Origin of the sequence: Christensenella massiliensis, from assembly GCF_040409835.1 — a bacterium.
In the GTDB taxonomy this organism is placed as follows: Bacteria; Bacillota; Clostridia; order Christensenellales; family Christensenellaceae; genus Christensenella; species Christensenella massiliensis.
Genome location: NZ_CP117826.1, coordinates 173,014 through 230,684, shown reverse-complemented (window position 1 = coordinate 230,684; position 57,671 = coordinate 173,014). Strand labels below are relative to the sequence as shown.

The window sequence follows — 57,671 nt, the reverse complement described above, 5'->3', positions numbered from 1 at the left end:
GCGCCGATCTTACGCCTAATATCCGCGGAGCCTATGTTGGTCTCGATCTGAAGCATACGCAGGCTGATTTGATTCGTTCAGCCATGGAGGGTATTGCTCTTGCCTTGAGGATCGCGCTTGACTATATGAAAACAATGACAACGCTTCAGGACGAAATACTTTTTGTAGGCGGCGGCGCAAACAGCCCTCTCTGGCTGCAAATGTTTGCGAATATTTATGGAATGAGTGTCGTTAAGACCAACGTCGGACAGGAAGCCGGGTCGCTTGGTGCGGCAGCTATTGCAGCAGTAGGCTGCGGGATGTGGAAGGATTTTTCTCCTATCGACCATATCCACAAAATCGAAAGCATCAGCCGTGTACAGCCGGAGGCGCAGGCCGAATATAACAAGATTTTGGGCGTCTATAAGGAAACGTCCGATTATCTCGCAAAAATCGGCGACCGGCTATACGCGCTTGATATTGCGGAATAAGTATTTTTCTTGCACTGTGCAGGCGCTCTTATTTCCCGAAAAAGAGCGCCTGTGTTCAAAACACAACAAAAAGACGCATGGGAAAAGGATAACGGAGTGTAAGGATCATCGTTTCCCCTATGCGTCTTTTTTACGTTTCCTACCTATCTTTTATTTGATTTCGGAAACCTCAACGCGCCGTTTCTCATCGCTGGAAAGAGCCGCCGCCTCGAGCGTACGGATGATCTTCTCTCCATCGTGGAAGTTCGGCTCGATCGTCTCGTTCTTTTCTACTGCCTTCAGGAAATCTGCTACGGCGTGAACAAACGTATTTTCATAACCAATCACATGTCCTGCCGCCCACCATGCCGCATAAGGATGCGTCATATTTGTTACAAGGATCGTTTTGAAGCCTTGCTCGTCAGCCGGATCATCTAAATTCAAATACTGAAGCTCGTTCATGCGCTCAAAATTGAATGTAAGCGCGCCCTTGCTTCCGTAAATCTCAAATGTATTATAGTTTTTCCGTCCGGATGCAAATCTTGTCGATTCAAACGAACCCAGAGCGCCGTTCTCGAACTCCGCGATCATAAAGCTTGCGTCCTCTACTTCAACTTTCCCCTTTTCACTATTTACTTCTCCGCCCGCCGTAAAGGTTGCAGCACGTTTTCCCGGCAATGGCCGTTCCTCAATAAACGTCTTATTGACTGCCGTGACTGCGTCTATCTCACCGATCAAATAGCGCGCAAGGTCTACAGAGTGCGAACTCAAGTCAAACAGAGGACCGCCGCCGCAAAGGTCTTTCTTAAAGTGCCATGTAAGCGGGAAGTTCGGATCCATGACCCAATCCTGCAGATATGCGCCCCGATAGTGATAAATCGTTCCCAGTTTTCCTTCTTCGATCATTTGCTTTGCGAAAGCAACGGCCGGAACCCTGCGGTAGTTATGGTTCAGATAGTTCACAACCCCCGCCTTATCGGCAGCCTCCGCCATTTCTTTCGTTTGTGCATAATTGACTGCGCATGGCTTTTCGCAGAAAATATGCTTTCCCGCTTTTGCTGCAGCCACTGCCATATCCTTATGGATATAGGTCGGCGTAACGATATCTACGATGTCGATGTCATCACGGTTGATTACTTCTTCCCAATTCATGGAGATTTCTTCCCATCCCCATTTTTCTGCAAATTCTCTTGTGATGTCTTCATCCGTACCAAAATTCACTTTCAGCACCGGTTCATACGGAACATCAAAAAATTTGTTTACCAACGTCCACGCAAAGCTATGTGCTTTTCCCATAAAGCCGCTGCCCATCAAGGCAATATTCAACTTCTTTTTCATAAACAGTTTATTCTCCTTTTCTTATTTGAGCGAATCGCCTATCTTGCGAAGGTTCTTTACGCTGATGCCGACTGCTTCGTCCTCAAAGCCAGCCCAATCGCTATGCGGATGGTCTATTTCTACGGCAAGGAAGCCCTTGTAGCCATTTTTATGGAGAATCTCCGCCAACTTTTGGTTATCGATCAGCCCCATCCCTACCGGAACGCCGGCAAAGAAGAACCAATCGGTGGGGTTTGCGGTAGGCTCGATCTTGAGGTCCTTGATATGTGTTGCAAATACGTAGGGAGCCAGCTTCTCCATACCTGCAATCGGATCGTCAAGCAGCCGCAGGAAGTTGCCCGTATCAAAATTCACGCCAAAGTTCGGAGAATCAACCCCCTCCAGAATCTGATAAATTTCATCTGCCGTAAAGTCGATATGATTTTCAACGGCCATCTTTACCCCGTTGTCCTCCGCGATCTTAACAGCTTCCTTAAACTGTTTAATAAGCGCTTTTACCTGCGGACCGTGATCCTCATGACGGAACATAAGGCTTGAACCTGTAACGCGCATCGTATCTGCACCGATCATTCTGGTGCACGGGATCAGCTTTTTCATTTCTTCAAACGCCTGCGGATTTCCGCCGCGTTCGAGACCGTCGGGATGTCCCCACGCAAATACCCGGTCGAATCCGTATTCGTCAAGCTGTGCTTTCAAATCAGCCAAATACGCCTCGTCAAAGCTCGGGAAAAAACAGGACTCAAGCGACACTCCGTCTACGTCAAGCTCTTTGGCCCGGCGCAGGAAGTCTTCCATCGTCATATTCTTTTTCGGAGCCTCCTGATCGTCATACACTTCTCCCAAAAATCTATGATAGCAATAGCTATCAATACCTATTTTCATAGTTTATTCCTCCTTTTCCTATATTCTGTGTTTATTTTTTATAAAACCGTCGGTTCCAAGCCAAATACTTTTGCCATCTGGAGCAATTCCACTTTCCAATTGCCCGACATTACAATGGCATGGTGTGAACTCAGACTCTCCATCACCTTATGCCCGTCTTTATAACGAATAAGCGCACCGTTGCGGCAATCACTGCCCGGATACTGTACATAGTCTTCGATCTCAGCTTCAATGATAACGATATGCTTCATATCTGCTGCAACCTTAGCCAGCGTTGCCGGTCCTTTCGGCAGCTCGCAATCGACAACGACCGCATTGTCGTCTACGATCTCAAGAGCCTTTGGCCGGAGGATCCACCGTGAACAGAACTGCCGCGCGACGAGGCCGAAATATCCGCAATGAACGACCAAAGCATGATTATCCGGGTCTTCAATATCCGGGAATTTATCTATTTTTTCATGCGCAAGCGCGGCCATGCCCACAAGGAACGGATATACATTGCTCATCATGAACGGCGCTTTCAGCGACTGATAAATCATATAATTGGACAGGAGCGTCAGCGTATCTCCCTCGCAGGCAAAAATGATCCCGTCGCGTTCAAACAGCATGTTCCATGCCAGACACGGCGTGCTGTCAGAATAGAAGCTTTCATTCAGACAGTTACAGCCAATACCTACTACGTTGCCTTCCTTTTCACACTCCGCTTTCGCCGCGATATACAGCTTTACTGCGGAAAGAAAGGCCTTTTCCGTAAGGTCTTCCGCTTTATTGATATCCCAGTCGGCGCTTATCTTGCGCGCCTCATCATCCGATATCGCTTTCGCATCCTCGGCTAGCTTTTTCCAGCTCTTATGGATCAGCTTCATACCAAACGTGTCGGCCATCGTCTGTGTTGCTTCGTCTTCCCACCAATAGAAGCGCTTAAAAATATAAGCCTGCATGCCTTCGCCCGGCGTATCCTGAAACATCAGGAATTTTACGCCCTGTTTGAGCTGTTCTTTAGCCGCGATTGCACGAATTACGACTTTTGCAAGCTCAATATTATAGGGCGAGAACACATTCATACCTTTCTGGCGAAGGTAATATACGATCTCCCAGTCCCACATCTCTACTGTACCGAACTTTGAGGTCAGAACAATCATCGGCTTATTATATTTTTTCAAGCTCTCGCTTTCTTTAAAAGCTGCGCCGATCAACTGCGGAAATACGACCGCATCCGCATCCGGCAATTGCTCGCCTACACAGACAGGCTCCAGAAATTCCGCAACATCTCCATACATTTCTTTCAAACGACCGAGCTGTTCCTTAAACTCTCCCCGTTCTCTTTCGTTGGCCGCATCAAAATAAAGCGGCACCAGACGTGCTTTCATCATAACAGGTTAACCTCCTCAATCTTCTCTTTTCCGAGAATTCATTTCAAATGATTCTATTATTTTCCCATTCCCTATTATAGCACTAAGTGCTAATGCAATCTACACAAAACGACAAAAACCGATAATATTTTTATACTAAAAAACTAACAAAAAACAATATTTGATATAAATATATTTTTATTGTAACATAAAGCGCAAATAAATCAATGGATTTGACAAAAAAAAGCCGCTGTTTTCAGCGGCTTTTTTATTGCTTACAATTTTGCACAAATCTCGATCTCTGTTCCGTCTGGATCTTCGATCAAAAGAACACGCGCATTCAAGTGCGCAAGGCTCTCCGGGCCATAGCAGATCGGCACGCCGTTATCTTTTAAATAAGCTGCCCATTCGTCCACATCATCGACTCCGATCGCAAGATGCCGGTAACCAAGATCGCTCTCTGTGATTTCTTTTTTCCGGCTTTTTCCGCGATAATCAAAAAGCTCTATCCGGGAGTGCTCTCCCAACTGCAAATAATAGACGTCACTCTCGCCATTTTCAATTTTTTCCTGCAGCACCGGAAGCTTCAGCAGATCACGATAAAAGTGGAGCGCCTTATCCATATCGCTTACATTAATGCCGATATGGTTTACCCCTTGTATTTTCATGCTTAAAATACCACCCGTTCCTTGATCTCCGGAGAAACAAGAACCTTGAACAGGTTCGGATTGGTACGCAGCTCTTTCAGCGCATCTTCCAGCTCTTCGAGCGGAACGACCATAGAGATCATCGGCTTCGGGTCGATCCGGTGATATTCAAGCAAACGAATCGCATCGCCCCAGTCGTTGCCGATACCTGCGCAGGAGCCGCTGACTTTCTTCTCTCCAAGAACAAACTCATACGGGGAGAGTGAAGCCATGTCATCCGTCGCACATACGCCGAACGCTTCAAGCTTGCCGCCGCGGCGCAGCATTGCAAAGGCTTGCTCATATGTGCTGTGATGGCCGACTGCCTCAATTGCATAATCTGCTCCGACTCCGCCCGTCAATTTTTTCACTTCCGCTACCGGATCGTCAACTTCCTTGATATTGATTGTGTAATCGATCCCCATTTCTTTTGCCATATTCAGGCGCAGCTCACTGTCTCCCACCAGAATGACCGGTGCGCAGCCGCGCAGCTTTGCGAGCAACGCATGAATCACACCGAGTCCGCAGCCGATCACGACGCAGGATGAACCGATCTTGGCGTCCATTTTCTTGCTCGCCTGCAGCGTTGCCGTCAAAGGCTCCACAAAGGTTGCCGTGTAATCATCCATACTGTCCGGGATATGGTAGATATTTTTCCATGGAGCTTTTACATACTCAGCGAATCCTCCATCCGTATGGATACCAAGCTGTGTAAAGGATTCACAGAGAAGTCCGTCGCCGCGACGGCAGAAATAGCATGTTCCACAGGTAAGACAGATATCCACTGCTACACGGTCACCCTTTTTGATCCCCCTTGCGTTTTTGCCCACCTCTTCGATCACGCCGAAAATTTCATGCCCTGTAATCAACGGCAGTTGATCCGCAGCATATTTTCCGGTAAAAATACTCCAATCGGAACCACAGATACCGCAGTATTTCACTTTGATCAGTACTTCATCATCGTTTATCTCAGGAACCGGTACTTCCTTCAGAACCATATTGTTTGGTGATTCTACAACCTGTGCTTTCATCATTCTTGCCATTTTCATTTACCTCCTAATAGCAAAATCACTTATTTCTCGCAGGGATTGTTGAATATCTTATCCCGTCTGCCCTCATACGGCGCCTTGATGATCAGCGGCTTCAGGAACGCCGATACTTTCTCGACTCCGTCTCCTACGCTCATCGTCACATCTTCATGCTCATAACTCAATACATAATCATACCCTACCAACGACAGCTCCGTGATCACTTTCTTCCACGGTACGCTCCCCCAGCCCGGTATCCGGAACCGGAACGTCCTGTCTATCCTCTGCCAGTCTCCCTGCATCAGGATCCCGCCATACTGGATGTTGTGCTCCACGATCTCTCCGTCCTTCGCATGTACGTGGAAGATCCTGTCCCCAAGCTCGTCCACGAAGTTCTCGATCCGCAGCCCCAGATAGATCAGGTTCGCCGGGTCCATGTTGAACCCCAGGCACGGATGTCCGTCTACCAGCTCGATCGCTCTCTTCGCCGTGTGGATATCATAGATAAAGTTGTTCGGATGCGGCTCTACTGCGAACTTCACCCCATATTCCTTGAACTTATCCAGTATCGGCGTGAAGTATTTTACAAAATCGCGCTCCATCATCTCCCAGCCCTGCGGGCACGGAAACGGGAAATATCTTCCCCAGTTCGTTACTCCCGTGAATCCGTTCACCACCGGCACTCCAAGCGCATTCGCCGCCTGCGCCGTCTTCAGCAGGCTCTCTGTTCCATATTTGATCTTTTCTTCCTTCGTGCCTTTATACAGCCCGTCCGTGTCTTCTCCCCACGGCCCCAATATCAGCAGCGAATCCGCATGGTTCGACAGCGCCGAGATCGTGATCCCATAGCCCGACAGCATCTTCTTCAGCTTTTCCGCATTGTTCCCCTTCAGGATCTCGTCGCAGTCGAACTGCCCGTTCCCTATATACGCCGGGATCTCCATCATCTCATACCCATGCTCACACATGATCTTCGCTACTTCTTCCAAGCTCAGGTGCGCATAGTTTGCCGCAAAGAATCCTAACTTCATCTCGTTACCTCCCATTCATTTTTCGTGTATTTTACAAACTTAATCAAGCTTTTATTCTGTAACACATTTTTGAAAATGTTGTTTTTAGTTGTTTTGTGTCTGTTTATGGTTCTATCATATACCAAAAGGAAGCGTAAGTCAACAAAAATCCTGTAAAATCATGCTGTTTTTTTTGACAGAATGTACGTACATTATTTTCCCGATAAAGCAAAGATTGCGAGAGTTCTTCAGAACCTCTCGCAATCTTCTTCTTTCCCAACAAAATTTATTTGCGTGCTTCGTGCACTGCCGCGACCATTTCTTTTGCGATCCGCGTGATCGATTCATAGTCGCCTGTCTTTGCACCGGCAGTCAAGTCTCCGCCTGCTCCTACCGCGACGGCACCAGCCTTGATCCATTCGCCTGCATTTTCGGCATTCACACCGCCTGTAGGCATGATGCGGACCTGCGGCAGCGGCCCTTTGATATTTTTGATCATTTTAGGACCAGCCAGATTTCCCGGGAACAGCTTTACGATATCCGCCCCCGCTTCGAGGCAATCGACGGTTTCTTTGATTGTCATCGCGCCCGGCATGCATGCTATCTGATACCGCAGGCACATTTTTACCGTCTCTGCGTTGAGGCACGGAGAAACAACAAATTGCGCTCCCGCAAGGATCGCCGCCCGCGCCGTCTCCGGATCAAGAACTGTACCTGCACCGATCAAGACATCTTTCGGGTCATAACGCTTTGCAAGCGCCTTGATGATATCCGCGGCGCCCGGAACCGTGAAAGTAACTTCGATTCCAATGATTCCGCCCGCAATGCAGGCATCGATGATCTTCATGACCTCTTCTTCGCTGTTGCCGCGTACGACCGCAACAACGCCGCATTCTTCCAATCTTCTCAATACTTCTAATTTTTCCATACTATTTACCTACCTATTTATTCAGAACATGCGGGCATTCTTTGCCCGAGAGAACTGCGATCACATTATCAACCGCCATACTTCCCATTCCGCTTACCGCTTCCGCTGTATGTGCGCCTGTATGAGGCGTGAAGATGACATTGTCAAGGCCTTTCAGCGGAGAATCGATCAGCGGCTCCTGTTCGAACGCATCGAGTCCCAATCCGCCAAGCTTACCACTCTTTACTGCCTCCGCAGCCGCCTGCTCATCAATAATCCCGCCGCGCGCCGTGTTGATTACGATCGCACCGTCTTTCATCTCAGCGATTTTCTCTGCATCGATCATATGACGGGTGGAATCATTAAGCGGAACATGCAGAGAAATGAAGTCCGATGTGGTCAGCACTTCATCAAGCTCCAATCTTCCAATTCCATTTTCCTTTGCAAAAGCTTCATCAAAATAAGGATCGTATGCGTTTACAGTCATTCCGAACGCCTTTGCTCTTATTGCAAGATTTTTACCGATCGCTCCCATGCCGACGATGCCGAGCGTCTTGCCTCTGAGCTCGATTCCTTGGCTGCGCGGCCATTCGCCTTTTTCTACTGCAGTGTGAAGCTTCGGAACATTTCGCGCCGCGCACAGCATCAATGCAAAAGCAAGCTCGCAAACAGCAACAGAATTCGTACCCGGCGTATTGGTCACCTTGATTCCCTTTGCCGTCGCCGCAGCCATATCAACGCGGTCTACCCCCGCGCCATAGCGTGAAATCACTTTCAGAGAAGCGGGCGCCTTTTCGAGAACGTCTGCCGTGATATAATCGAGCCCTGCCACATAACCGTCGACTCCGTCTAACCGTTCTAAAATCTCGTCAGCCTGCAGCGGCCGCCCTAAATCATTATAAACGACCTCATCCGCGAACAGCTCGAGCTTTGCCTTTGCTGCCGCATTTTCCGGTTTTAGAAAAGAAGTAGGCGTCACAAGGATCTTCATGCTCATTCACCCCACTTAGGATTCGGAACTGCGACTGCCTTTCCGTCTTTCTCAACTACAAGATTCCTATAGCCTTTCGTCTCGATCGTGCCATAATCGTGTCCTGCATCTCCACGGAATACAAAGAACGTGACCAACGGCGTGTCGCCGATATTGATGCTTCTATGAGCATATCTCTTAGGTACGTAAACAGCCTCTCCCGGCGTCATCTCCTGCAGGGACCAATCGCCCTCCGGGCTTTCCAACAGCATATAACCGTGCCCGCTTAAGCAATAATATACTTCTCCCGTATCGAGAATCGTATGGAAATGGCCTTTCGTCATGAAATATTCGTCGCCTACCTTACCCGGATAAGTAATGCTCGTACCAAAAGCAAGATCGCCGGGATGCTCAGGCGCGCCCATTTCGTAAAATTCATATACGAGCGGATCCTCGCCGCCTGCAAGCATTTTGTCGAATGCTGCATCGTCCGCATACATCCCTTTCATCTGGGAAAGATACCGTTTTGTGCTTTCCGCTGTTTTGGAAAGACCACTTATAAGGTCATAATCACATGTAAAGCCGCGGAGCCAATCGAATTTTCCTTCGTTTGCCATTTTGAAATCCTCCTTAATAACCATTTGCCGGTCGGTCCGGCAATTCCGTATTTTACGCATCAAGGTTCCGCTTTCCGATAGGAAAAGCGGAACCTGAACTGTTTTCAATTTATCTCTGGTTAAATTTAGCAGCAATCTTATCGAGTTCGTCCAGAACGGCTCCCTCGATCGGAATATCGAATACTTCCGAAATCACCTGTGTCCATCCATAAATGAAATATTTCCAACCGTCTTCCACATGGAGATTCTTTTCTTTTGCCTGCGCTTCCGCCTGATGCATGAAAAGAAGATCTCCGCGATAGTTGATTTCCCATACCAATGCATTTTCAGGGAACTGCGCCGCATCGGTAAGCGGGCTGCCCGGTCTGTCTTTTCCAAGCCCCGTCGCATTGATGATCAGGGAACCCTTACCCATTTTTTCCAAAACCTCATCGTTCTGGCCCGGTTCAGGCGTAAGATAATAAGAGCATTTTACGCTACCCGGATTGAGCGTCTTGTTGATCGCTTCTATCTCGTCCAGCCTCGGCTTGGAACGGTTCCCGATCACAATCTCGGACGGATAATTCCCCTCAAACTCCGGACGCATAAAATAGGAGCACATAGAAATCGCACTGCCGCCTGCGCCCATAATGAATACGCCCGATTCCGGATGGTCTTTCCAATAATTTTTAGGAACAAATTCCTCCAGCGCAAGACCGCTTGAGATCGGGTCCTTTGCGTGCCCGCACAGCTTGTCGCCGCGCTTTGAGATGGAAGAAAGCTCGCCAAATTTCTGCGCATACGGGTCAAGATATTCAAACATATCTTTCGTCGCATTGTAAAGATCGATCTTGTGCGTCGTTACGAGAGCGCCATAGGAAAGCGGATCGTTTTTGATGAACTCGACGACCTTTCTGTATTTTTCAGGCTCTGCGTGGATCTCGATGTCGATCCCTTTCATGACCGTGTCCTTCAGGCCAAGAGCCTTTGCCCACTCCGGAAATACCTTCATGATGGAAGACTTTCCCGTCGTTACCCCAATGAAGTACATTGTTGGCTGCGTTGCAGGTTCGAAATTAAACATTTTACACACTCCTTTTTATTTTTAATGCCTGCGGCGGATTCGCAACAAGCATCTTATGCATCATTTGTCTGCTGATTCCCCGTTCCTCCGCAAAAGGAACAAAAGTCTTCAGGATGAAATCGAGTCCCATATCCGCTGCGCCATAACTGCGCAGGCGCGCGTTCGTTGTATCGAGCCCCAGCAGCAACTGTTCTTCAAAGCCGCTTTCCAGCATGAACGCAATAAGCTCCGCTTCTTTTACATCATCATGATATTTCAGCCGGTGGATCGTATCGTATTCCATAAAAGCACCCGTCTGTGCACAATCCTTATGGTAATCGAAATCATATCTTGCCCGGTCAAGATGGCATAAAATCAAGTGCTGCGGCGGCAGGCCTCTTTTTGCGAAAAAATCCACAACATGGAGCGCATCTGCTTCCTGTTCGATATGTACCATGACCGGTACGCCAGTAGCCAGAGCCGCATCAGCAGCGGCGGCAAACAGCTTTTCATAGGTCTCGTCGGCGTGTATTCCATTTTTGTCGATCGCCGTCTTGATCTGTCCGGCCCGGCAAGCAAGCCGCTGTGCACCCGTCTGCTTCGACGAGAACATTCCCTCTTCGATTTCTTCTATATAAAGCCGTGCGATCTCATCCTCATTTTTATAGAAAAGATAGCTGTCTTCATAATAGAATATCGTTTTATGGAATCCTGTCGACGCTATGATCTTTACACCGCTCTCCACAGAAGCCCTTTCGAGAAGCTCCGCCATGCGGCCGCCAAGCACAGGCTGTGCATCGACAATCGTTCCGCCGCCCGCTGCACGATACTCCCGCAGCTCCGCGAGAGACTTGTCGTAGTCGTCCATATATAACACCGGAGACACTTCATAGGATCTGTCCATTTCCAAAAAAATGTGTTCATGACACTGACAATGTCCTAATGTATCCGGAGCAACATCTCCCGTTACGGTCCTTACGAATTCACCCATCAGAAGCCATCCCTTTTTATCCGAATGTTATGACATTCTTAAGCCCTTTTGCCGCTTTTGCGTTATCAAACGCTGTCAGAATGTCTTTAATATCATAATGTCCTGTAATAATGCTCTTGATATCGATCAAGCCCTCCGAGACAAAATCAAGCGTCTGTCTGAACTGGCAAATACTTGCGCGCGTCGAGCCCGTCAGGAATAGTTCCTTATAATGCACAAGATTCGTATCGATCGGTACAGGCTGCTTCGCTGCCGGTACGCCGCCGAAGAAATTAACACGGCCGCCATAGTTCATGAGCGGGAGCATAGCTGCCTGAACCGCCGGAACCGGGCATGCGGTGATCGCTACATCAAGACCTTTCCCTCTCGTTTGCTCCTTGACGAACCCTGGGAGGTCATCTCCGCAATAGGTCACAACGCCCGGAATGATTTTTTCACATTCCGCAAGCCTGTCTGCTGACAAATCGTTCATCATGACCTTGGCTGCGCCGGCCATTTTTGCAAGCATCGCGTGCATGATACCAATCGGGCCTGCACCAACGACGAGCACATACTCACCCGGCTTGATATTACATTTTAAAGAACCGTTGTACGCACAGGAAAGCGGTTCGTTTACGGCTGCTTCTTCCGCGGTCACGCCCTCCGGCATGATCATCAGATTTCCATAAATGATGGCTTCTTTCGGCACTTTCACATATTCGGCGAACGCCCCATCCATATTGATCCCAAAAGCTCTGTAGTTATCACACAGATGCGGCTGCCCTGCTACGCAACGATCGCATATCCCGCATCCGATATTCGGAGCGAGCGCGACTTTCATGCCTTTCTGATAGAACTTTACATTTTTGCCTACTTCAACAATAGTACCGCCAAATTCATGCCCAAGCACGCGCGGATGTTCTTCATCTACACCGGCATAGCCGTTTTGCCACATACGGACATCCGTACCGCATACGGCTGCCGCATCTACCTTCAGAAGTATCTCGTCCTCCGTTATTTCCGGTACCGGTATATCGTCCAAACGAATATCATTTGGGCCATATAATCTTAATGCTAACATATTTTTCCTCCTTAGAGCTCGATGATACGCTTTTCTGCAATCGACTGATTGCCTACTTCTACGATCTTGACCGCCATTTTACCGTCATGTCCAGTCACTTTTGGTTCCGTATCATTTAAGATACACTCTGCAAAACCGATGTCTTCCGCCAGATAAGCATCCTTAAAAAGCGTCATCCAGCTATTGATATACGGTGTGGAGATCCCCGTTCCGGGCGCAGCGACCGTATAATTGCTTCCGTTTTCTTTCCCGATATGAATCACGCCTTTTGTTCCTACGACCTCGACCTTTGCATCATATCCATACTGAACATACGCCGCTCCGTCTATCGAGTATTGGATGCCATTCTCAAATACTCCCGTCATCACTACGCTGTCGTAATAATCCGGATATTCCTCTGCGATCTCACGATTCCTGTAATTACCTGCAATGGCATATACGGTTTTGATCTCACTGCCTGCCAGCCATCTCACACAATCGATATCATGGCTGTTGAGTTCCGCAAGGACACCGTTGCTTTTTTTGATGTCATACATCCACGGACGCGGCTTGCTCGGCCCGCGCGTATTGGATCGAATGAGCACGACATCGCCGATCGCTCCGGAATCGATCACTTCCTTCGCCTGAATGAAGCCTGCGTCATGACGCCGCATAAAACCGATCTGCAGCTTTACATTGTTTTTCTTTGCCGCCGCTTCCATCTCTTCGCATTCTTCCGAGTTCATCGCCATCGGCTTTTCGCAGAAGATGTGCTTTCCCGCGTTGGCACAATCGATCACGATCTGTTTATGCAGGTTCGTCGGCGAAACCACTACAACTGCATCGATCTCGTCGTCCTTCAGGATATCTTTATAGTCCGTATAATATTTCGTGATCTCCAGTTCTTCCGCCGCAGCCTTTGCAGCGTCCTCTACGACATCTACAACAGCTGCCATATACGCGCCGTTTACTTTATTCTTAAAATTATTCGCATGGATCATTCCCGCGCGGCCTGCGCCAATGAGACAAATTCCCAATCTGCCGTTTTTCATTTTCTTCCTCCTTTGGAACACCTGATATCTGGTATAAAACTAAAAACTTTCATTGCTTTTATTATACTGAAATCATTATCGTTTTGCAATACTTTATTATCATTTATTCTCATTTTCTGTAATAATAGTATCGTTTCATACCCTTGCGGTCTCAACGCTTACGTCCTCCCGCTCCAAAAGCTCCATATATTCGGGATCAACTCCGGTATCTGTAATAATGAGATCGATCTCACTCAGCCCGGCAAACTTTACGAAAGTCGAAGTGTCGAACTTACTGCTGTCCACGAGCAGCAAGACCTCATCTCCCAGAGAAACCAATTTTTCTTTTACATGGGCAGTGTCGATATTCGGTGTTGTGATCCCGCGTTTGATACTCACCCCGTTTGCCGCAAGAAATGTTTTATCTACGTTCAGGTCGGAAAGCGTGTCGATAGCCTTTTGTCCCGCTGTACAATGAAAATTGCGCCGGACTGCTCCGCCCGCCATAATGATATTTGCTTTCCCGTTGCGTTCCAGAAAGGCGGCGATCTGAAGATCATTTGTTACGACCGTAAGATTCTCGTATGTAACCAGTTGCTTTGCCAACTCAAAAGTTGTCGTTCCCGTATCGAGTGCGATCGTATCTCCCTCATGCACATACTGTGCTGCACGCTTCGCTATCGCTTTTTTCTCGTTTACATGCTCGATCTCCTTTTGATAGGCATTCGGCTCATAATTCGCCTTGATATTACTAATTGCACCGCCATGCGTGCGTTTTAAAAGGCCGGCTTCCTCCAACTCCCTCAAATCGTTACGGATCGTCGCGGGAGATACGGAAAATTTTTCGCAAAGATTGCTTACTGTCGTTTTGATATTTTTATTGACAAGATCGACGATCATATGTTTGCGTTCTTCGGCAAACATACCGTCTTCACTATTTTTGCTCAATCTATATACCTCCTTACCCCTCTATTTCATAGACATCGCTCTTATAGACCGGCTCGAGCGCTTCGATCACGTTCAGATATTGTTCCGCGTATTTTTCATACTTCTCATGATTTTCCATATCAGGCATGATGGGCGCGCTTTCTTTTCCTAAATTTTTCATCGGTTCCCGATAGTCTGCAAAAACGCCTGCGCCGCATCCTGCAATGATGGCACTTCCGGCAAGCGCTGTTTCTCCCTGCTCATAAGCGATGACCGGGATCCCCAAAACATCCGCCTTGATTTGGTTGAACAGCGGGCTCTTAGATCCTCCTCCTGTCGTATACAATTTTTCAAACCGGGTATGCCGGTGCTCCTTTTTCAAAATATTGAAGTAATACGCATATTCATACGCGATCCCCTCCATGACCGCACGATATAGATGTCCGCGGCCATGCTTCCAGTCGAGGCCGACAAAGCTGCCTTTCACATAAGGATTATTCGGTAAAACACGGCCGCAGAAATGCGGAACGAATAATATTCCCTCGCTTCCGGCCGGAAGGTTCTCCGCCTCCGCCATCAGATCATCATAGGAAGCGGCAGGTTTTCCGGTAAATTCATCGCGGAACCAACGAATGCATAATCCCCCGCCATTGATATAAGCCAACGGGTGCCACAATCCCTCGATCGGCGACGGCATTTGCACCAGAGTCTCAAATTCCGTATCCGGATGATATTCATCCGACGCACAGCATAATACAGAGGCAGTTCCGGCCGTATCCATCAACATCCCCGCTTCTACGATACCCGAACCAAAGGCACCCGCCGCCGTATCTCCTGCCCCTACGACGACCGGTATTCCTTCTATAAGACCGCTTTGTTTTCCAAATTCAGCAGTTGTTTTTCCTGCAATTTCAAAGGAAGAGGCTATACGCGCCATCTTCTCTTTTGCAATCCCAAACATCTCAAGAAGTTCTTCTGACCATTCTTTTTTTACATTGTCTCCAAAATTGGAGAAATGGATGCAGGTATGTGTGAAAGTCGCTTCTTCCGCTTTCAAGCCACACATTTTTCCAATCACATATCCGCTGGGAAGAACAAACTTTGCCGTTTTTTTGTAAGCTTCCGGCTGTTCATTTTTCCACCAAAGCATCTTTGGGCCATGCGTATAAGATGCCGGACCGCCGCATATTTCAATAATTTTCTTTCCCGCTTTTTCCTGCATTTCATGCATATATTTTCCACAGCGCATATCGAGCCACGAATCATAATAGGTGGAAGCCTCGCCATCCTCTGCGATCCCCATAATTCCTGCCGACTGGCTGTCAATGCCGATTGCGCAGACATCAGAAGCCGCTATATCCGACTTTTCCATAACTTCCTTTACAGTCCTTACACAGGAGCCATAAATTTCTTCCGCCTCCTGCCATACGACGCCCGGTTTCGGACTGATCAGACGGGATACCTCAAAGGCATCTGCTTTCATTTTCATATTGGTATCGAAAAGAATGCATTTTGTTCCCTGTGTTCCAATATCGATTGAAATAATATACTGCATATAACTTCCCCCTATTTCATTTTCACATAAAGAAAAACATTATTTTTATTTGTAATTGTTTATTATTGTTTGTTATCATTATAATGTTTTAGGAAGTAAGTGTCAATACAGAGTAAAAACTTGTGCAAATAAAAAATTATATAACGAAAATGATTTATTTCACAAAAAAAACTTCCGCCTGTCTTCTGACAAGCGGAAGTTTATCATGGATAGAAAAGATCAGTCTCTCTTCTTATGCTGCAGCAGAACCGCACCAATGATAATCGCGCCCTTAACCGCATTGACCAGATATACGTTCAAGCCGACGATCGTTATGATATTATTGATGACGCCCAGAATGATGATACCAAAGAGAACGCCTATCATATGTCCTTTACCGCCCTCCATTGCGATACCGCCGACAACTGCCATTGCAATCGCATTCAACTCGTATTCGTTACCAGAGGAAGCAGAGTTGATCGAGTTCATTCTTGAAGCCTCGATGATCGTTGCGATTGCTACTGTAAGGCCGAGCAGCACAAACGCCATAATTTTTACCTTATCGGTATCGATACCGGACAGCCTCGTCGCTTGTTCATTCGAACCGACTGCATAGATCCTGCGGCCAAGAACCGTATACTTCGAAATATAGAAGCAGATAACGAATACTACCGCAAAATAAATCAGCGGCAGCGGAAATACTCCGCCAATCTCATAGTTCGAAATTTCTTTGAATGCATCTACATTACCGGTGATTCCGCGCGCATCTAAGATGAACAATGCAAGGGACCTGTAAATATACTGCATACCTAACGTAACAATAAAGGACGGAACGCGGCCCTTTGTAATAATCGCGCCAACACCGGCCGATAACGCACAGCTGCAGGCGACCGCAACGATAATCGCGAGAACAATATTGCCTGTCGCATTCAAGATGGACAACAATATGATACCTACGATAACCAGCTGCGTACCGACAGACAAGTCGATGTTTCCGGTGATAATGACAAATGCAGTACCAAAGGCAATGATACCAACAACTGCATTGCCGCGGAAAATATTAATAAAGTTCTGACCATTCATAAACGTCGTGCCGCCCAGAATCGTCGCAACGATGATCAGCCCGGCCGCGACCAAAATGATAGAATACTCTTTAATGAACTTATTCCAAGCAGTATTCTTCTGCATCGCTTTTACTTCTTCAGACATTGCTTTTCTTCTCCTCTCAATCTAATACACCGCCGGTCGAGAGTATCATGATCGCTTCCTCCGAAAGCTCATCCCGCTGAAGTTCTCCCTTGAGAACGCCATGATACATAACCAAAACGCGGTCACAAATCTTTAAGATCTCCTGCGCCTCACCCGACGTCACAATGATACCCATTCCGCTCTTCGCAAGCTCCATAATAACTCCGTAGATCTCATTTTTCGCACCTACGTCAACGCCCTGCGTCGGGTTAGACAGAATCATGATATCGGGTTCCGCAGTCAGCCATTTTGCAAGCACGACCTTCTGCTGGTTACCACCCGAAAGGCTGGTGATCAGGTTCGCCAGATTATCCACCTTAATGTTCAGCTTTTCCTTATACTCCAACGCTTTTCGATTTTCCTTCGCCTTGGAGAGAGATAAGCCGCTCTTATACTGGTCCAGCGTTACGATGGTCATATTTTCCGTAACAGTCAGATCTTTTATGATTGCGTTTTCCTTACGGTTGGACGGAAGCAAACCAATGCCTGCTTTTTTCGCTTTTGCCGGATGATTATACTTGATGACCTTTCCATTTTTCTCGATGGTTCCGCTTGTGAAAGCCAAATCTCCAAACAGTCCGCGCACCAGCTCGTCCTTACCGTCCCCGAGAAGACCAGTGATACCGAGAATCTCTCCTGCATGCAGGTCAAAGCTTACATGATCGACGCGTCTATCAATGCAAAGGTCTTTTACGCTTAGAACCACATTTCCAATTTCATGCGGCTGATAAACCACAACATCCATAACGCTTTTACCAACCATCAGCCTTGCAATATCGGCTTGTTTTGCAACTTCACCATTTTCTCCTTTGATTGGGTGAGTGCCTACCATTTCGCCATTGCGCAATACGGTATAATAATCGCAGAATTCCACGACCTCGCCTAACTTGTGTGAAATAAAGATGATCGTAACGCCATGTTCCTTGATCAGATTCCGCATGATCGCGAATACATTTTCCACCTCAGGCTGCGTAAGCGATGTCGTTGGCTCGTCCATAATAATGAGCTTGGCATCCATTAAAATTGATTTAGCAATCTCTACGATCTGCTTATAGGAGGCCTGCAGATCTCCCATCATGGCCCGAGGATCGATGGTAACGTGCATACGCTCGAAAACTTCCTGCGTTTTTTGGATCATCGCCGCAGCATCTATGCCGCCGCCCCTTTTACGCAGCTCATGCCCGAGGAACATATTTTCGTAAACATACAGGTCGTTTACAACATTCAATTCCTGATGAATAAATGCAATCTTATTTTTCTGTGCCTCCGCCGGGCTGGCAATTTTCACCGGCTGTCCAAACAACTCGATACTGCCGCTGTCCATGGGGATAACGCCGCCCAGAATATTCATCAACGTCGTTTTCCCGGCGCCGTTTTCGCCCAAAAGCGCATGGATCTTTCCCGCCTCCACGTTGAAATCAACGCCTTTCAAGACCGGAACACCGCCGAACCCTTTACGGATATCGTTCATTTTCAGTGCATATTCCATTTACGCATGTCTCCCTTGTCTATTACCGCAACTTTAGCGGCTACAAATTCCTCTTGAAATAATCCAACGGGGTCGTAAAGGCCCCGTTGGATATTTTTCATGTTACAACATTCTCATTACAAAGCCATGCTTAGTAAGGAGCGTCCTCCGTGATACCATTGTCTGTCAGGTACTGTTCAACATTCGTGCGGTCAACAACCGTCGTCGGGATGATCGTCGTCTGCTCAACTTCTTCACCCTTGATCAGCTTGTCAGCAATCTTAACAGCTTCCGACATCATGTACGGAGCATAGGTCTGAGAAGAAACCCAGATGTCCGGGAAATCATCAAACATGTCGAAGTAGGTCTTCGCGCCACCACCACCGGTGATAACTTTGATGTCCGTGCGGCCCGCTTCTTTGATAGCCTGCAGGATACCCTGGGACATTTCATCGTCTGTGGAGTAAATCGCATCAATTTCCGGGTTTGCCGTCAAAACGTCCGTCATAACTGTCAGGACTGTTTCCGGAGCGCCGTTATCGGAAGCCCACTCACCGAGGATATTGAGTTCCGGATGCTCAGCAGCAACTTCTTTAAAGCCATCTGCACGTTCCGTGAAAATCGCACCATAGGACGGAATGTTCATGATAACAACATTTCCGCCTTCCGGCCCAAGTTTCTCAACGATGTATTCGCCGCCTGCAACGCCCATGCCGTGGTTGTCACCAGCTACATAATAGTCAGGCTCAACATCGCCCAGCGTACGGTCAAAGTCGATCAGCGTGATGCCGGCATCTTTGATCTTCTGAGCTGCAACAGCCAGTTCATCATTTACCGGGAGAAGTACGATATACTCGCAGCCCATCTGAATGAACTCATCGATCTTGTTCGCCTGATCGTTTACGTTAGCGGACGCAGCCAGAACATAGTTGAGACCGAGCTCTTCAGCCGTAGTCTTAGCAGACCACTGAGCCGCAGCAACCCAACCTGTCGGGTCGTTCGGGCAAGAGATACCTACCAACGGAGCGTCACCGTCTGCTGCCGGTTCGGACGCTTCAGTCGATGCTTCTGCAGATGCTTCCGTGGATGCTTCCGTGGATGCTTCAGCAGAAGGAGTTTCAGCCGGAGCTGCGCAGCCTGCAAACATAGCAACTACAAGTGCGATGCAGACTACAAGAATCAAAGACTTTTTCATTTTTGTTTCCTCCTACTTAGTCTTAATATCTCAAACGGGTGACCCCATTTTGAGCTTTGCCAAAGCGGACATAAAATCACACTTTCCACCCCACCTCTTATTTTACCTCAAAACGTCCTTAGGGGCGTATTTTTTATGTCCTTTTTTTCTGGTTGAAAATGTGTAGTTTATTTGCCACGCTTTCCTGTGGTACGGTTGTATTATACTTCACAACATTTAAATTTTCAACCACTATTTTATATTTATTATCAAATTTTTGTTATTTGTTTTCTTTTTGACGATTATTTGTTATCCCTTTATTATTATATGGTAATATTTATTTTCGGTTTATCTAACCACTTTATACCATAATTTCTCTCCTCCGTGAGTCTTATGTATCATACAGAATTTCATACAGTTTGTCAATCGTTATTTCATTTTGTTCATAAAAATGTTAATTCAGCCTATAGTTTTCATAGTAAAACAAAAACCGTTCTCCTGATATCAAATCAAATAGAACGGTTTGGTGCCGAAGACCGGGATCGAACCGGTACGGTGTTTGACCACCGCAGGATTTTAAGTCCTGTGCGTCTGCCAGTTCCGCCACTTCGGCATAAAGCAAACATAAACTAACCTTAAATAGTTTAACACAAGATATGCGCCTGCACAATAAGGTCAGTCATATTTCTTTCCGTTCTTTTTTAAAATTATCCATACTCCGCAGCAATAAACTGCGGAGTATGGAATAAATATTCTTTTCAGATAACCGATCAGGTATGATTCTGTGTCAGCTTGCCTTTTTCTTTTCGCACGTTTACGAGAACGTCCGTATAATATTTATTGTACGTGCAGCAGCCGATGCGCTCCTGACGTATCAAAAGCTCAAGACAGTTATCGCACAGCGTGCAGAAATGAATGTCTTTCTCATTACCATCTGCCAGCTTCTTAGGCAGCAACGGATCCGCAAAGGACTGACGTCCAAGACCGATCATATCCACGATACCTCTCTCGATGTTCTTGGCTCCTGCTTTGAACATCGTATTGTCCTGCGGGTCGATCATCTGCAGATTTTTGTTTCCTTTTCCCCATACGGAATAATTCGAGCCAATCAACACGGTCTCCGGTTTCAGCACTTTCTTGAATTCCTTTTGCCAATACGGATGCAGATAGGCAATATACGGATAGTTCTTTTCCGCCTGCGTAAGTGTAACCGTGATGGACGGGCTTCCGGCCGACTGAACGATATACTGCGCACCGCGTTCCTCAAGCCCCTTGATCAAATCGAGCGGCTCAGTCAGATCCATGATCGGCGAATCCGGGCCTTCCGTACCAAAGCCGCCCGGGAAGCCTTCCCATGCGGAAATCTTAGAGCCAATCAGGAAGTTCTTATCATTGACTTCTTTCGATATCCTCTCATAGAGATCAAATGCAAAACGTCTTCTGTTTTCCCAGCTTCCGCCGTATTTCCATTTGCGGCTGTTAAACGGCCGCAGGATCTGGGAACCAAGATAGCCGTGGCACAGCTTCATATCGATACCATCAGCGCCTACATCGTGTGCGATCTTTGCAGCCAATACGAAATCGTCGATGATCTTATCTACTTCTTCCTCAGAAAGAAGGTCTCCGCCATAGCTGTAAGACGGCATCACCGTTACTCTCCGCGAGAACTTCGGGTTGCTCAACTCTCCGGAATGCGTCAACTGAAATACGATGAGCGGGTCTTTGTTGACTTCTTTCATCTTTTTCATGAAATTTGTCAGGGCCGGCACGTTCTTCTCCATGATCATCAGCTGATTCAGTCTGGAACGGCTTTCCTGCGTAATAGAAATCGCCTCGAGGTCAATGAGGCCCCAACCACCCTTATACAGATTTTCGTATCTTTGATAGGTAAGGTCTGTTGGATTGCCGTCCGCATCTGCGTCCGTGCATTCCATAGCCTGCACAAAGAACCTGTTCTTACATTCCCTTGTACCGATCTTGATCGGGTCAAGCAGGGTTTCCTTATAACTCATTTCAGTATCCTCCTAAATTTTTTTATTCTCAGTTCATTAACTACTTATTTCTCGCAGGGATTGTTGAATATCTTATCCCGTCTGCCCTCATACGGCGCCTTGATGATCAGCGGCTTCAGGAACGCCGATACTTTCTCGACTCCGTCCCCTACGCTCATCGTCACATCTTCATGCTCATAACTCAATACATAATCATACCCTACCAGCGACAGCTCCGTGATCACTTTCTTCCACGGTACGCTCCCCCAGCCCGGTATCCGGAACCGGAACGTCCTGTCTATCCTCTGCCAGTCTCCCTGCATCAGGATCCCGCCATACTGGATGTTGTGCTCCACGATCTCTCCGTCCTTCGCATGTACGTGGAAGATCCTGTCCCCAAGCTCGTCCACGAAGTTCTCGATCCGCAGCCCCAGATAGATCAGGTTCGCCGGGTCCATGTTGAACCCCAGGCACGGATGTCCGTCTACCAGCTCGATCGCTCTCTTCGCCGTGTGGATATCATAGATAAAGTTGTTCGGATGCGGCTCTACTGCGAACTTCACCCCATATTCCTTGAACTTATCCAGTATCGGCGTGAAGTATTTTACAAAATCGCGCTCCATCATCTCCCAGCCCTGCGGGCACGGAAACGGGAAATATCTTCCCCAGTTCGTTACTCCCGTGAATCCGTTCACCACCGGCACTCCAAGCGCATTCGCCGCCTGCGCCGTCTTCAGCAGGCTCTCTGTTCCATATTTGATCTTTTCTTCCTTCGTGCCTTTATACAGCCCGTCCGTGTCTTCTCCCCACGGCCCCAATATCAGCAGCGAATCCGCATGGTTCGACAGCGCCGAGATCGTGATCCCATAGCCCGACAGCATCTTCTTCAGCTTTTCCGCATTGTTCCCCTTCAGGATCTCGTCGCAGTCGAACTGCCCGTTCCCTATATACGCCGGGATCTCCATCATCTCATACCCATGCTCACACATGATCTTCGCTACTTCTTCCAAGCTCAGGTGCGCATAGTTTGCCGCAAAGAATCCTAACTTCATCTCGTTACCTCCGTATTCTTTATATTTATTAAAAATTTACTTTTTTTCTTCGCAATCAAAGATATCCATGATCACATTATCAGATTGAAGCATTTCCTGATAACGTGGCTCCAGTTTTCTATCCGTGATCAAAACGTCGCATGCGTCGATGCCGGTAAGCTTCACCGGCCCGTTCTTTTCAAATTTCGTATGGTCGACTACGCAAAACGTTTTCTGACTTACCTGCATCATATTCTTTTTAAAGGCGGCTTCATTCATGCTGCAGTCTGAAAGCCCGTATTCAAGCGATATCCCATAGCAGGAAATAAAGGCTTTGGACGGGATGAACTCGGTATGCATATAGTCTGCGATCGAGCCGGTAAGATACATTTTTTCCTTGTGCAAAACGCCGCCGCTGCTGATCACCGTCACCTGATTTTCAAGTGTAGCCGCTAAATGTAATACATCTACCGAATTTGTAAGCAGAGTCACATTCGCATCCTGTTGAATAAAACGAATCAGATTCAGCAAGGTCGTACTGTTGTCTACAAAAATCGTATCTCCCTCTTCAATAAATTCCGCTGCCTTTTTGCATAGCTTTATTTTTTCCTTATAATGCTGCTTTACCCGCAAAGAATGCAGTGTATCTGCTTCTTTCTTTTCGGCGAGTACTGCTCCGCCATGCGTTCGCTGCAGGACTCCCTGCATCTCAAGCTCTTTCAGGTCCCTGCGAATCGTTTCAGGCACAACTCTCAGCATCTGCGCAAGCTCGCTTACTTCTGCCTGTCCCTTTGCTTCCAAAAGACCGACTATCTTGCTTTTGCGCTCAACTGCCAGCATTGTTGCACCTCCTATCTCTCAAATATTCCTATCCATTGTTGTTTGGAATTGTTGATTTTGGTTTGTTTTTGTTTGTTTAATGCTATGATACAACAAAAAACCACATTCGTCAACCTTTATTTTTGAAATATTTCTATAATATTTTCCCTATTAATATAGAAGCAAAAAAACAGCGGAAATATCTGCTATACTTCCGCTGTTTATTCTTTGTTACAAAGCATTTTCCTGCTTTACCGGCAGCCTTATTTATCCAACGTTTGCATGAGCCGCATGAATCATGGCATCTATATTCTCTTCCGGCGTGATCGGCGGAAGATCGCAGCCCGGCATCATGACATATCCTCCCTGCAGGCCCCCTTCTTCCGCAAGCTTCAGACAGATATCATAGATTTCCTCCGGAGTTTTTTCGTTCATAACAGATACGGTTCCCATATTTCCAAAAATCGCAAAATCTTTATTTGCAAGCATCATTGCCGTTTTGATATCGACAGAGTCCAACGAAAATCCATCGATCCCGCACCCTCTCAGCGGCTTGATCCGTTCTTGTGTATTCCCGCATATATGGAGCAGCTTTATTGCGGCTTCATCCCCTATCAGCCCGGTAAGCTTCCTGATAGAGGGGAGCGAATATTTCCCGAACATTTCCGGACTGATCAAATCTCCCGATGAAGAAGGATCGCCAATAAAAATAGTATCCGCACCAGCCTGCAAAAAGATATGGAAAAATTCATAGCACACACGGACTGAAAAATCCAACAGTGGCCAAACAGCGATTTCATCACTATACAGCTCCATCATAAAATCTGTAATACCAATCAACTACGACGCAAGTGTAAACGGTCCTATATAATTGATCGCAATACAGCGTTCCTTGCCAAAAATTTTAACGATCTCCTCTGTTTGGCACAGCATCGCCTGAATGCCGGTATCTTCCAACAATCGCTCTGAAATTTTCACCCGATCAAATCGTTCAACATCGTTTATGCTTTTGATGAGCGGCTCTAAAACCTCCGGGCATCTTCCTTGTGTATCACCTCCCAAGGCACGGATCGCTAAATTATAGCATGCCGGTGCAGGCCAGACGATATCTGTCTGGAAGCGGTCATAATATTCACAAATCAACTCCGCTCCCCAATCTTCCATGGCGAACAGTTCCCCATAGGAAATTCCTTTCTGATAAACGAGCCACGCACCGCCGTCTATAAAAGCTACCGGTGTTCTCGGCACCTTTTGAAAATGAACTGCACGCGTTATGACTTCCTTTCCCGTCATGCCGCTTCTCCTCTCATTCCATTATAAAATCATCCGCGAAAACCATTTAGAAATTACCTTTATATTAGAGCTGCTTTTCAGCCATGTCAATCAAAAAACAATTTATATCACAATATTGTCTTATTTATATCATTATATAGCTCTTTTTCTGTTGTTTATATTTTTTCTGCTGTCTATATTGGTCCTATCAATATAATAATGATTGCCGTATTCGTTTCAGCCAAAAGCAATTTGCGCAGCCAAAGCACACAGCATGTCGCCGTTACGATTCTGTGATATGGAACTTCTTCCGCGCTCATGCCTCAAGGCTTTCACTTATGAGGTTCCGCAGACACGAAACACACAGGGGAAAGCCTATATGGTTTCTCATGCTTCGATTTTTGTAAATAAAAAACGGAGCAAGCGTGATTGCTTGCTCTGGCATGGAATACCCTACCAAATCTGAACGCATCACTTATACCAAAATGCGCCGAAGGCACGCACCCGCAAAAAAGCCGGTAGGCACGCAAGGAAAAAAGCCGAGTAAGGGACGATCGAATGTTTTTTCTCTGGGAGCGCAGTTTGCTGCAACGTTGTAGAGATGAGGGGAGTCCCGCCTAAAGACGAACCGAAATTGCTTCGCAATTTGATTCTCCTCCCGTTTTCGTCAAAATAAAATTACCGCGCTGACGCGCGGCAATTTCATTTTGGGTACACCTGCCAAATATGAACTCCAACTTGCAACAAGCGCGCCGCAGGCGCATACCCGCAAGAAAGTGGTAGCGACAGCGAACCGTCGCGAGGGCGTTTACAACCGAGCAGGTGAGCCAAGCGGGCTTTCTTGCGGAAGAGGAGGAGCAAGGGAGCGGGCGAATGTTTTTCTTTGAAAAAGAAAAACGGAGCAAAGCGGACTCTGCTCCGACGTGGCGAAGTCTTACGAAATTGATATTTGTTTTCGGGATATAAAAAATTCGCAAACCACTTACGCTTATCGAATATGATCTAAACTATTGATTTCGAAACCGAGAAAAGTTGGTAGCACAGCGGAGGCGTTATGTCCGCGTTTACAAGGGCATAGCCGCAGCAAGCGTGACTTTTCTCGGAAAAGGAGCATCAGCGGCATAAGACAATGACCCCATCGCTTTTGCGATGGGGTCATGTCAAGGTCGCTTGATGCGACGTGGAGGCGCCACCCAGATTTGAACTGGGGGTGAGGGCTTTGCAGGCCCCTGCCTTACCACTTGGCTATGGCGCCATATGGAGCGGAAGACGAGATTCGAACTCGCGACATTCGCCTTGGCAAGGCGACGCTCTACCACTGAGCCACTCCCGCGTCTGTTCCCTCCTAAACACAGAGGTTTAAAAGGGATTCTATGGCGACCTGGAAGAGACTCGAACTCTCGACCTCTAGCGTGACAGGCTAGCGTTCTAACCAACTGAACTACCAGGCCATAAAAACTGAATGGTGGGAGTAACAGGGCTCGAACCTGTGACCCTCTGCTTGTAAGGCAGATGCTCTCCCAGCTGAGCTATACTCCCACACATCACATGCGCTAACTCAACAGCGCGTTTATTATTTTATTATAAATGAACCTTTATGTCAAGTTCTTTTATTAAGTTTTTAGAAATTTCTTTTCTCAAAACAAATCTCATTCTTCCTCAGGCTCTTCTTCATAATAAAGCTGTTGGAAAATTTCCCATAACTCGTCAAGCTCTGCCTCCGTCTCGATCGGCAAATAGACGTCTCCATCCTCATCTTCCTTGATGCGCATGATCAAAACTTCTCCTACATCAAACTCTTCCATTTTCTCAATAGGCGTGAATGCAACATAAAATTCATCATCCACTTCAAAAGTAAGCAGATGCTCAAATTTCAGTACATTTCCCTCTTCGTCCTGCATTTCGATCAAGTCCATCTCTTCTTCTTTCATTTCTTCCTCCTCATAAACTATCCATATATCCCTGCAGGATATAGATGGCAGCAATCTTATCTACGACCGCTTTACGCTTCTTCCGGCTCATATCCGCTTCAAGAAGCGTTTTATGCGCGCTTTTCGTCGTTAATCTTTCGTCCCAGTAAACGAGCCTGCGGCCACTGGCTTCTTTCAGCTTTTCCGCAAACTCCTGCACTTTTTCAGCCTGCTCACCCAGCGTTCCATTCATATTTTTGGGCAGACCCACAACGAGTGTATCGACCCCATATTTATCCATCATATCGCAAAAATATTCGATATCTGCTTTTTCATCCACCCGCTTATAGGTTTCAACGCCCTGCGCCGTGATCATCAAAAGGTCGGAAAGCGCCACGCCAATGCGTACATCGCCCACATCCAAACCAAGTACTCTTCCCACGCTTTGCTCCTTTACGTACAAAAAATCACGCCTGAACGTGAAAGAATCAGGCGTGATTTAGTTGTCCTACATCTGCTTGATATAGTAACTCACTAATTCTTCAAGCAATTCATCGCGATCTACACTCGCAATCAAAGACCGCGCATTTTTATATCCCGTTACGTAAGTCGGGTCTCCTGAAACGATATAACCGATCAGTTGATTGACCGGATCATACCCTTTCTCGCGCATCGCCTCACTGACGATCCTAATAATACCGCGAACAGGGTTTTCCAGCTCTTTATCAAAGTTGAACTGCATCGTCTTATCAAAATCTGACATTGACCCGCCTCCCTCACTTCAAACTGCCTGTCTTCATTATACAACAGACTGTATCAGAAGTAAATCGCTATTTGTTCTGCATAAGCACTTTATGAAGCGCTGCTTTCAGCGCATCTTCCGCCAAAAGCGAACAATGCACTTTTTCAGCCGGCATTCCGCCAAGCTCGTCTACGATGTCGTTTTTCGTGATTTTCAACGCCTCTTCGATCGTCTTTCCTTTGACCATATCGGTCAATACGCTCGAACTGGCGATTGCCGCAGCGCAGCCGTATGTCTGAAACGAAATATCCTTAATGATATCACCATCCATTTTGAGATAAACCGTCGTCGTATCTCCGCAGGTCGGGCTGCCTGCCTCTCCCACGATATCCGCATCTTCCATAACGCCTACGTTATGAGGTTCCTGAAAATGTTTGATCAATTTGTCTGTATACATATTTTTCTCCTTTTCTTTAAGCGTGCATCTGCTGATAAAGCGGCGAAATCTTCCGCAACCGTTCAGCAAGCTGCACAAGCTGATTTACTGTATAGTCGATCTGTTCCTTGGTCGTCGTGTCTCCCATCGTGAACCGCAGTGCGCCCTTAGCGATTTCCGGCGGGATCCCCATCGCAAGCAATACATGCGAGGAAGCCAGCGAACCGCTCGCACACGCCGAACCGCTCGAGCATTCGATCCCCGCAAGATCAAGGCTCAGAAGCGATGCCTCCGCCTCAATAAACTCCAAAGAGATGTTTACATTATTGCAGAGTCTTTTTTCAGGATGACCGTTCAGCTTTGTATAGGGGATCCTTGTCATGATTTCATGGATCATATAATCCCTCAGCTCCGTCAGCCTGCTCTGCGTTTCGTGCAGCGAGGCCGTCGCCATAGACAGCGCCTTTGCAAGTCCTATGATCTCGGGAACGTTTTCCGTACCTGCACGCCGTTTGCGTTCCTGTGCCCCGCCGTGCATGAACCGTTCGATCTTTACACCATTCCTAATATACAGCATCCCGATCCCCTTCGGGCCGTAAAACTTATGTGCCGAAATCGACAGCAGGTCTATATTATCCGCTGCTACATCTAAGGGCAGATGTCCTGCCGCCTGTACCGCGTCCGTATGGAACAACACCCCCGCCTCTCGGGTCACTTTTCCGATTTCTGCAATCGGATTGATCGTACCTACTTCATTGTTTGCATATACGACCGACACAAGGACCGTATCGTCTCGTATCGCATTTTTCACCTGCTCTGCTGTTACCATGCCATATTCATCCACTGGCAGGAAAGTGACGTCATAGCCTTGCTTTTTCAGATACTCCGCCGTGTCAATGACTGCATGGTGCTCGACCGCCGTGGTGATCAAATGCTTTCCTTTGGCCTTATTTGCCTCCATAACACCTTTTAAGGCCCAATTGTCGCTTTCCGTTCCACAAGCCGTAAAATAAATCTCGTTGCTATATTTTGCGCCAATACATTTTGCGACTTCTTCCCGCGCGCGGTCAATTGCATTCTTTGCATATCTCCCGCTTTCATACAGGCTGGATGGGTTGCCGAAATGCTTTTTATAATAAGGCATCATAGACTCCAGCACTTCATCTTTCACGTAGGTCGTTGCTGCATAATCCAAATAAATTCTGTCCATAGCAATACCTTCTTTGTTCAAAATTTTCATCCGGTTAATTTATAAACCGGTCACTTTTTTCTTAAACATTTTTTGTATCAAGGCTGATAAACGAACCCATAGCGCCCGTATTCCCTTTGTCTCTTCGATGAGAAAAAAACAGTTTCTCATGCGTATAAGTACAAAGATCCGCGCAGGTTATATTTTCAGGCAAAGCGCCTCTGCCTGCGAGCTGAGATAAAATTGCATACTGCAGATCCACGTGCAGCTTCTTCTCTGTTACAGATACCGCATCTCTTCCAAACTTTTCATAAAAGGGCTGCGCTACATCCTCCTGTACTTCAAACTGTTCTTTCATGATATGGGGGCCGATCCCAATCAAAAGATTTTCCGGCTTCGTTCCATAGCTGCACAAAAACGTTTCCACGACCTTTGCGGGCAATTCTCCAAAAACGCCCCGCCAGCCTGCATGGCTCACACATGCAATTCTCTGCTTCTTGTCGGCAAAAAAAACAGGAACACAATCCGCATGCAGGGTCACCGCCGTAATACCCTCTTCATCGATGATCATCGCATCGCAAGGAGGAAGGTCGCTCTCCCGTGCGATCCCCTTTCCCGCATCTGCCGCAGTTGCCCGATAAATTCCATCCCCATGTGCATAATTGACCAATGCAAGGGATTCATACGGCACCTCCAACGCGCCGCATACCCGTCTATAGTTCTCCTCTTTATTTTGCGGAGAATTTTCCCTCGTTCTGCTGAGATTCAACGACGCATAGCAACCGCTGCTGACACCGCCGACACGCGTTGTATAGCAATGCTTTGAAATGCCTGCTTCAAGAAAAGAAGGAATCTCTAAAAAAGAAATTCCATTTTTTTGGCGCAATAAAAAACCATGTTTTATTTTTGACTGAAACGTCTCCATTATTTCTCCGTTAAAAGTTTATTGAGTTCTTCTTTAAAAGTGTTGATATCCTTAAACTGGCGGTACACAGATGCAAAACGCACATAAGCGACTTCATCCAGCTTTCGGAGTCCGTTCATAACGAGCTCGCCCACTTCATGAGAAGTGATTTCCTGAGTGGGCGCATTATATACTGAACGTTCTATTTCATTGATCAGCTCTTCAATATCCTGAAAGGAAACCTCTCGCTTTTCGCAGGCTTTTATGATGCCTTTCTTAATTTTTTCAATATCAAAGATTTCGCGTTTCCCATCCTTTTTGATCACAAAAACCGGGAGACTCTCTACTTTTTCGTACGTCGTAAAGCGCTTTCCGCATTTCAGGCACTCCCTGCGTCTGCGAATAGAAGTCCCATCGTCTACCGGCCGCGAATCGACCACTTTACTTTCGGGAAAATCGCAATAGATACATTTCACTTGTTTTTCCTCCGCAGCGACAGATTTCTCTTTGATTCAGTATATCATATTTTGCGCAGGAATACACAATATTTCACTTATCGCACATCTTTTTCCATCATCTTTTTTAATAAAGCTGTAAATTTTCTTTCTGCCTTGCTGACACATGATTGGGATATCCCCATTTCTTCCGCCACTTCTTTTTGAGAGCTTTCTTTTCCGCTTCCCAAGCCAAAACGTTTCCAGACGATCTCTTTTTGACGTGCCGGGAGTTTACTGGCTGCTTTTTTCAACGCTTCATGGTTTTCCTTTTTTTCAACTGCTTCCCACACGAGGTCCCTTGTATCTGCGTATAGTTCTTTTTCCCAATTATCCAGCAAGATTTCTTTTCTATTATTTTTTCTCAGATACATCAATATTTCGTTTCGAATACACCGCGCCGCATAAGTGGAGAACTTGACGTTTTTGTCCTCCCTAAAATAACCAGCCGCTTTGAGCAGACCTATGCTTCCGACGGAAATCAGGTCTTCAAATTCCGCTCCGCTGCCTGTATATTTTTTTGCCTCCCATACGACCAACGGGAGGTGCTCTTCGACCAGCAATCTTTCTTCCTCGGTTTTCTCCCCGGAAGCCTTATCTGTCTGAAAAAAGCTTATTTTCTTTTTTTCGGTTCCATACATAGCGAAAGTCCACCTTTGTTATATCGTAACACTCCGGAGCTGTCGCATTTTGTCGCTTTATGTAGGTTTTAATGAAATTATTTAATGAAATTTCATTTTTTATACTATTATAAAAAAGAAAGACCCTTTTCTTTTAGAAAAAGGTCTTTTATTCCAGCTTTCTCACAGATACAGCCGATTAATAATCTGTACGATTTCTCCTTGGTTTTTTCTTAAGGAAAGAGGGTATCTCAAGGTCTTCATCACCAAACGGTTCCAAAGCTTCCTGCCCTTTCGCCCCCATTTCCTTCAATTCCGGCATAGCCGGCGAAGAAGTATTGAGGGTCGCTTTTTCGCGGTCACGATGCGGGATCGGCGGTTCGAGGTTAAGAGAGACTTCATCAGTAAACTCTATCTTCTCTTCAACTTTCTGCTTCTGCACCTTAGGCATACCTGCCGTTTCCGGGGCGTCAAAGCCAGTGGCTATTACTGTAATACGCACCTCGTCGTCCAAAGACGGGTCGATGCATACACCAAAGAATACATCCGCTTCCGGGTCCGCCCCCTCCTGAATAATTTTTGCCGCTTCCTGAATCTCATACATACCGAGCGACGGATCTCCCGTTACATTGAAGATGATTCCGCGCGCACCTTCGATCGTCGTATCGAGCAGCGGACTGTTGATCGCCTGCTTTGCGGCCTCAACCGTTTTATTTTCTCCGTAACCGATACCGATTCCCATATGCGCAACGCCGCGCAGCGTCATAACCTTTTTGACATCCGCAAAGTCAAGATTGATAAGGGCGGGCTTGCCAATCAAATCAATGATGCCCTGTATTCCCTGCCTCAGGACATCGTCCGCTACACGAAACGCATCAACGAGAGGCGTATCCTTACCTACCGTACTGAGCAGCTTATCGTTTGGGATCGTTACGATCGTATCGACGACTGATTTCAAATCTTCAAATCCAGCTTCTGCCGCTTTCGCGCGGGGATGCCCTTCAAACCAGAACGGTTTCGTAACAAACCCGATCGTAAGGCAGCCGTCCTCCTTTGCGATCTCTGCGATCACGGGTGCGGCTCCGGTTCCTGTACCGCCGCCGAGGCCGCAGGAAACAAACACAAGGTCGGCCCCTTTGACCGCCTGCTCCAGTTCGTCCCGGCTCTCTTCTGCCGCTTTTCGCCCCGTAGACGGGTCTGCCCCAGAACCGAGCCCCTTCGTCAGCTTCTCGCCGATCTGTATCTTCTGATCGGCTTTCGAAAGAAAGAGGGCCTGCTTGTCCGTATTGACGGCAATCAATTCCGCTCCTTTGACTCCAAATTCTATCATTCTGTTGACGGCATTATTTCCTGCGCCGCCAACACCGAAAACGCGAATTTTTGCAAAATTTTCGCTGTTATTATCAAATTCAAGTGACATTTGTTTTCCTCCTTGGTATGGATAAGTTATTCAAACAGTACATCCTGTCCCTTTCCAAAAAAGCCCTTTTTTCTGGTCGGAGGCTTGCTTTGAATGTAACCGTCATACGCATATTGCATCAGCGCATAGGCCGAATGCATATCCGGCGGCTGAAGCTTGGTGTTTGGAACCTTGATCAGAGAGGGTATCCGCCCCGATACCGCCCGGAAAAAGCTGTCTGAGCCTTTCATAAACGCGAGTCCCCCACCTGTCAGATAAATATTGATCTTTCTGCCAAGCTTTGCTTCGACCCTTGATATATATCTGCCGATATACATAATAAGATGCTCAACACGCGCGTCGATGATCTCCTTTAACAAATCGTAGGGATACTTTCTAAGCTTTCCTTCTGCATCCTTTGCAAACAACTGTGATATGCTGTTGTTGTCACTCAGGCCAAATGTATAGCGGCGCTTCAGCTGTTCCGCCGTTTCCGCCTCAACTTTCATGGCATAAGAAATATCGCTTGTTATATGTCCACCGCCCATCGGGATCGTTGCAAAATATAAAATAGAATCTCCATAGACGATAGAAAAATTTGTACTGTAATAGCCGATATCTATCAGGGCAGCAAAGGAATCCCGCTTTTCTGCCGGAAGCAGATAAAGCGCCTCCGCAAGAGGCTCGGGTATAAAATAATCCACTCTGACGCCTAAATGGTTCAAAAGATCGAGCGCATCCTTTAAGAAAAACTTATTGGCAAACGTAAACGAAACGCTCCCCCGCAAATTTTTTGTCGGAACGTCATAGGGTTCCAGATATACATTTTTATCGTCGAGTAAAAACCATGCCGGCCACTCATGAACGAGCGATAGGTCTTCCAGAATGTCAAAGCGCCGTGCTCTTTCTACAAGTCTGTCTACATCGCGCTCTGAGACCCGTCCTTTTACAGGCACCTGCGCAGACTGGGTAATCACTTTAATAAAAGAACCCGGTATCCCTACATCAGCGCTCCTGATGCGAAATCCGGTTTGACGTTCACACGATTCCAAAGCCTGCTCTACCGCATAAATAACATTTTTGGAATCCACCCAATTTGCTTTTTTGATGCCCGAATAGGGAACCTGCGCGTAACCTAAAACCTCCAGCCCCATGCGCTGCTTTCTTTCAGCGACGGTGCAGGAAATTTTCGAAGTTCCAAATTCAACAACCGTTTTGAAATCTTTCATTCAAAAACCAACCTTAGCGTCCCGTTTTCTTACGTAATTGAAAACCATTATGCATATCATACCACATTTATTCTAAAAACGAAACACTTTTGTGTAAATTCCGTTCTATTTGCGGCCCTTCCTGCTCCTTATTCCCATCTGCAGCCTATTCTGCCGCTTCCTCTTCGGGAGTTTGCATACCATCCCCGCCATCCGGCTGAGTCGTATCCTCAGATGGCACGGCAGCTTCATCACCATTCAGCTGATAGGTCGCCGATATTCCCAGAGTCACATCAAGCGTTCCTGTTATATCCCCACTTGCTGCAAGCTTAGGGATCATGCGCTTTATCATTTTTACTTTATCCGCTACCTTATCTGCCTGTCCGAATTTGATATCCAGACCTTCCCTTGTCCGCATTTTGATATTGTTGATATCCGTCAGGTCTATTGTTTCTATTTGCTCTGCAAGCTCTCTTTCCCGAAGAGCAGTTAGAATCTCTGAATATACATTTACCTTAAAGCTGTCCTGCGTTGATAATTGCTCCCCAAGATTTACTGCCTCTATCGAAAATCCAGTAACGACCGGATATTGCTCCGCCGGCAGCTCTGAGAGCATCTCCAAAACATTTGCATGGACATCTGCCAGCAAATACTGCTCCGCATAAGGGATCACCGCTGCCGCAGTACGTTCTTCCACTTCGATCACCAAGGTTTTGGGATAGTCTTTCGCAATATCTTTTACTTCCAAATAAGGCTCCGCTTCGATCCGTTCCTTTATTTCATCCTCGTTTACAAAAAACATGTGGGTTTTAGGCTCGATCTCCGCCAATTTTGCAATATTGCTGTTGGAAAATGTTGGGTGCGTTCCCGTAATCTTGATATTCTCTACCTGAAAATAAGCATATACAAAGTAACCTGCTCCTGCCAAAAGCAATATAATCAATACGACCATCAGTATCGTTTTTCCGACGCTGTGCGCTTTTCTCCGTTCCTTCATATCTCCTCCGTCATGCCTTTCTGCGCGCCGCGCTGCCCGCCATCATGATTCTCCGGCCCTGCTTTGAAATATTGAGCAATATCCCAATCATGCTCATAAAGATGATCAGCGACGAGCTTCCATAGCTAATAAACGGCAAAGACACGCCTGTAGGCGGCAAGGAGGCAGTTACTACGCCCACATTAACGATCACCTGCAGCCCTATCAGCGTAATAATTCCCGTCGCAAGCATCGTGCCGAATAGATCGGGAGCCGTTGCCGCAACCTTGATGCCTCTGTAGATCAGAAAAATAAACAAGGCAAGCAGCAGAACCGCCCCCACAAGCCCCAGCTCTTCCGCTATGATCGAAAAAATAAAATCCGACTCTCCGTACGGAAGCCATGAAAGCTTCTGCGTTCCATTGCCGATGCCCTGTCCGAATAGCCCGCCCGAGCCGATCCCATATAATGCCTGAATCACCTGATACCCATCCCCTGTCGGATCCTGCCACGGGTCCATAAACGAGGTGACTCGCGCAACGCGATATCCTTTTTGGAACATGAGTACGAAAAGCCCAACGGCGCCGATCCCGCCTATCGCGGCAAGATGCCAGCCTTTTGCGCCTCCTACAAAAATCATAATAAATGTAAGCGCGCATAAAATAAGAATGGCAGAATAATTAGGCTGAAAATAGAGCAGGATGCAAATCGGCGCAAGCACCAATAAAGGTGGAAGAATACCATGCCGCAGCGTATTCATTCGATTACGGTTGATATAGACAGAAGCCGCGATAAAAACGATCAAGGCAAATTTAGCAATCTCCGCAGGCTGAATACTGATCCCAAATACCCGAATCCACCGGGAGGACCCATTCAGATTCGTTCCCGCGCTCGTCAGAACAGCAATTAAAAAAATGCCTGCGACCGCGAGGAGGATATACCGCAGCTTAAACAGCTTCTTATAATCAAAAAACATAAAGAATATCATCGCCACAAGCCCTATTGCTGCGCCAATGAGCTGCTTTTTGAAAAGCGCCAGCCCATCATAATCATACTCCGCGGAGGACTGCGCCATATAATAGCTGGCGCTGAACACCATGATGACTCCGTAGGCGATCAATATAAGCGTTACGATCAGAATGGAATAATCGATCGACCCTTTTTGTAGGATACTCTTTTTCTGCATATCAAAGTCCGTTTACGATCTCCTTAAAAATACGTCCCCTCTCTTCGAAGTTCGGGAACATGTCCCAACTGGCGCAGGCCGGCGAAAGCAGAACGTTATCTCCCTCGTCCGCTATGCTATACGCCTTGAGCACTGCGTCTTCAAAGCCATTAGCGCAAATATAGTTCCGATATCCGCAGTATTCAGCCGCTTCCATCAATTTTTCCGCCGTATCTCCAAGGACGATGACCGCCTTGATCAGAGGCGTAAATGCTTCGAACAGCGGCACAAAATCATTCTTCTTATCATAACCTCCCAAGATCAATACGGTCGGTGCAGCCATCGCGCGTATCGCGTTTACCGTCGCATCCGGATTCGTTCCTTTGGAATCGTTAATAAAGGTGACCCCGTTCACCGTTCGAACAAATTCGATTCGATGTTCTACACCCGGAAAAGTGCGAAGCGTATGCGCGATTACATCTGGAGCGATCCCATATAGACAGGCCAACGCCGTAGCTGCGAGCGCATTTTCGAGATTGTGATGTCCCGGGATGCGCAGCTCCGCAGCAGGCATAATATTTCTCTTCCTTCCATTCAAGGAAAACCGGATTTCTCCTTCCTCCACAAAGGCGCCGTCCTCCACTACTTTTTCTGTACTGAACCAAATCACCTTTGCGCTGATCTGTCCCTCAAGCTCTCTCACGATCTCGTTGTCATAATTAAGCACACAGTAATCTTCCGGCGTTTGATTTTTAAAGATCTTTGCTTTCGCTGCAATATAATTTTCCATCGTTCCATAGCGGTCCAGATGGTCTTCTGTAATATTCAGTATGGCGCTTTCCCGCGGACGATAGGATTCGATCGTATCGAGCTGCAGCGCCGCTGTTTCGGCTACTACAACATCCCCCGGCTGCGTTTGCATCGCCTCCTGCGTGATTGGAACGCCAATATTGCCCAATACATGCGTTGGGATCCCTGCATTTTTGAATATTTCCCCCGTCAGAGCCGTTGTCGTCGTTTTCCCGTTCGTTCCCGTGATCGCAATAAAGTCGGCCTTCGAGACCGCAAAGCCAAGCTCGATCTCTGCAATAACATGCTTGCCTAATTCATATGCTTTGCGGATAAAAGGAAGCCCCAGCGGCACTCCCGGACTAAGGACGAGAATGTCCATCTCAGGGATGATATCCGTAGGCTCCTTTCCCAACATGTCGTGGTAAACGCAGCCATCTAATTCCTGAAGCAGTTCCTGCGGAATATCCTCGCGTTTTTTTACATCATAGACCGTTACGTCTGCTCCAAGCCTGCATAAAAGCGCGGCGGAAGATACGCCGCTTTTCGCCATTCCGATAACCAGTACTTTTTTATTTTTGTAGTCCATATTACGCCTCCTGAAGTACATCCGCCTAAACCGTGAAGAAGAATAGCAAAAAAGCTCCGGCGCTCAGAAGCACCGTTGCGATCATATATCCTGTAACGACCTGCGTTTCGCTCGCGCCCCCAAGCTCAAAATGATGATGAAGCGGCGCCATGCGGAATACGCGTTTCCCACGCAGTTTGAAGGAGCCGACCTGAATAATAACGGATATCGCCGAAAGGACAAACATAAAGCCCATGACCGGCAGAAAAAGCTGCAGGCCCGTCGCAATGCCCATAGCGGTCAGCGCCGCTCCGAGCGCAAACGCACCCGTGTCTCCCATAAAAACTTTCGCGGGGTGTACATTAAAGCACAAAAATGCAATGCATGCGCCTGTGACCGACGCCGTAAACATTGTCATGTTAGACATATCCGTTAAAATTTCTGCGCTCGACATGCCAACTGCGCCAATGACACTCAGCAAGAATATCAAAAGAAATGTGGATGAATTGATCAGCGTGACTCCCGTCGCAAGACCATCAAGCCCGTCTGTTAAATTTACGCTGTTGACCATAGCAAGGAGCACGAACATCGTAAACGGAATAAAACCGGCCCCCATATGCCATAACTGGGCAGACACCGGTATCATCACGAAATCGATCTCAAGCCAATAATATGCGAGGCAGGCTACAAGAGCCGCAGCTACGAGCTGCAGTACGATCTTTTGCCATGCCCGCAGGCCGAGCGAACGCTTTTTAAACAGCTTGAGCCCATCGTCTAAAAAACCGATCGCCGTAAAAGCCAAAACGGTGACGACAGCGAAAAGCGTATCATTTAAATCTCCAGACGAAAAGACGAAGCTCGCCGCAATAATGCCGATCAGCATCGCGATCCCGCCCATCGTCGGCGTCCCCTCTTTCACAAGATGTGTCTGCGGACCGTCATCACGAACATGCTGCCCTGCTTTTGCTTTCTTCAGGATCGGAATCAATATCTTCGATGCAATGAAAGTGATCGCGAAAGCGATCAATATCGTAACCAGTATCTGTACTGTAAAATTCATAAAGCGTTAATCCTTTATCTTTCGTTATTTTCCTGCGGGCGCCATCCGGTCCAGAATTTCTTCCACGACAACCTTTTCATCAAAATCATGTTTCACGCCTTTGATTTCCTGATAGTCCTCATGGCCTTTTCCTGCCAGCAGAATCACATCATCTTTTTTCGCATTGCGGATCGCATATTCTATTGCATCTCTGCGGTTTTCTATACAGACATATTCTCCGCCCGTTTGCTTCATTCCCTCTTCGATCTGCGCAATGATCGCTCCCGGCTCCTCAAATCGCGGATTATCTGATGTGATTACCGTAAAATCCGCACGCTCGCCCGCTATTTTCCCCATAATGGCCCGTTTGCTCGAATCCCGGTTTCCACCGCAGCCGAAAATGGTCACGACGCGGGCAGGCGCAAAACTTTTCGCCGTATCGAGTGCATTTTTAAGGCTATCCGGTGTATGCGCATAATCGAGGATGATACTGAAATCCCTTCCGTGTGTATCGAGCGGCTCAAATCGTCCTGCCACAGGCTTCATCTGCTTCAGGCCATGTTCGATACAGTAGCTGTCGATCCCCGCCGCATGACAAGCCACAACTGCAGCCATAGCGTTATATACAGTAAAATATCCCGGTATCGGCACTTCAATATGCAGATCACGTCCATCGATCTCCACTGTGAATTTTGTTTTTTCATGGGTCAATTCCAAATCTTTTGCCGCATACTGTATCGGCTGCAGCACACTATATTTTATGACCTCCCGTTTAGCCGCTCCCATCATATTGGCTGCACTGTCGTCATCGATATTGATGATCGATATCTCCGACTGTTCAAACAGCATGCTTTTCGCTTGTATGTAATTATCCCATGTTTCATGGAAATCCAAATGGTCCTGCGTCAAATTGGTGAAAATACCGATATCAAAATCGATCCCGTAAACGCGCTTCAAAACCAAGGAATGTGAGGATACCTCCATCACAAGGACTTCGCACCCCTCATCCGCCATTTCTTTCAGAAGTCTTTGCAGATCAATAGATTCAGGAGTCGTGCGCTCCGTATGAAGCACCCTGTCTCCAATCATATTACGAATCGTTCCGATCAATCCGACTTTGCGGCCTGCCTGTTCCGCGACCGCTTTGATCATATAGGTCGTAGTAGTCTTGCCGTTTGTTCCCGTTACTCCAATCATTTTCATACGGCGGGCGGGATAGCCAAAAAAGCGGCAGGCAACAAGCGCCATCGTTTCTCTGTCGTTTTTCACAATGACCTGCGGCACCTTAATATGCTCCTGATACTCCGTTACCACGACTGCCGCTGCGCCTTTTTTCACGGCATCCGGCGCATACTTGTGCCCATCTTCTGCAAATCCGGAAATACAAAAGAACAAATCGCCTTTGCGTACGCTGCGGGAATCATACTTCAGGTCCTTGATCTCCGTCGCACCGTCTCCGTGAATTTGACAATTCATATCGCGAAACAACTCTTTTAATTTCATTTCCCAGTTCCTCCTGAAATCCGGATTTTATTATACCACAAAATATTGTATCCATCTACTGCGCCGCCGCAATTTGTAGTTTGAAATCAACTACGATACTGCTGCCACGGCTCACCTGCGTTCCCGCGGCCGGAGATTGCTCCTGTACGACTCCGTTTCCTCGTGCAACAAACACCAATCCGGAGGCAATCGCCGTATTTTTGGCCTGCGTCATATCCATTCCGGTAAAATCAGGAACAGTGACCATTTCTGTTCCCTCCGGCTGTATCGCTTTTGTTTCCATCGTAAGCGCTACCGTGCTGTTTTTATGAACTTCCGTTGCTGCCGTCGGAAACTGGCTGACCACACTTCCGCTCCCATCATACGACGACCGCAGGCCAATATCTGCAAGAGCATCCCGCGCTTCCTGCAGCTCCATCCCAACAACATTTGGTACAGTCACCGTCTCTTCCGGCTGCAGCGTTTCATCCGGCATGATATTCCCGTTTTTCAGCGTTCCCAGAAGCGTATTCTGTACATAAGGCGCACATACCGACTCCACCGAATCTGTAGCGGTTACCCCCGTCGCTGTGATCATCACCATATATTTAGGATCGTCGGCAGGCGCATACGCGATATAGGTCGCCACGGCTTTATCTGCTACGACCGCACTGTCTTTATGCTGGACTGCTGAACCGCTGATCGCTCCTGCGGAATATCCCGTCAGACTGATCCCGTCCTCCTTTGCCCGCGCTTCCATGATCGTTCTGACCTGAGCAGAGGTCTCTGCGGTGACGCTTTGCCCCCTCACCTCTGGTTCATAGCTTTCCACCATATTGCCCTCGGCATCCGAAAGTCCTAAAACCAGCTTTGGTGTATAGAGTGTTCCTCCGTTTATCAACGCGCATGCGGCGCTTGCGAGCTGTATTTGCGAGATCTCCAGACCTTCGCCCGCCCCCATCGCAGCTACATCCGCATTCCTGATATACCGCTTTTCCGCAAGGCTGCCTGCCGTATCCGACGAGAAATCAATGCCCGTTTCGCTCCCAAAACCAAACCCTTTTACATATTGATAGAAAACATCTCTGCCCATAGCGTTCGCCTGCATGGCTGCGCCCACGCTGCAATGATCCAGCACTGCATCCGTGAGCGTTTGTGTTCCATGCGCTCCGTTCAGGCAGGATACTACGTCCCCGTCCGTCGCAAAGGAACCGGTACAGGAATATTCCCCCGCTGCACTGCCGCTGTCTATTGCAGCTGCTGCCGTAAATATCCCAAAAATGTTTCCCGGCTCGTAAGCCGTTGCCGTGATAACATTAGTAGAAAGAGCCGAAAGCGCTTCCGCATCCTCCCGCGGCGGTGAATTCAAATCAAATTCCGGTATATTGGCCATCGCGAGAATCTCTCCATTTGTCACATCCATGACCAAGCCTTGTACGCTTTCCGGCGCTTGGGACTCATACAGTTCCTTGCAGGCGCTCTCCAGAAAGCTCTGTGTGATCTCGTCGATCGTCAACACTACATTTAGGCCGTCCTGCGGCTGTATCATCATCTCCTGTCCGTTTGGAACGCCGCTGCCGTCCTTTGCCGTTTCAGCCACCTGTCTGCCCGCCCGCCCGGCGAGCGTTGTATTATAGCGCCGTTCGATCCCTGTCTGCCCTTCGCCGTCCAGCGTCGTATAGCCAATGACCTGTGCTGCAAAATCCTTGTTCGGATAGAAACGTTTTACATCGTCCCGAAAGGCGACTCCCTCAAGCCCCAGAGCTTCGATCTGCTCCGACTGCTCGGTAGATATCTGCCGTTTCAGCCATATCTCTTTTTTATCTGTGTTTGTCGCTTTTTCGTAAATATCATTTCGGTCAAGGCCCAGTATCTGAGACAGCTGATCTGCGATCTCATTGGCATTTTGAGCTTTTTCTATCTTCTCCGGCAAAAGGACTACAGTATCTGCCGCCGCGCTCTGCGCCAGAATCTGCTGATTGCGGTCCATAATCGAACCACGTTTTGCGCTCACTTCAATATCTTTTACCCATTGCGATTCCGCCTGAGCCTTAAGATCTTCTCCCCGCCATAAAGACCAATATCCCACTCGTGTCATGAGCAGGATAATGAGTATGATCAATATAAGCAATAAGACGAGCAGCCTTTTCCTTGTAATCAGAACATGAGAGTTTGCCAAACTTCCAACTCCTTACCTACGCTTGAAACCATCCTTTTACAGCTTCCATTAAGTCGGCAAAGAAATTTTTCAAGCCGTCAAAGACTCCGGCGGTTTCAGCATTGCCTGCTCCTACCTGTACCGGAGACTGCTCCTGCATTTCCGCTGCTGCATTTTGCGTGCCTTTGTCAACCGTACTGCTTGCCGCCATCTCGTCCGCATCCGGCTCGAGATAAACGATTTGGTCGTCTGTCGGATAGTACATCCCGAGTTCCGTCCGTGCCTTCTCCTGAATACTGTTGAGATCTTCCGCCAAAGCGATATCCATTTTCACCTTTTCCAATTCGTCTTTCAGAACTTCGTTCTGTGTCTGTATCTGCGCATTGTTGTAGCTGATATTGCTGATCGAAGCATAACGGATCACAATACCGCTTAATACGGCAAATACAAAGGCGATCAGGAGGATCGTAGATACAACGCCTTTCTTTTTGGGGCTTTCATATTCTACTGCGATCGGTTTTACGCCATTGTATGCCGTGTTTTCGATCTCACGCGTTTGTTCATAGCGCTGCGTATGTTTTCTTGCTGCCGGTGCATAACCGCCATAGCTCGCAGCCGGACGCGGACGTACGGCTTCGGTACGGTAATACTGTTCCGCGCTTTCCCTATATACGTTTGCCTTTTGCGGCCTCCGCGCCTCGCTTCTTGCCGGCGCATAGCCGCCCTCATAAGCAGGCGTGAGCCTTCTGCCCCCGACGACATTTTTTACGCCCGTCTGACGTATTCCATAGCGCTCTCCCTGCTGTTCAGTTGGTCTCCGGTAATTCGCTGCGGCGTGCGGCTGCTCTATTTTTCTTCTATCTGCTGTCCGGCGTTCCTGCCGATAGTTCGTCCGTATATTTTGCGTGCGCGGCGCGGCATTGACCGCTTCAACACGCCTGCGTGCATATTCTTCGTCCTGAAGCCCGAGCCTGCGCCGTTCTGCCGCGATTTTTTGCATGCGGTAGGCTTCCATATCGGAGATACGTCCGCGCTGTACATCGTTTATTTTGCGCGGCAGCTGTATTCTTTCGTAATTGTCGTATGCCCTCTGGGGTATCGCGTTCATCGCTTTTTCCTTTCGCTATCTCTTCTCCACCACCCGCAGTTTTGCGCTCCGCGCACGCGGGTTTTTTCCCAATTCCTCTTGACCCGGCTGGATCGGTTTTTTTGTTATTATTTTTATCTGGCTGACCTTTCCGCATACGCATACCGGAAAATCTTTCGGGCATTCACATGGCTCGAACAATTTCCGGAACGTTTGCTTTACGATTCTATCCTCGAGGGAGTGGAAAGTGATTACTGCGAACCTCCCTCCACTTCTCAGGACAGAAACATAATCCTCCAGTGCTTCTCTAAGACCTGTCAGTTCCCCGTTTACTTCGATGCGCACTGCCTGAAATGTACGTTTCGCAGGATGCGGCCCATCTCTTCTAGCAGCGGCAGGGATCGCTTGTTTAATGATCTCTGTCAGTTCCCCGGTTGTTTCTATCTTCTTCTTTTTCCGTTCCTCTGTTATAAATTTTGCAATACGCGCCGCCCAGCGCTCTTCCCCGTATTCCTTTATGACCCGATGAAGTTCATCCTCGCTATATCCGTTTACTACATCACACGCACAAAATTCATTCGTCCGGTCCATACGCATATCGAGCGGCGCATCCGCCTGATAGGAAAATCCCCGTTCTCCTTCGTCCAGTTGAAACGACGATACGCCGAGATCCAATACCGCTCCGTCTATCTCTTGGACTGCAAGGCTGTCTAAAATTTTTCTGACGTTTTTAAAATCGTCATGAACGAGCGTAAGCATTCCTCTGTATCTGTCGAGACGTTCCCTGCACCGCTCTATTGCCGCAGCATCTCTGTCTATCCCGATCAGACGTCCGTTCGGCGAGACCGCCTCCAGAATGCCGCGCGCATGTCCTCCGCCGCCAAGCGTGCCATCTATGATAATATTTCCGGGCTCAAGCTCAAGTGCTGTGAGCGTTTCCCGATAAAGCACCGGGACATGTCCGGTCTCTTTCATATACCAAGCTCCGCTAATTTTGCAAGCGTCTCCTCATAGTCCTGATAAGCGCTGTCGTTGTATTCTTCCCAGCCCTCTTTTGACCATATCTCCGCCCGTGTCATCACACCGATAATAACAGTTTCTTTCGTCACGCCGATATGGTCGCGCAGACGCTGAGGCAACAGTATCCTTCCCTGCTTGTCCCCTTCACATTCGCATGCGCTGGCAAACAGCATACGTGTGAAACTCTGCGCCGCAACATCAGAAATCGGCAGACCTTTGAGCTTCCCCGCAAAATTCTCCCATTCCTCTGATGAAAACACAAACAGACACTTGCCAACGCCTTTCGTCACGATAAAGCTCTCGCCTAAATCGTCACGGAATTTCGCCGGCATGAATATCCTGCCTTTGGCGTCTATGTTGTGTGTGTATTCACCAATCAACATTCCCGCGGAAACTCCTTCCCCCACTTTTAACCACTTTTCACCACTTTTAATCAAATTTTACCATTTTACGTGCCATTATGCAAGTATTTTCACGAGAAATACAAAAGGACAGCGAACTTATTTTTCGCTGTCCTTTTCTTTAAAATTCGTGTTTTTCAGCATCTCCTACCGTATCTTCTTCAACTTGAAATCAAGGTAATCCGCTGAGACAAGATTATAATTCACATTCTTTTCCCTGACGTCTGTCAGATGGACTGTTTTCAGGATATCGCCGTGCAAATGTCCGAATACGACCTCCGACACATGCTCTTCCTCTATGATTCGCGCAAAATCCGTATCCCTCATATGCTGATAAATCGGCGGAAAATGCATCATAACGATCTTTTCTTTTTCAGGGAATCTTTTGGCTGCATCAAGCGAGAGCTTCAGGCGTATTTTCTCACGCTCGTAAATCTTTCTATCGTTTTCACTGAATCCGCCGTCCTGCGGAAGCGTCCAGCCCCGCGTTCCGCAAACCACATATTTCCCCGCTTCAATACAATTATTCTGCAAAATATGGGTGTCATTATGCAGCATTGCGTTCACTTTTGCCATCGATCCCCACCAAAAGTCATGATTCCCTTTTATCATAACCTTTTTTCCGGGTAGTCTGCAAATCGCATCGAGGTCCGGTCTCGCGTCCTCCAGCTTCATTGCCCAGCTGATATCGCCGGGGATCAGAACCATGTCCTCTTCCGTCACGCGCGCTTTCCAATCAGCGCTTATCTTTTCAAAATGATTCTTCCAGTGCTCTCCAAAAATATCCATTGCTTTCGGCTGGGCATTGGAAAGATGGAGGTCCCCGATCGCATAGACGTTCATTCCGCATCCTCCTGCGGACCTGTCATCTTTTCGAGATAGCCGAGCAATTTTTCTTTTCCCATTTTTCCCGCAGACGACACGGGCAGTATTTCAAAATCCGTATCAATATCCAAATTTTCAGCAATATACTTCGCCATTTTCATTGCATAGTGATAGCGTTTCGATTTTGCCACCTTATCCGCTTTCGTCGCCGCCACAAGAAATGGTATCTTGAAATGAGCGGCCCATTTTATCATTTGCAGATCGTCTTCCGTGGGCTCATGACGAATATCGGCCAAAATGACAAGCGCACGCAGAAACTTTGCGGCCGCAAAGTAATGCTCCATCATATCTGCCCACGATTCTTTCTCCGCTTTTGAAACCCGCGCAAATCCATAACCCGGTAAATCGACCAAATAGAACGCTTCATTGACCAAGAAATAATTGATCAATCTCGTTTTCCCCGGCTGTTTGCTGACATACGCAAGCTTTCCATTATTTGCCAAAAAATTGATAAGCGAAGATTTCCCCACATTCGATTTTCCGGCAAAAGCGATCTCGGGTTTTCCATCGTTCGGATAGCCGTCCGCATGCTTCATGCTCGTATAGAAAGACGCTTTCTTGATCTCCACTATTTTTTCTCCGTTACAAGCGCATGTTTCAATACATCGTCGATATCCGCGGCAAAGATGAAATGAAGCTCTTTCCGCACCGATTCCGGCAGTTCCTCCAGATCGCTTTCATTATCCCTCGGAAGAATGATCGTATGGATACCCGCCCGCAATGCAGCAAGCGCCTTTTCTTTGATTCCGCCTATCTTCAAAACACGCCCTGTTAGCGTGATCTCGCCTGTCATGGCGATATCATGACGAACCGGGCGCCGCGTGAGCGCTGACGCAAGCGCCGTCACCATAGTAACGCCTGCCGACGGCCCATCCTTGGGGATCGCCCCTTCCGGCACATGGATATGCAAATCGGTCTTTTCATTGATGTCTTTCGGAAACTTCAGCTTGCCAGACATCGCGCGTACAACAGATATTCCTGTTTTAGCAGATTCTTTCATGACGTCTCCAAGCTGGCCTGTAAGCTCCATCTTTCCGGTTCCCGGGATGACCGAAACTTCGATCGGCATCGTCTGCCCGCCGGCAGCGGTCCATGCCAGTCCAGTCACAACTCCCACCGTATCGCGTTTCAACACATTGGTCTCTCCGCGTTTGGGAAGTCCCAGAAAATCCTTCAGATTTTTCCGGGATACCGTAATTTTTCCAGCGCCGCCTGTCACCGTCTTCGCCGCAGATTTCCGCATGATCGCGGCGATCTCCCGTTCAAGGCTTCTTACGCCGCTCTCCGCCGTATACCGGTGAATGATATCCATAAGCGCTGCATCGCTGATATGGACCGAGGACGGTTTTAAGCCGTGCTCCTTCGCCTGCTTCGCCACCAGATGCTTCTTTGCAATGTTCAGCTTTTCCACGTCCGTATAGCTGTCTATCTGTATGACTTCCATGCGGTCATATAACGGCCCCGGGATCGCGCTGATATCATTTGCCGTCGTAATAAACATCACCTTGGAAAGGTCAAAATCAATATCGAGATAATGATCTCTGAACGTATTATTGATCTCCGGGTCAAGCACTTCCAGCATCGCCGACGCCGGATCGCCCCGGAAATCGCTCGACATCTTATCGATTTCATCAAGCAGGAACAATGGATTCATACTGTCCGCCTGCTTGATGGACGTTATAATGCGGCCCGGTATCGCACCAATATAGGTGCGGCGGTGCCCCCGTATTTCCGCCTCGTCATGCACGCCGCCAAGAGACATGCGCACAAACTTCTTATTCAGCGCCCGTGCGATCGAATGCGCAATAGAGGTCTTCCCCACGCCGGGAGGTCCGGCAAGGCATAAAATCGGTCCGTGCATATCGTTCTTCAGCTTGCGTACTGCCAGAAATTCAATGATCCTATCCTTGACCTTATCAAGCCCGTAATGCTCACGGTCCAATATCTCTCGCGCATGCACAAGGTCCATATCGTCCGTTGTTTCCTTTCCCCACGGCAAACCGACGATCCAATCGATATAGTTTCGGATAACGCTGATCTCCGGCGAGCCCGGTGCCATACGCGCCATACGCGCCAATTCCTTTTCCGCTTTTCCGCGTGCCTCTTCGGAGAGCGGAAGTTCTTTTATTTTTTTGCGCAGTTCATCAAGCTCATCCGCGTCATTTTCCGTTTCACCCAGTTCTTTTTGGATCACCTTCAATTGCTCTCTCAGAAAGTATTCTCTTTGAGATTTATCGATCTGCTGTTTGACTGAAGAGGCGATTTCCTTGTCTATCTCAAGGATATCGATCTCTTTTTTCAGTACTTCCATCACCAGCCGGAGCCGCTCCAGCTCGTCGATACAGCTCAGCACTTTTTGCTTATCATCCAATTTAATTGCTACATTGGAAGCGATCATATCCGCGAATTTCCCCGGTTCTTCCACCTCGCTTACCGTAAAGAGCGTTTCGCCCGGTATGCGTGCTCCGAGAGCTGCAAACCGCTCGAACAAATCCGTTACACGGCGCATATAGGCTTCTTTCACAACTTCCCGTGTCGAATCATCCTTCGGTTCGTCAGGGATCGCTTCCACTTCTGCCTGCAAATAGGGCTCGCGCGAAGCATAGGCCAGAATACGCGCCCGCCGTTCTCCCTCCACAAGTACACGGAGCGTATCTCCCGGGAGCTTCAATACCTGCTTTACTTTTGCTATCGTGCCGATTTCATATACGTCTTTTATCTCCGGCATTTCAATTTTCAGGTCTTTCTGCGTCACGAGGAATATTTCCCGCCCCTGTGTAACGCACTCCTCCACTGCGGCTACCGACATCTCCCGTCCAACGTCAAAGTGCAAAACCATATATGGGAAAATCACAAGCCCCCGCAAAGCCACCATGGGCATGATCGTTTTATCCAATTGCTGCTTTTTCTCCTTTTTTATTTTACATTGTCGTTACGATTATACCTTAAAAAACGCTTCATTTCAAATCATACAGGCTTGTTTCTTAATTTGTCTGTTCTTTCTCCCTGTTTCGCCTGCGAAATGGTAGGCAGACATCCCCGTTGGCCGGATCGTCGTTCGGCATAAAACCCGCTCCCCGTATTTGTCCTGCGTCTCCCACAATGATAAAAGCGTCCGGATCGATCTTATAGATTAAATGATACAGCTTCGTCACTTCCGGTCTATGTACGGCGCATACGAGCATCTCTCCCTCCCGTCCGGTATATACACCACGCGCCTTAAGCGCCGTAACCCCTCTTCTCAGTCTGCAGAGTATTTCCTTAGCGATCCTCTCATTTTCCTTCGAAACGATAAACAGCATCTTCCCCGTTGCGACGCTCGTTCCATAAAGAATCACATCTATCACCTTTGACTCGATAAAAATAACGATCACCGCATATAGAGGACTTTCCAGATTATCATACACGAATCCCGAGCATACGACCACCACGATATTTGTCAATAAAATCATTTTTGCCATCGGGATATGCGGAAAACGTTTGCTGATCAAATTCGCCACAAGATCGGTTCCTCCGGTCGTTCCGCCGCGCATGAGGATAAGCGCCAATCCCACGCCATATAAAGCACCTCCAAAAACAATAGTGATGAGTGGGTCTCCCTGATAAGCGGGGAACATTCCTTCCGTTATATCTATCAAGATCGAGGATATGACGGTTGCAACAACCGTTTTGATAATAAATGCAAAACCAAACGAAAAAAAAGCCAAAATGAACAATGGGATATTCATAATGAGCGCCATCGTTCCGATCGGTAGTCCAAACATGTAATTGAGCATTGTAGCAATACCGGTAAGGCCGCCCGGAGCAATATTATTCGGAGAGATAAAGCAGTTGACTGCGATTGCAAAAATAAAACTTCCGGCCAAAAACAGGAGCAGATCGGCCGTAAAGACCTTGCCTTTTATATGCACTCTCTTTTCCATATTCATCTTTCTCCTTGTGGTTTTTAAAAAAGCGTTTTTTTCTATCATACTGAAATCCTGTTCCTTTTACAAATGAAATCCAAGCTTTTTTTGCTTACAACAAAAGACGCATCCCATATTATTACATGGAATGCGTCTTAAAAATTATTATCCGCAATAAGTTCCTAAGCTTATTTGGACTTTACGACTGCATGTGCTGCTGCAAGACGTGCAATCGGCACGCGGAACGGCGAGCAGGATACATAGTTCAGTCCAATACTATCGCAGAACTCAACTGTGGACGGATCACCGCCATGTTCTCCGCAGATTCCCAGTTTGATATCCGGGCGGGTCTTGCGGCCGAGTTCCACAGCCATCTTGACAAGCTTGCCTACGCCGTCCTGATCGAGCTTCGCAAACGGATCGGATTCGTAGATCTTCTTCGTATAGTAATCGTCAAGGAACTTGCCGGCATCGTCACGGCTGAATCCAAACGTCATCTGCGTCAGATCGTTCGTACCGAACGAGAAGAATTCAGCTTCTTCCGCAATTTCATCCGCAACAACGGCAGCTCTCGGCACTTCGATCATCGTACCAACTTTGTACTCGATCTTTTTGCCTTTTTCTTCCATAACTTTTTCTGCCGTCTCAACAACGTAATCTTTTACGTATTTCAGTTCTTTCTTGTCGCCCACGAGCGGAATCATGATTTCAGGAACGATATCATAACCTGTTTCTTCGATCGTTTCGATTGCGGCTTCCATAACCGCTCTCGTCTGCATAACAGCAATCTCCGGGAACGTGACCGCAAGACGGCAACCACGATGACCGAGCATCGGGTTGAACTCATGGAGTCCTTCGATGATGCCCGTCAGTTCGTCAACATCAAGCGACATTTCCTTTGCCAGCGCTGCGATATCGTCGGGGTCTGTCGGCAGGAATTCATGCAGCGGCGGATCGAGGAAACGAATCGTGACCGGGTTTCCTTTCATCGCCTTATAGATGCCCTTGAAGTCTTCCTTCTGCATCGGAAGAAGCTTCGCGAGCGCTTTCTCTCTCTGCTCGACCGTCTTGGAGACGATCATCTCGCGCATAGCGGCGATCCTGTCTTCCGCAAAGAACATGTGCTCCGTACGGCACAGGCCGATGCCTTCTGCTCCAAACGCCATTGCCTGCTCCGCATCGTGCGGTGTGTCGGCATTCGTGCGTACCTTCAGCCTGCGAATGGAATCCGCCCAACCCATAACGGTCGCAAAATCTCCTGTGACCTGAGCTTCCTGCGTCTCGATCGCTTCGCCATATACGTTACCCGTAGAACCGTCGAGGGAGATCCAATCTCCTTCTTTATAGACCTTACCGTCTTCCGTAGTCATCGTTTTAGCGTTCTCGTCGATTCTCAGTTCGCCGCAGCCTGCTACGCAGCAGGTTCCCATACCGCGGGCAACAACAGCCGCGTGAGACGTCATGCCGCCGCGTGCCGTGAGGATACCTTCGGAAGCATACATACCTTCAATATCTTCAGGAGAAGTTTCCTGCCGCGCGAGAACTACTTTGTTCCCGTTTGCAGCAGCTTCCGTAGCAGCCTCCGCCGTGAAATACAGCATGCCGCAAGCCGCACCGGGAGAAGCCGGCAGACCTTTTGCGATCGGCTTCGCCTTCTTGAGCGCATCCGCATTGAACATCGGGTGGAGGAGCGAATCGAGCTGTTTCGGTTCTACTTTGAGGATCGCTTCTTCCTCAGTGAGTTTTCCTTCTTTTACGAGGTCTACGGCAATTTTGAGAGCAGCCGGAGCCGTACGTTTTCCGTTTCTCGTCTGCAGCATGAAGAGCTTGCCGCCTTCGATCGTAAACTCCATATCCTGCATATCTTTGTAGTGATCTTCCAGAGACTGCGCAATCGTCGCAAACTGCTCGTAAACTTCCGGCATCTGATCTGCCAGATGCGAGATCGGCTGAGGCGTTCTGATACCTGCAACAACATCCTCGCCCTGTGCGTTCATCAGATATTCGCCATAAAGCTTCTTTTCGCCTGTGGAGGGGTTTCTGGTGAAAGCAACGCCTGTTCCGCAATCGTCACCCATATTGCCGAATACCATTGCCTGTACGTTGACAGCGGTACCCCAGCTTGCCGGAATATCATTCATGCGGCGGTATACGATCGCTCTTGGGTTATCCCACGAACGGAATACTGCCGTTACTGCTTCAAGAAGCTGTTCCTTTGCGTCCTGCGGAAACTCTTTGCCCATTTCACGCTTATAGATCTCTTTATATTTTTTAACGACTTCTTTCAGATCGTCCGCATCCAGCTCAGTATCCATCTTCACGCCTTTTGCGTCTTTTGCAGCCTGAAGCTGTTCTTCGAACAATTCCTTATCGATGCACATAACAACGTCGGAGAACATCTGGATGAATCTTCTGTAGCTGTCATACGCCCAACGCGGATTGCCGGATTTCTTCGCCATGCCCTCCACCGCAACATCATTGAGGCCAAGGTTCAGGATCGTGTCCATCATGCCCGGCATGGAAGCGCGTGCACCGCTGCGGACGGATACGAGGAACGGGTTTTCCGGATCGCCGAATTTTTTGCCTGCGATCTCTTCCGTCTTTGCCATCGCATCATAAATCTGCTCTACTACTTCGTCGGCAATCTTTTTACCGTCTTCATAATACTTCGTGCAAGCCTCCGTAGAAACCGTGAAACCTTGGGGAACCGGCAGGCCAAGATTGGTCATTTCAGCCAGATTGGCGCCTTTGCCCCCGAGAAGGTTCCTCATGGAAGCATCACCCTCTTTAAAAAGGTATACATACTTCTTTGCCATCTAAAACTCCTCCTGAATTTATATTTATTTAAAAATGACTCGTTTATCGCATCCCAATCAGCTCATGAAAAGCCACGTATATTATACATGATTAAATGTAATAAAACAACAAAAGATTACACTTTCACAAAGATTTTTCCCGGAAATATCTCATTGTTTTCAGGCGCAGATCCATCATGTTTTCAAGATACTGTTCCATCAATTCTATCGTTTCTTTCGCCTCTGCTTCATCAGCCGCCGCCTGCACAATATCCTGCGGCCTCGCTTTCCCCATCACTTCCAGCCCCGCGAGCATATTGCGCGAGACCGTGCGCACGCTTATATGAGGTGCACAGGCAGTACATATCTCACCGCCCTCTTCCAAGGAAAACGCCGCCGTTTCCCCGCCGTCCGCCGTTTCCCGCCCGCAGACCGCACACGTTCCCAGCGCCGGGAAGATCCCCATGCGCTCTACCGTCCGCGAAAGGAAATACGCAAGTGCCCGCGTACCGGAAAGCCTGTCCTGCTCCATCGCAAACAGAGAATATATCAGTGCCAAAAAAAGGTCCTCATAGTCGTCTGTGTTTTGAATGAGCTTATCCGCCAACTCCAGCATGACACAGGCCGCTGAAAACTTATCGTAATCATTTTGGACCCGGTAAAATTCCTGCTTCATGAGCGCCGCCGTAAGAAACAGCTTATCGTCTTTTTTATAAAACTCATATTCTCCGCAGGCAAGCGGCTGACAGGCCGTCGCAAGCTCGCTTTTTATTCTCCTCGCACCTCGTGCCTGTGCATGTATCCGTCCATGTGACCGCGAAAAAAGGGTCAATATCTTATCGTAATCTTTATAATCCACCGTGCGCAGTACGATACAGTAATGTTTTTCCACTCCAATATCCTCCACCACAGCGTGCATCAAATCAGCCGCCGGCAGCGCCTATTGCCTTTCATCATACCCTAAGGACCGCAGAACCAAAAGTTTGTTCCTCCAGTCCGGCTTTACTTTTACCCATACCTGAAGAAACACCTTTTCTCCAAACAGCAGCTGCATATCGGCGCGCGCTGCGGATGCGATCTTCTTCAGCATCCTGCCTCCCGCGCCAATAATGATCCCTTTATGGGAATCTTTCTCGCAATAAATCACCGCATCAATATGCGTAATATTTTTCCCCGCTTCCCGCTCAATCTTTTCCACAACTACGCCGATCCCGTGCGGTATCTCTTTCCCGATGCTTTTCAAAGCTTTTTCCCGAATAAACTCCGCTGCGAGCACCCGCTCCGGCTGGTCTGTAACCATATCGGCCGGATAATACATCGGACCCTCTATCAGATAGCACTTTAGATGCTCTATCAATCCTGCAAGTCCAAGCCTTTCCGCAGCAGATATCCGGAATACTTTTTCGCCATATTTTTCCAGTATCTTTTCCTGTTCCTCTATGCGCGCTTCATCGACTGCGTCTATCTTATTGAGCGCGATCACTAACGGCACTTCGCTTGCTGCAAGACGCGACAAGGCTGCCTCGTCCTTTTCCCGCACCCCCACCTTTGCATCTGCCACAAAAAGAACGGCATCGACTTCCCTCGCAGTTTGTTCGGCCGTCTTCAGCATAAATTCTCCCAATTTGTTTTTGGGACTCTGAAGGCCCGGTGTGTCCATAAAGACCATTTGATAATCCGCGCCTGTAAGGACGCCGGTAATACGATTCCTCGTAGTCTGCGGCTTCTTGGATACGATCGCTATCTTCGTTCCGATAAGCGCATTTAAAAGTGTAGATTTTCCCACATTCGGGCTGCCGGTAAGTGCTATAAAACCTGATTTGAAATCCATCTCTTTCTCCTGTTCAGCGTACGATCAGCTCACCGATCTCAAAAACCAGCACGGTGATCACGACCCCCATCAGCGCTCCCACCAATACCTCTGCAAATGTATGCACTTTCGTCTCCATGCGGCTTTCCGCGACGATCAGCGCCAATACTGCCGCAAATGTTGAGGCCACAGGGTCTGCTGAAACGAACGCGATCGCGGTAAACAGCGCAAAAGCAAAAGCCGTATGGCCGCTTGGCATCCCGCCCTGTATATAGTTTCCGCCCTTTTTCATAAAGCGCGACTTCATGACGATGACTGCCACAAATACCAGCATCAGGACCGCAAATGTAATGTATGCGGGCAAATTGTTGATATAACTTATCGATGCGTAAGAAAGTGTATACAGCTTCCGGAAAAAAACGAGATACCCAACGACGAGAGCGCTCATTGCGGCAACAAAAACGCCGCCGGCCGCGACATCCTTCGCAATGCGTGCAAGCTCGTTATATTCTCCCTTCGTCGCAATATCCACAACCGCTTCCACCGCCGTATTGAAAAGCTCTGCAAAAAAAACAAATGCGATGACCAGCACAAGCGCAATCATCTCAAAACGCGTTACCTGCGTGAGGAGCGCCGTGACCGTAACGACAGCGGCCAACGCCACATGTATTTTCATGTTGCGCTCCATCTTGAACGATTGCAGGAAGCCGTTTATTGCATGATTAAAGCTTCCTAAAAGCGACTTTTTCGGCCTGTACTTTTTCCCCTCGTTAGATTCCATCCTGCTCCCTGCCGATATTCACCGCCGCAAGAAGCGCCGCCTGTTTTTCCGTCATAACCGCTTCCTCTTCCTTCGTCATGTGGTCGTACCCCATGAGATGAAGCATCCCGTGGAGCGCTAAGAAAGCTATTTCCCGCTTCAAGCCGTGTCCATACTCCTCCGCCTGCTCCTGTGCCCGTTCTGCTGAGATCGCGATATCTCCCAGAAAAAGTGCCCCGTCTATATATTCCTTATCGATCAGTTTTTCTGCACACGCGGCCAAAGGAACAGAAAGGTCATAGGCGGGGAAAGACAGTACATCCGTCGCCCTGTCGATCCCGCGAAACTCCCTGTTCAGTTCCTGTATCCCTTCATTATCGGTAAACAACAGATTGAGGCATGCCTTTTCGGCAAGCTCTGAACGTTCTGCCGCTTCCAGAACAGCGCACACCCCGTCTGTGAGCTCAGCCGTTATCTCTATCTTGTTCTGCTCGTCAGAGAATGCTATCGTCATCTTCCGCTCCATGTATCTTTATTTCCGGATATTTGATCCGCTGATGGTATACTCCGTCAAAAATATTGATAAACGCCTCGGCAATCAACTTCAGATCCCGCCTGTTAAGCGGCGCGTGGTCAAGCTGTCCTTCATCATAACGCGCCTTGATCAATTTATGCACCATTGCCGCTATTTCTTCCCGTGAAGGATTATCTAAGCTGCGGACAGCCGCCTCCACTACGTCCGCAAGCATCACGATTGCCTGCTCTTTTGTTTCCGGAGGATTTCCCTCATACTGAAAATCTTCTTTTTTGGTATGCGGATCTGCTTTCAGAGCCTCCGCATAAAAATAGCCGACCGTTCCGCTGCCGTGATGATTATGCGCAATATCAATGATCTCACGCGGCATTTTATATTTGCGCAGCAGTTCAACGCCAGCCGGAACGTGCCGCCGTATGATCTCCGCGCTGCGTTCAGGCGTCAGAGAATCATGCATATTGATGTTGTTCCGTTGATTCTCTTTAAAATATAATGGATTCTCCACCTTGCCGATATCATGATAATAAGCCCCCACGCGCGCAAGCAAAGAGAAGCCCCCCACTGCATTGCAGCCTGCCTCTGCAAGATTTGCAACAAGGACGCTGTGGTGATACGTTCCCGGCGCTTCGATCATAAGACGTTTTGTAAGCGGGTGCGTCGGATCTGATAATTCAAGAAGCTTGGTCGGCGTCGTAAGCTTAAAAGCATTTTCGATCAGCGGAAGAACACCAATGCTTACGATCCCGCACAGTACGCCGCTCCCTGTTATCATAGCAATGCTCGAAAGCGTCTGCTGCAAATTCGGCGCTTGCTCAGAAAGCAGCGGCACCTGCGCCATCCAGATAAGCAAAGAGACCGCTACGCCGGGTATTGCCGCCACCAAGCCTGCAAGCACAAGCCGCGACCGATAGCGCATATCTTTCAAAATATAGACCGCAAAGAAGCCGCCTGTGAGCATAACAAGCAAAAGCATCAGGGAAGTCGTACTGAACAAATTCTGTCCGCCCGTCGTCACGCTCATCAAGAGTAAGGATAAAAATACGCTGTATACGATCGCATTTTTAGGTGAAAGCAGGACCGCTCCGAGAATAACGAATAAAAAGACGGGCACAAAATGAATCGCGACAAGCTGGGCAATCGAAGTCACTCCATAAGCGGCAGCTGTCAGAATCGCCAGAATTGCGATTTTTTTCGTATCAGTCAACAGTCTGCGATTGAACACCGCTAAAAAAACACCGTACATAACGAACATCAGGACAATATAGATCATAACGACGGCATACGGCTTGATCGAAGTCGATTCTGCCGTCAGCATTCCGAGGCTCTTCAGCATCTCGTATTGATCGTCTGTAACGACCTCGCCCTTGCGAACGATATTCTGCCCCTTTTTATACTCTACGGGAACGACCATCTGCGCGACTTCTTCACGTTTCTGCTGCGTCGCTTCCTCATCGAATACCATATTGGGATATAGATCGTTCATAATAACAGCAGTCGCCAGCTCCTTGGCGTCTGCTGTCATATCTGCTTGTCCCGTAACGGTTTCTGCCGCCTGTGCCTTTGCTTCGTCGATATCATCAGAGGATATCCCCGTATATAGAAGATCTTGGACTGCACCCGAGATAGAATCCTGTATCGCCGTCAGCTGACTGGCTGTCATGCTGATGATACTGTATAATTGCGAAGTCGTGACATAGTCCGGCAGAAGTGCTTTGAGGCTGTTAAAGTCCTCTTCCGTCAGAAGCGTATCCCATTCTACTTTTTCAGGATCAAACGGCTCCGCCGTATATGCCGTCGGCACCGGCACGGGCTGAGTCGGATTTGCAGCGTTGGCCTGTTCTGCGGCAGCGATCTCTTTTTCCACCTCTTGCCGTTTCGCTTCCTGCTCCGCACTATAACGTTCCTCTGCACCGGCGCGCGCTTCTTCAAACGCAACAAAATCTTCCGATATTTTTTTGACGATCTGCTGTGTCGTATTGGCGTCATTTTTATATACCGGTCCTACCTTCGCCTGCTCCTCTTCAATAACACGCTGCGTAGCGGCTTGATCGACCACATCCGCCGGAGCTGTGATGGTGATATCCGATATTTCTCCGCTGACAATGTCATAAGTTTGCGGCATAAGAGAAACAAGCGCGACAGCAATGCAAATCGCCAGCGATCCTGCGGCCATGAGCAGATTCATGACTGCTTTTTTTTGAAATGTTTTCCGAAAACCCATTCGTCAATCCTCAAGACTCGTCTTATACGATCGTATGTTTGCGCCTATTTTCATATTTTTCAAACGCTTTGATGATGCTTCTTACCAAAGGATGGCGTACGACATCCTTCTGGTCAAGCTGGAGCACCGCGATGTTTTTGATATCTTTCAGGATCTCAACCGCCTTTTTCAGCCCCGATGCACGCTCTTTGGGCAGGTCTATCTGGGTCACATCGCCCGTAACGACCACCTTGGAATTTTCTCCAAAACGCGTAAGGAACATTTTTATCTGTTCCATCGTACAGTTTTGCGCCTCATCCAAAATAATAAATGCATCGTTTAATGTCCTGCCCCGCATATAGGCAAGCGGTGCCACCTCGATCGCTCC

Annotated in this window: 54 protein-coding genes and 5 tRNA genes (2 of these 59 only partly in view); 1 reads left to right on the top strand and 58 read right to left on the bottom strand. The window is 47.9% G+C overall.

The window, feature by feature from the left end; genetic code table 11:
* Positions 1-470 carry the end of a xylulokinase gene (locus tag PUP29_RS01165; protein WP_079547638.1) on the top strand. It extends 1,069 nt beyond the left edge of the window, so the window shows 470 of its 1,539 coding nt (coding positions 1,070-1,539); the start codon falls outside the window, past its left edge; it ends in the stop codon at positions 468-470.
* Positions 471-620: 150 nt separating this feature from the next.
* Here PUP29_RS01165 and PUP29_RS01160 read toward each other — a convergent pair whose 3' ends face one another.
* The 58 genes from PUP29_RS01160 to PUP29_RS00875 form a co-directional block, all read right to left on the bottom strand.
* Complete coding sequence (locus tag PUP29_RS01160) at positions 621-1,787, bottom strand: Gfo/Idh/MocA family protein (protein WP_079547639.1); 1,167 nt, start codon at positions 1,785-1,787, stop codon at positions 621-623.
* Between the two features lie 21 nt (positions 1,788-1,808).
* A complete protein-coding gene (locus tag PUP29_RS01155) occupies positions 1,809-2,669 on the bottom strand; it encodes a sugar phosphate isomerase/epimerase family protein (RefSeq protein WP_079547640.1) in 861 nt (286 codons plus the stop codon).
* 38 nt (positions 2,670-2,707) lie between these two features.
* Positions 2,708-4,042, bottom strand: a complete 1,335-nt coding sequence (locus PUP29_RS01150; protein ID WP_353423595.1) for a hypothetical protein — start codon at positions 4,040-4,042, stop codon at positions 2,708-2,710.
* Between the two features lie 254 nt (positions 4,043-4,296).
* Positions 4,297-4,689 carry a VOC family protein gene (locus tag PUP29_RS01145; protein ID WP_079547641.1) on the bottom strand — a complete coding sequence of 131 codons (393 nt, stop codon included), beginning with the start codon at positions 4,687-4,689 and terminating at the stop codon, positions 4,297-4,299.
* A 2-nt stretch (positions 4,690-4,691) separates the two neighbouring features.
* On the bottom strand, positions 4,692-5,750 hold the full coding sequence (locus PUP29_RS01140; RefSeq protein ID WP_079547642.1) for a zinc-dependent alcohol dehydrogenase: 1,059 nt from the start codon (positions 5,748-5,750) through the stop codon (positions 4,692-4,694).
* A gap of 29 nt (positions 5,751-5,779) precedes the next feature.
* Positions 5,780-6,766 carry a sugar phosphate isomerase/epimerase family protein gene (locus PUP29_RS01135; RefSeq protein WP_079547643.1) on the bottom strand — a complete coding sequence of 329 codons (987 nt, stop codon included), beginning with the start codon at positions 6,764-6,766 and terminating at the stop codon, positions 5,780-5,782.
* 265 nt (positions 6,767-7,031) lie between these two features.
* Positions 7,032-7,673 carry a bifunctional 2-keto-4-hydroxyglutarate aldolase/2-keto-3-deoxy-6-phosphogluconate aldolase gene (locus PUP29_RS01130; protein ID WP_079547644.1) on the bottom strand — a complete coding sequence of 214 codons (642 nt, stop codon included), beginning with the start codon at positions 7,671-7,673 and terminating at the stop codon, positions 7,032-7,034.
* Between the two features lie 13 nt (positions 7,674-7,686).
* Complete coding sequence (locus PUP29_RS01125) at positions 7,687-8,649, bottom strand: phosphoglycerate dehydrogenase (RefSeq protein ID WP_353423594.1); 963 nt, start codon at positions 8,647-8,649, stop codon at positions 7,687-7,689.
* Entirely contained in the window at positions 8,646-9,239 is a 594-nt protein-coding gene (locus PUP29_RS01120; RefSeq protein WP_079547645.1) for a glucose-6-phosphate isomerase, read from the bottom strand. The genes PUP29_RS01125 and PUP29_RS01120 overlap by 4 nt, the downstream gene beginning before the upstream one ends.
* A 109-nt stretch (positions 9,240-9,348) precedes the next feature.
* A complete protein-coding gene (locus PUP29_RS01115; RefSeq protein ID WP_079547646.1) occupies positions 9,349-10,302 on the bottom strand; it encodes a shikimate dehydrogenase family protein in 954 nt (317 codons plus the stop codon).
* Position 10,303: 1 nt separating this feature from the next.
* Complete coding sequence (locus tag PUP29_RS01110) at positions 10,304-11,272, bottom strand: phosphotriesterase family protein (protein WP_079547647.1); 969 nt, start codon at positions 11,270-11,272, stop codon at positions 10,304-10,306.
* A gap of 16 nt (positions 11,273-11,288) precedes the next feature.
* The gene (locus PUP29_RS01105) at positions 11,289-12,332 is read right to left on the bottom strand and encodes an alcohol dehydrogenase catalytic domain-containing protein (RefSeq protein WP_079547648.1); all 1,044 of its coding nucleotides are present in this window, start codon (positions 12,330-12,332) and stop codon (positions 11,289-11,291) included.
* A gap of 11 nt (positions 12,333-12,343) precedes the next feature.
* Positions 12,344-13,363, bottom strand: coding sequence for a Gfo/Idh/MocA family oxidoreductase (locus PUP29_RS01100; protein ID WP_079547649.1), 1,020 nt, complete (start codon positions 13,361-13,363; stop codon positions 12,344-12,346).
* Between the two features lie 135 nt (positions 13,364-13,498).
* Positions 13,499-14,290 carry a DeoR/GlpR family DNA-binding transcription regulator gene (locus PUP29_RS01095; protein ID WP_353423593.1) on the bottom strand — a complete coding sequence of 264 codons (792 nt, stop codon included), beginning with the start codon at positions 14,288-14,290 and terminating at the stop codon, positions 13,499-13,501.
* Positions 14,291-14,303: 13 nt separating this feature from the next.
* Positions 14,304-15,824 (bottom strand): xylulokinase, encoded by a 1,521-nt coding sequence (locus PUP29_RS01090; protein WP_079547650.1) that lies wholly within the window; start codon positions 15,822-15,824, stop codon positions 14,304-14,306.
* Between the two features lie 219 nt (positions 15,825-16,043).
* The gene (locus PUP29_RS01085) at positions 16,044-17,012 is read right to left on the bottom strand and encodes an ABC transporter permease (protein WP_079547651.1); all 969 of its coding nucleotides are present in this window, start codon (positions 17,010-17,012) and stop codon (positions 16,044-16,046) included.
* A gap of 16 nt (positions 17,013-17,028) precedes the next feature.
* A complete protein-coding gene (locus tag PUP29_RS01080) occupies positions 17,029-18,540 on the bottom strand; it encodes a sugar ABC transporter ATP-binding protein (protein WP_079547652.1) in 1,512 nt (503 codons plus the stop codon).
* Between the two features lie 130 nt (positions 18,541-18,670).
* Entirely contained in the window at positions 18,671-19,714 is a 1,044-nt protein-coding gene (locus PUP29_RS01075) for a substrate-binding domain-containing protein (RefSeq protein WP_079547653.1), read from the bottom strand.
* Between the two features lie 503 nt (positions 19,715-20,217).
* A tRNA-Leu gene (locus PUP29_RS01070) sits at positions 20,218-20,306 on the bottom strand.
* 157 nt (positions 20,307-20,463) lie between these two features.
* A complete protein-coding gene (locus PUP29_RS01065; RefSeq protein ID WP_079547654.1) occupies positions 20,464-21,705 on the bottom strand; it encodes a 2,4-dienoyl-CoA reductase in 1,242 nt (413 codons plus the stop codon).
* Positions 21,706-21,749: 44 nt separating this feature from the next.
* Entirely contained in the window at positions 21,750-22,736 is a 987-nt protein-coding gene (locus PUP29_RS01060) for a sugar phosphate isomerase/epimerase family protein (protein WP_079547643.1), read from the bottom strand.
* Between the two features lie 36 nt (positions 22,737-22,772).
* A complete protein-coding gene (locus PUP29_RS01055; protein ID WP_079547655.1) occupies positions 22,773-23,555 on the bottom strand; it encodes a DeoR/GlpR family DNA-binding transcription regulator in 783 nt (260 codons plus the stop codon).
* Between the two features lie 246 nt (positions 23,556-23,801).
* Complete coding sequence (locus tag PUP29_RS01050; protein ID WP_353423592.1) at positions 23,802-24,374, bottom strand: uroporphyrinogen decarboxylase family protein; 573 nt, start codon at positions 24,372-24,374, stop codon at positions 23,802-23,804.
* Positions 24,375-24,827: a hypothetical protein gene (locus PUP29_RS01045; RefSeq protein ID WP_353423591.1), complete on the bottom strand. Its 453-nt coding sequence runs from the start codon at positions 24,825-24,827 to the stop codon at positions 24,375-24,377.
* A gap of 1,160 nt (positions 24,828-25,987) precedes the next feature.
* A tRNA-Cys gene (locus PUP29_RS01040) sits at positions 25,988-26,061 on the bottom strand.
* A 3-nt stretch (positions 26,062-26,064) separates the two neighbouring features.
* Positions 26,065-26,139: transfer RNA gene (locus PUP29_RS01035), tRNA-Gly, on the bottom strand.
* A gap of 41 nt (positions 26,140-26,180) precedes the next feature.
* Positions 26,181-26,257, bottom strand: a tRNA-Asp gene (locus tag PUP29_RS01030).
* 12 nt (positions 26,258-26,269) lie between these two features.
* Positions 26,270-26,345 (bottom strand) — tRNA-Val (locus PUP29_RS01025).
* Positions 26,346-26,455: 110 nt separating this feature from the next.
* Complete coding sequence (locus PUP29_RS01020) at positions 26,456-26,737, bottom strand: DUF1292 domain-containing protein (RefSeq protein ID WP_079547657.1); 282 nt, start codon at positions 26,735-26,737, stop codon at positions 26,456-26,458.
* Between the two features lie 10 nt (positions 26,738-26,747).
* On the bottom strand, positions 26,748-27,158 hold the full coding sequence (ruvX, locus tag PUP29_RS01015) for a Holliday junction resolvase RuvX (protein WP_079547894.1): 411 nt from the start codon (positions 27,156-27,158) through the stop codon (positions 26,748-26,750).
* A 66-nt stretch (positions 27,159-27,224) separates the two neighbouring features.
* Positions 27,225-27,479, bottom strand: coding sequence for an IreB family regulatory phosphoprotein (locus PUP29_RS01010; RefSeq protein WP_066521288.1), 255 nt, complete (start codon positions 27,477-27,479; stop codon positions 27,225-27,227).
* A 67-nt stretch (positions 27,480-27,546) separates the two neighbouring features.
* Positions 27,547-27,915, bottom strand: a complete 369-nt coding sequence (locus PUP29_RS01005; RefSeq protein ID WP_079547658.1) for an iron-sulfur cluster assembly scaffold protein — start codon at positions 27,913-27,915, stop codon at positions 27,547-27,549.
* Between the two features lie 16 nt (positions 27,916-27,931).
* Positions 27,932-29,104, bottom strand: coding sequence for a cysteine desulfurase NifS (nifS, locus tag PUP29_RS01000; RefSeq protein WP_079547659.1), 1,173 nt, complete (start codon positions 29,102-29,104; stop codon positions 27,932-27,934).
* 61 nt (positions 29,105-29,165) lie between these two features.
* The gene (pgeF, locus tag PUP29_RS00995; RefSeq protein ID WP_079547660.1) at positions 29,166-30,008 is read right to left on the bottom strand and encodes a peptidoglycan editing factor PgeF; all 843 of its coding nucleotides are present in this window, start codon (positions 30,006-30,008) and stop codon (positions 29,166-29,168) included.
* A complete protein-coding gene (nrdR, locus tag PUP29_RS00990; RefSeq protein ID WP_079547661.1) occupies positions 30,008-30,463 on the bottom strand; it encodes a transcriptional regulator NrdR in 456 nt (151 codons plus the stop codon). The genes pgeF and nrdR overlap by 1 nt, the downstream gene beginning before the upstream one ends.
* Positions 30,464-30,540: 77 nt before the next feature.
* Positions 30,541-31,122 (bottom strand): sigma-70 family RNA polymerase sigma factor, encoded by a 582-nt coding sequence (locus PUP29_RS00985; protein ID WP_079547662.1) that lies wholly within the window; start codon positions 31,120-31,122, stop codon positions 30,541-30,543.
* Positions 31,123-31,300: 178 nt separating this feature from the next.
* The gene (gene ftsZ / locus PUP29_RS00980) at positions 31,301-32,521 is read right to left on the bottom strand and encodes a cell division protein FtsZ (RefSeq protein WP_079547663.1); all 1,221 of its coding nucleotides are present in this window, start codon (positions 32,519-32,521) and stop codon (positions 31,301-31,303) included.
* 26 nt (positions 32,522-32,547) lie between these two features.
* The gene (locus tag PUP29_RS00975; protein WP_079547664.1) at positions 32,548-33,729 is read right to left on the bottom strand and encodes a cell division protein FtsA; all 1,182 of its coding nucleotides are present in this window, start codon (positions 33,727-33,729) and stop codon (positions 32,548-32,550) included.
* 145 nt (positions 33,730-33,874) lie between these two features.
* The gene (locus PUP29_RS00970; RefSeq protein WP_353423589.1) at positions 33,875-34,705 is read right to left on the bottom strand and encodes a cell division protein FtsQ/DivIB; all 831 of its coding nucleotides are present in this window, start codon (positions 34,703-34,705) and stop codon (positions 33,875-33,877) included.
* Between the two features lie 10 nt (positions 34,706-34,715).
* A complete protein-coding gene (gene ftsW / locus PUP29_RS00965) occupies positions 34,716-35,870 on the bottom strand; it encodes a putative lipid II flippase FtsW (protein ID WP_079547666.1) in 1,155 nt (384 codons plus the stop codon).
* A gap of 1 nt (position 35,871) precedes the next feature.
* Positions 35,872-37,227 (bottom strand): UDP-N-acetylmuramoyl-L-alanine--D-glutamate ligase, encoded by a 1,356-nt coding sequence (murD, locus tag PUP29_RS00960; RefSeq protein ID WP_353423588.1) that lies wholly within the window; start codon positions 37,225-37,227, stop codon positions 35,872-35,874.
* Between the two features lie 25 nt (positions 37,228-37,252).
* Entirely contained in the window at positions 37,253-38,266 is a 1,014-nt protein-coding gene (mraY, locus tag PUP29_RS00955; RefSeq protein ID WP_353423586.1) for a phospho-N-acetylmuramoyl-pentapeptide-transferase, read from the bottom strand.
* Between the two features lie 24 nt (positions 38,267-38,290).
* On the bottom strand, positions 38,291-39,748 hold the full coding sequence (locus tag PUP29_RS00950) for a UDP-N-acetylmuramoyl-L-alanyl-D-glutamate--2,6-diaminopimelate ligase (protein ID WP_353423584.1): 1,458 nt from the start codon (positions 39,746-39,748) through the stop codon (positions 38,291-38,293).
* A gap of 55 nt (positions 39,749-39,803) precedes the next feature.
* Positions 39,804-41,906: a penicillin-binding transpeptidase domain-containing protein gene (locus tag PUP29_RS00945; protein ID WP_353423583.1), complete on the bottom strand. Its 2,103-nt coding sequence runs from the start codon at positions 41,904-41,906 to the stop codon at positions 39,804-39,806.
* Between the two features lie 16 nt (positions 41,907-41,922).
* Positions 41,923-42,993, bottom strand: coding sequence for a hypothetical protein (locus PUP29_RS00940; RefSeq protein ID WP_353423581.1), 1,071 nt, complete (start codon positions 42,991-42,993; stop codon positions 41,923-41,925).
* Positions 42,994-43,008: 15 nt separating this feature from the next.
* Entirely contained in the window at positions 43,009-43,947 is a 939-nt protein-coding gene (gene rsmH / locus PUP29_RS00935; protein ID WP_353423579.1) for a 16S rRNA (cytosine(1402)-N(4))-methyltransferase RsmH, read from the bottom strand.
* Complete coding sequence (mraZ, locus tag PUP29_RS00930; protein WP_079547673.1) at positions 43,944-44,375, bottom strand: division/cell wall cluster transcriptional repressor MraZ; 432 nt, start codon at positions 44,373-44,375, stop codon at positions 43,944-43,946. Before mraZ ends, rsmH begins: the two co-directional genes overlap by 4 nt.
* 165 nt (positions 44,376-44,540) lie before the next feature.
* On the bottom strand, positions 44,541-45,236 hold the full coding sequence (locus PUP29_RS00925) for a metallophosphoesterase (protein WP_079547674.1): 696 nt from the start codon (positions 45,234-45,236) through the stop codon (positions 44,541-44,543).
* Positions 45,233-45,847 carry a ribosome biogenesis GTP-binding protein YihA/YsxC gene (yihA, locus tag PUP29_RS00920; protein ID WP_353423577.1) on the bottom strand — a complete coding sequence of 205 codons (615 nt, stop codon included), beginning with the start codon at positions 45,845-45,847 and terminating at the stop codon, positions 45,233-45,235. Before yihA ends, PUP29_RS00925 begins: the two co-directional genes overlap by 4 nt.
* Complete coding sequence (gene lon / locus PUP29_RS00915) at positions 45,847-48,153, bottom strand: endopeptidase La (protein WP_353424038.1); 2,307 nt, start codon at positions 48,151-48,153, stop codon at positions 45,847-45,849. Before lon ends, yihA begins: the two co-directional genes overlap by 1 nt.
* Before the next feature lie 109 nt (positions 48,154-48,262).
* A complete protein-coding gene (locus PUP29_RS00910) occupies positions 48,263-49,201 on the bottom strand; it encodes a YitT family protein (RefSeq protein WP_079547896.1) in 939 nt (312 codons plus the stop codon).
* Positions 49,202-49,371: 170 nt separating this feature from the next.
* Positions 49,372-51,999 (bottom strand): pyruvate, phosphate dikinase, encoded by a 2,628-nt coding sequence (gene ppdK / locus PUP29_RS00905; RefSeq protein ID WP_079547676.1) that lies wholly within the window; start codon positions 51,997-51,999, stop codon positions 49,372-49,374.
* A 124-nt stretch (positions 52,000-52,123) separates the two neighbouring features.
* Positions 52,124-52,870, bottom strand: a complete 747-nt coding sequence (recO, locus tag PUP29_RS00900) for a DNA repair protein RecO (RefSeq protein WP_353423575.1) — start codon at positions 52,868-52,870, stop codon at positions 52,124-52,126.
* Positions 52,871-52,918: 48 nt separating this feature from the next.
* On the bottom strand, positions 52,919-53,809 hold the full coding sequence (era, locus tag PUP29_RS00895) for a GTPase Era (protein ID WP_079547678.1): 891 nt from the start codon (positions 53,807-53,809) through the stop codon (positions 52,919-52,921).
* 13 nt (positions 53,810-53,822) lie between these two features.
* Positions 53,823-54,569: a diacylglycerol kinase gene (locus tag PUP29_RS00890; protein ID WP_079547679.1), complete on the bottom strand. Its 747-nt coding sequence runs from the start codon at positions 54,567-54,569 to the stop codon at positions 53,823-53,825.
* On the bottom strand, positions 54,559-55,062 hold the full coding sequence (ybeY, locus tag PUP29_RS00885) for an rRNA maturation RNase YbeY (protein WP_079547897.1): 504 nt from the start codon (positions 55,060-55,062) through the stop codon (positions 54,559-54,561). The genes PUP29_RS00890 and ybeY overlap by 11 nt, the downstream gene beginning before the upstream one ends.
* A complete protein-coding gene (locus tag PUP29_RS00880) occupies positions 55,043-57,304 on the bottom strand; it encodes an HD family phosphohydrolase (protein ID WP_079547680.1) in 2,262 nt (753 codons plus the stop codon). The genes ybeY and PUP29_RS00880 overlap by 20 nt, the downstream gene beginning before the upstream one ends.
* 22 nt (positions 57,305-57,326) lie before the next feature.
* A protein-coding gene (locus tag PUP29_RS00875) for a PhoH family protein (RefSeq protein ID WP_079547898.1) crosses the window boundary here: on the bottom strand, positions 57,327-57,671 show its final stretch. Its footprint extends 597 nt past the window's final position; only the last 345 of its 942 coding nucleotides appear in the window; the start codon falls outside the window, past its right edge; its stop codon occupies positions 57,327-57,329.

Excerpts from the sequence above, each read along its gene's own strand:
- PUP29_RS01100 (WP_079547649.1), bottom strand. The coding sequence starts at position 13,363 with ATGAAAAACGGCAGATTGGGAATTTGTCTCATTGGCGCAGGCCGCGCG.
- nifS (WP_079547659.1), bottom strand. The coding sequence starts at position 29,104 with ATGGACAGAATTTATTTGGATTATGCAGCAACGACCTACGTGAAAGAT.
- PUP29_RS01075 (WP_079547653.1), bottom strand. The coding sequence starts at position 19,714 with ATGAAAAAGTCTTTGATTCTTGTAGTCTGCATCGCACTTGTAGTTGCT.
- era (WP_079547678.1), bottom strand. The coding sequence starts at position 53,809 with ATGGATTTCAAATCAGGTTTTATAGCACTTACCGGCAGCCCGAATGTG.
- PUP29_RS01145 (WP_079547641.1), bottom strand. The coding sequence starts at position 4,689 with ATGAAAATACAAGGGGTAAACCATATCGGCATTAATGTAAGCGATATG.
- PUP29_RS01020 (WP_079547657.1), bottom strand. The coding sequence starts at position 26,737 with ATGAAAGAAGAAGAGATGGACTTGATCGAAATGCAGGACGAAGAGGGA.
- PUP29_RS01085 (WP_079547651.1), bottom strand. The coding sequence starts at position 17,012 with ATGTCTGAAGAAGTAAAAGCGATGCAGAAGAATACTGCTTGGAATAAG.
- PUP29_RS00950 (WP_353423584.1), bottom strand. The coding sequence starts at position 39,748 with ATGAAATTAAAAGAGTTGTTTCGCGATATGAATTGTCAAATTCACGGA.
- PUP29_RS01090 (WP_079547650.1), bottom strand. The coding sequence starts at position 15,824 with ATGCAGTATATTATTTCAATCGATATTGGAACACAGGGAACAAAATGC.
- PUP29_RS01055 (WP_079547655.1), bottom strand. The coding sequence starts at position 23,555 with ATGCTGGCAGTTGAGCGCAAAAGCAAGATAGTCGGTCTTTTGGAAGCA.
- ppdK (WP_079547676.1), bottom strand. The coding sequence starts at position 51,999 with ATGGCAAAGAAGTATGTATACCTTTTTAAAGAGGGTGATGCTTCCATG.
- PUP29_RS01125 (WP_353423594.1), bottom strand. The coding sequence starts at position 8,649 with ATGAGCATGAAGATCCTTGTGACGCCTACTTCTTTTCTAAAACCGGAA.
- PUP29_RS01105 (WP_079547648.1), bottom strand. The coding sequence starts at position 12,332 with ATGTTAGCATTAAGATTATATGGCCCAAATGATATTCGTTTGGACGAT.
- PUP29_RS01140 (WP_079547642.1), bottom strand. The coding sequence starts at position 5,750 with ATGGCAAGAATGATGAAAGCACAGGTTGTAGAATCACCAAACAATATG.
- lon (WP_353424038.1), bottom strand. The coding sequence starts at position 48,153 with ATGGTGGCTTTGCGGGGGCTTGTGATTTTCCCATATATGGTTTTGCAC.
- PUP29_RS00925 (WP_079547674.1), bottom strand. The coding sequence starts at position 45,236 with ATGAACGTCTATGCGATCGGGGACCTCCATCTTTCCAATGCCCAGCCG.
- PUP29_RS01155 (WP_079547640.1), bottom strand. The coding sequence starts at position 2,669 with ATGAAAATAGGTATTGATAGCTATTGCTATCATAGATTTTTGGGAGAA.
- PUP29_RS01135 (WP_079547643.1), bottom strand. The coding sequence starts at position 6,766 with ATGAAGTTAGGATTCTTTGCGGCAAACTATGCGCACCTGAGCTTGGAA.
- PUP29_RS01045 (WP_353423591.1), bottom strand. The coding sequence starts at position 24,827 with ATGACGGGAAAGGAAGTCATAACGCGTGCAGTTCATTTTCAAAAGGTG.
- mraY (WP_353423586.1), bottom strand. The coding sequence starts at position 38,266 with ATGAATTTTACAGTACAGATACTGGTTACGATATTGATCGCTTTCGCG.
- PUP29_RS00880 (WP_079547680.1), bottom strand. The coding sequence starts at position 57,304 with ATGGGTTTTCGGAAAACATTTCAAAAAAAAGCAGTCATGAATCTGCTC.
- murD (WP_353423588.1), bottom strand. The coding sequence starts at position 37,227 with ATGGACTACAAAAATAAAAAAGTACTGGTTATCGGAATGGCGAAAAGC.
- PUP29_RS00910 (WP_079547896.1), bottom strand. The coding sequence starts at position 49,201 with ATGGAAAAGAGAGTGCATATAAAAGGCAAGGTCTTTACGGCCGATCTG.
- PUP29_RS01010 (WP_066521288.1), bottom strand. The coding sequence starts at position 27,479 with ATGTCAGATTTTGATAAGACGATGCAGTTCAACTTTGATAAAGAGCTG.
- pgeF (WP_079547660.1), bottom strand. The coding sequence starts at position 30,008 with ATGGAGACGTTTCAGTCAAAAATAAAACATGGTTTTTTATTGCGCCAA.
- PUP29_RS01005 (WP_079547658.1), bottom strand. The coding sequence starts at position 27,915 with ATGTATACAGACAAATTGATCAAACATTTTCAGGAACCTCATAACGTA.
- PUP29_RS01080 (WP_079547652.1), bottom strand. The coding sequence starts at position 18,540 with ATGGAATATGCACTGAAAATGAACGATATCCGTAAAGGGTTCGGCGGT.
- PUP29_RS01160 (WP_079547639.1), bottom strand. The coding sequence starts at position 1,787 with ATGAAAAAGAAGTTGAATATTGCCTTGATGGGCAGCGGCTTTATGGGA.
- PUP29_RS01130 (WP_079547644.1), bottom strand. The coding sequence starts at position 7,673 with ATGGAAAAATTAGAAGTATTGAGAAGATTGGAAGAATGCGGCGTTGTT.
- PUP29_RS01115 (WP_079547646.1), bottom strand. The coding sequence starts at position 10,302 with ATGTTTAATTTCGAACCTGCAACGCAGCCAACAATGTACTTCATTGGG.
- PUP29_RS00890 (WP_079547679.1), bottom strand. The coding sequence starts at position 54,569 with ATGGAATCTAACGAGGGGAAAAAGTACAGGCCGAAAAAGTCGCTTTTA.
- PUP29_RS01150 (WP_353423595.1), bottom strand. The coding sequence starts at position 4,042 with ATGATGAAAGCACGTCTGGTGCCGCTTTATTTTGATGCGGCCAACGAA.
- PUP29_RS01110 (WP_079547647.1), bottom strand. The coding sequence starts at position 11,272 with ATGGGTGAATTCGTAAGGACCGTAACGGGAGATGTTGCTCCGGATACA.
- PUP29_RS00975 (WP_079547664.1), bottom strand. The coding sequence starts at position 33,729 with ATGAAAGATTTCAAAACGGTTGTTGAATTTGGAACTTCGAAAATTTCC.
- rsmH (WP_353423579.1), bottom strand. The coding sequence starts at position 43,947 with ATGAAAGAGACCGGACATGTCCCGGTGCTTTATCGGGAAACGCTCACA.
- ftsZ (WP_079547663.1), bottom strand. The coding sequence starts at position 32,521 with ATGTCACTTGAATTTGATAATAACAGCGAAAATTTTGCAAAAATTCGC.
- ybeY (WP_079547897.1), bottom strand. The coding sequence starts at position 55,062 with ATGACGATAGCATTCTCTGACGAGCAGAACAAGATAGAGATAACGGCT.
- mraZ (WP_079547673.1), bottom strand. The coding sequence starts at position 44,375 with ATGTTGATTGGTGAATACACACACAACATAGACGCCAAAGGCAGGATA.
- PUP29_RS00970 (WP_353423589.1), bottom strand. The coding sequence starts at position 34,705 with ATGAAGGAACGGAGAAAAGCGCACAGCGTCGGAAAAACGATACTGATG.
- PUP29_RS01060 (WP_079547643.1), bottom strand. The coding sequence starts at position 22,736 with ATGAAGTTAGGATTCTTTGCGGCAAACTATGCGCACCTGAGCTTGGAA.
- ftsW (WP_079547666.1), bottom strand. The coding sequence starts at position 35,870 with ATGCAGAAAAAGAGTATCCTACAAAAAGGGTCGATCGATTATTCCATT.
- PUP29_RS00985 (WP_079547662.1), bottom strand. The coding sequence starts at position 31,122 with ATGTATGGAACCGAAAAAAAGAAAATAAGCTTTTTTCAGACAGATAAG.
- PUP29_RS01120 (WP_079547645.1), bottom strand. The coding sequence starts at position 9,239 with ATGGCAAACGAAGGAAAATTCGATTGGCTCCGCGGCTTTACATGTGAT.
- PUP29_RS00940 (WP_353423581.1), bottom strand. The coding sequence starts at position 42,993 with ATGAACGCGATACCCCAGAGGGCATACGACAATTACGAAAGAATACAG.
- PUP29_RS01065 (WP_079547654.1), bottom strand. The coding sequence starts at position 21,705 with ATGAGTTATAAGGAAACCCTGCTTGACCCGATCAAGATCGGTACAAGG.